This window comes from Streptomyces diversicolor, assembly GCF_057537855.1.
Window position 1 is genome coordinate 1 of the sequence record NZ_BAAJXA010000049.1, and the last position, 56,881, is coordinate 56,881.

Genomic DNA, 56,881 nt, shown 5'->3' on the forward strand with positions numbered 1-56,881 from the left:
AGCGTGTGGGTCGTCCCCGCGCCCGCGGGGGTAGCTCGGGCAGCGATGTCGGCCTTCTCCTGGGGGGTCTGTCGTCCCCGCGCCCGCGGGGGTAGCTCCTGCTATGCCGAAACCTTCGCCGAGCGCTGGCGGTCGTCCCCGCGCCCGCGGGGGTAGCTCGACATGATCACCTGACAACACCGCAGGTCATGAGTCGTCCCCGCGCCCGCGGGGGCAGCTCGCCTTCTTCGTCCGCTCCCGTTTCTTGGCAGCAGTCGTCCCCGCGCCCGCGGGGGTAGCTCCCGCCCACCAGCACCACGCAGGGTCGGTGTGGGGTCGTCCCCGCGCCCGCGGGGGTAGCTCGGTGACCTGAAGGCTCTTGGTGCTCTTGGTCATGTCGTCCCCGCGCCCGCGGGGGTAGCTCCCTGGAGTTCGGCGCCACCAACGTCGAGATCCAGTCGTCCCCGCGCCCGCGGGGGTAGCTCCCCCGTTCCACCGCCGTACACGCTGCTGTACCCGTCGTCCCCGCGCCCGCGGGGGTAGCTCCACGGCGATGATGCGGGTCATGAGGCGGTACAGGTCATCCCCGCGCCCGCGGGGGTAGCTCGCACCTCTACGCCGACCTGAGCCACGCCGCCGCCGTCGTCCCCGCGCCCGCGGGGGTAGCTCGACCAGGAAGGACGTGCGCCCGTGAGCCGCCAAGTCGTCCCCGCGCCCGCGGGGGTAGCTCCCGGGTCGTCCACGGTCCACAGTTCGTCCGGGTGTCGTCCCCGCGGCCGCGGGGGTAGCTCCGCGAACGCGATGGAGGTGATCACCACGGTCATGTCGTCCCCGCGCCCGCGGGGGTAGCTCTTCCTTGCTCGGGTCCTTGTCCTTCACGTAGGAGTCGTCCCCGCGCCCGCGGGGGTAGTTCCCGGTTCGAGCCTCCATGAGGGCTGTCCGAAAAGTCGTCCCCGCGCCCGCGGGGTAGCTCCGAGGCGACGCACGCCATCACGTTCTTCCCCCGGTCGTCCCCGCGCCCGCGGGGGTAGCTCGATCGAGGAAGAGAGCAAGGACGTCGACGCAGCGTCGTCCCCGCGCCCGCGGGGGTAGCTCTTTGTCGGACGTCGGCTTACGGTTGTCGTCCCAGTCGTCCCAGTCGTCCCAGTCGTCCCCGCGCCCGCGGGGGTAGCTCCAGGCCCCCGGGGGAACCGCCGGCCGCGCTGACGTCGTCCCCGCGCCCGCGGGGGTAGCTCTTTGGCGGTCCGGGTCCGAGAGGCGCATCCCAGGTCGTCCCCGCGCCCGCGGGGGTAGCTCCCGGGACCGGCTCGCCGCAGGCTTCCCCGCCTAGTCGTCCCCGCGCCCGCGGGGGTAGCTCGCACCACCTCACGATGGCCGGATGGCAGGACACGCTGTTTTCCGACGACGCCGTCGAGCTGATCCACCTCACCAGCTGCGGACTGCCCCGCTCGGTCGACAACATCGGCTGGCAGTCGTGCATCGCCGCCTTCACCGAGGAGAAAGGCATCGTCGACGAGTCCTCCACCCGCATCGCCATCACTGAGACTACGCGGGCGAGTGACCAGCAAGCCGGGCAGGAGTGCATCAGGCGGCCGTGCCTACCAGTTCACATATCTGGCGACGTTGTAGTTCGCGATCCGCCCTGCCAACTGCCGCGGACTGACCCCATGCGCGTTGGTCCGATCCGGGTCGGCGCCCGCTTCTCGCAGTACATCGGGCACGGCTGGATCACCGCGGTAATGGAACACCGCCCGCTACAGCGGCGTGTTCCCCTGCGTGTCCACGGTATCCGCGACGGCACGGCCAGCCAGCAACTCGACGGCAATATCGGCCCGTTGAGCCTGCGCGGCGTAGTGCAGCGGAGTGCACCCAGCAGAGTCACCAGCACATACGTCCGCCCCGGCATCGATCGCGGCACGAACAGCGGCCAAATCACCCGACGCCGCGACATAGTGCGGTGCTGACCGGTCCAGCTGGTCCACCCCACCACTCTCGCGCTCGCTCATGACCACATGATCTCCGACCCATCTGGGACCCTTCCCCGAGAGGTTCCCAGGCGACACCGTGAGCACGAACCCGACACCACGTTCACGACGCCCCCCGGCGAGCTCGATTGACAGGTCTGGAGCATGGCTCGGGCATACCTGATGGCCGGGGGTTCGGTGCGTCTTTCAGGGTGCCTCTTGTCGGTGATTTTCGCGATGATGCCGTGACTTACAGAGGACAGCTGATAGTTGGGCTGGTATGACACGATTTCGGATGGCGGCTGTGGTGGTGTCGGTGGCGGTCCTTGCTGGTTTGGTTCCGTCTGCTGCGGGGGCCTCGGCGCTGACCGTGGTGAGGGAGCATGGTTCGGTGGTTACGCCGTGTGATGTCCGGTGGGAGGCGACGCAGCGGGTGGCGGTGCGCCGTCCCGGGCCTCATGACGGGCCCGTGGCTACGCTGCGGTCTCCGGTTCATCACTATCTGAGCAAGGGTGAGGTCGTGCGTTCGTGTGTGGTGGCTGTCGCGCGGACTCAGAGTGGTCCGGCCTATCGGGCGTGCGGGGCGGACGGGAGCCTGTGGCGGGTGGTGCCTGGTGGGCAGGTGCCGCAGGCTTGTCTGCGCCGGCTGTGACGTGTGCTGTGTGTCTGCGTGTTGGGGGCGGTCGGCCGGTCGGGTTCGGTGTGAGGAGTCTTTGCGCCGGCGGTGGATGGTGTACGGGGTCGGGTGGGGATCCCACGGTGTCCTGTCCGGTCATGGTGGTGGTCTTGGATGATCGAGGTGCTGGGTGGTCTGTTCCGGTCCGGGCCAACGAGTCCCCTGTCCCGTGCTTTCGGGGACAGGGGACTCGTTCGTCGTGCACGAACGGGGTGTTCGACCTTGGCTGGGGCTTCCTGAAGGCCAGCGACCCAAGCGACTGAAGCGACCGAGCACGGGACAAGCGCCCGTTCTTCCTGCTGGCCCATAGGAACTCACCGCCCGGCTTCTCTCCGTGCCCGTGGCCGTCCTGGGGGGCTGTGCCGGGATGCCGCCTCGCCTGCAGGCGCTTTTTCGTCTGGCTTTGGTTGGAGCCAAGCCAACTCATCGTCGGGGGTGCAGTCGGCCGCTCGCTGTGCGGTAGGGGTAGGTGCTTTCGTGTTGCATGGTGCTGGTGGGGGCGGAAGCCTGATAGCCGTGGGGCCTTCGCGGTCGGCATTGTTCGTGTGGATCAGGCGGGGTTCGGCAGAGCGCGCCCCCCCTTTTTTTGTCGCAGTATGTCAGCTGCGGTTTGTTGCGTCTGGGTGCGCGGGGGTTCGTGTCTGTGTCACCGTGCCGGGCTCTGCTCGGGTGTGAGGGCGGTGCGGATGAGTGTGTGTGCGTAGCGTTCCAGTGGCATGTTTGCGGCAGCGGCCATGGCCTTGAGGGCTTGGTGTTCGCTTGGGTCCAGGAGGACGAGTATTCCGCGTGCTGGGCCGATGCCGAGGAGTTGGGGTGTGTAGGGGTGGTTCAGGTGTTCGGTGAGGAGTTCAGCGAGGAGGTCTGGGACGGGTGGGCGTGGTTTCTCGCCGTGGCGGATCCATCGGCTGACCCGGGAGCGGTCCACGGCGACGTGGTGGTGGCCTTGTTGCAGGGCTCGGTTGTTGATGCGGCGGGCTGTTTCGTTGTTGTTCCATCCCGCTTCGGCGAGGGCGAGCGCGAGTGGGTAGTTCGGGGCTTTCATGGTGTGTGGTGTTGCGAACGGGTTCGCAGCACTGCTGGTCGTGGACGGTTTACGGGGCGGGGCGGGAGCGTTGTGGTGTGCCTTCCAACGCGAAGGCGCCCATTGCCAGTTGAGGCGGCAGGCGCCGCCTTGGAGGGAGTTGTTTCATGGCAGAGACCGCCATCCCGAGGATCAGTCCGGACGTGTCGACTGCTTGTCCTGTCGATCTGTCCCGTGTGCATTTCGTCGGTGTTGCAGGCATGGGCATGCTGCCGCTTGCGCGGGTGTGCGCCGAACGCGGGTTCACTGTGTCGGGGAGTGATGTCCGGCCGGCTGAGGGGCTGAAGGAGTTGGCCCGGCTCGGGGCCGAGGTCCGTATCGGACACGTACCTGCCCATGTGCCGGGGGATGCGACCGCCGTCGTGTTCACCTACGCCGTCCCGGAGAACAACCCGGAGATCATCGAGGCACGGCGGCGTGGTATTCCCGTGGTACACCGCTCTGCCGCGCTCAACGCGCTGATGGGCAGCCACCGCACGCCGATTGCGGTGATGGGCACGCACGGCAAGTCGAGTGTCGCAGGAATGCTGGCGTTCGTGCTCAGGCGCATGGGCGAGGACCCGACGCATGTCGTGGGGGCCGACCTCGACGTGCCGGGCAGCGGTGGGCGTCTGGGCCATGGGGCCTTCTTCGTCGCCGAGGTCGACGAGTCGGATCGCTCGCACATCGGCACGCGCATGCGGGTGGCGGTGATCACGAACATCGGACACGACCACCCGGAGCACTACGCGGATGTGTCCGACCACGTCGACGCCTACGAGCAGTGCATCCGCGGCGGCCTGCACGAGGGGGGCACCCTGGTGCTCAACGTCGACTCTCCCGGCTGCCGCGAGTTGGGCTCGCGCCTCGCTACGGCTGGGGACGGCCCGCGGGTGGTGACGTTCGGTACGTCGGCCTCGGCGGACTGGCGGCTGACGGAGACGGCCACCGCGAACGGGCGCAGCACGGCGGTGCTGCGCGGGCCGCGTAACGAGGCGTTCTCCCTGACAGTGCGGGTACCGGGGGTACATCAGCTCCTGAACGCGGCGGCCGCGATCGCTGCGATCGGTGCCGTGGGCCGGGACTGCGGTCTCGCGGTCGAGCAGCTGGCCGTCTTCGACGGTGTGGTGCGGCGCATGACCCCGGCCGGGGTGGTGGACGAGGTGCGGGTCTTCGACTCCTACGCCCACCACCCCGAGGAGGTGCGCGCCGACCTGGAGGCCGCGCGGTCGCTCGTCGGTCCGGGCTTCCGGCTGATCACGGTGTTCCAGCCGTCCGACCAGGCCCGTCTCCACGCGTTCGGCGCCGCCTTCGGTCAGGCGCTGGCCGCCTGTGACCAGGTGGTGCTGACCGACAGCACGCACGGGTTGAAGTCGTCCGTGCTGGAATCGCTGTCGGCCCAGGTGGCCGGCGCGGGCGGGCGCGTCACACATGTGCTGCCGGACCGTGCCGAGGCCGTGGTCCAGGTGGCCGAGGTCGCGCGGCCGGGTGACGTGGTCGTGCTGATGGGCTGCGGTGACATTGTGGAGTCTGGGCCCACGTTGCAGGCCGCGCTCGGCGAGCAGGTCGCCCGGTCGGCCTAGGCGCCGGTGGTGGGGTTTGGCTGCAGGAGTGCTGCGGCAAGTTCCTGCAGCTGGACCCCTCGGCTTGCTTTGACCAGGACGACGTCGCCGGCCTGGAGTGTGTCGTGGAGCAGGGCCAGGGCGGCATCCTGATCGGGCAGGTGGTCGGCCTTCCCGCCGGCGCTGCTCAGGCCCTCCTGCATCCATCGGGCTTCGTCTCCTCCTACCAGGATGATCCGGTCCAGGCCCAGTTCGGCGGCGTAGCGTCCCAGTTCCGTGTGGGCGGTGCGTGTGTCGTTGCCGAGTTCGTTCATCCGGCCGAGTACGGCGACGGACCGCTGGCCGCGGCCGCGGGTCATGGACACGAGTGCGTTGAGGGAATGACGCATCGAGTGGGGGTTTGCGTTGTAGGCGTCGTTGACGATCGTGACGCCGTCGGCGCGGAGGGTGGTCTCCATCCGCCAGCGTGAGCGGGGAAGCGCGTCCGACAGGCGAGCGGCACTCTCCTCGGCGCTGAGCCCGGCTTCACGTGCGACGGCCGCGGCGGCCAGGCTGTTGTGGACCTGGACCTCCCCGACGAACTGAAGCCGGACGTGCGCGCTGCCCTCGGGAGTGATGAGCCGGTATGAGGGGCGTCCGTGGTCGTCGATCGTGACGTCCACGGCCCGGATGACGGCCTTCTCACCGCGTCCGTAGGTGACGACGCGCCCGCGGGTGCGCTGCCGCATCTGGGGCATGAAGTTGTCGTCGGCGTTGAGGACGGCGAGACCGTTCGGCTCAAGCGCCTCGACGATTTCGCCTTTGGCCTGGGCGATGTTCTCCCGGCCGCCGAACTCACCGACGTGCGCGGTGCCGACGTTGGTGACGACGCTGATGTCCGGTGCGGCGATCTGGGTGAGGCCCCGGATGTCACCGATGTGGCGTGCCCCCATCTCCAGCACGAGGTGATCCGTGCTCCGGTCGGCCAGGGTGACGGTCAGCGGGAGACCGATCTCGTTGTTGAAGGACTGCGGTGTGGCGACCACGTTGCCCGGGAGCACCTGCGCGGTGAAGTCCTTCGTGCTGGTCTTGCCGGCTGACCCGGTGATGGCCGTGACGGTGACGGCGCCCAGCCCGTCGTGGAGCAGGAAACGCGCGAGCCGTCCGGCCGCCGTCAGGACGTCGTCCACGACGATCGCGGGAACACCGACGGGCCGGGTGACCAGCGCCGCGACAGCGCCGTTTTCGGCGGCGCCCGCCGCGTAGGCGTGACCGTCGCTGGCGACCCCTTTGAGCGCGAGGAACAGCGCCCCGGGGACGGCGTCGCGGGAGTCGAACACGGCGGGCTGCGTGACCCGGACGTCGGGATCGGGGACATCGGCGAGACGGCCGCCGGTCACGGCGGCGATCGTGGTCAAGGAAACTGGATGCACGTGATTCTCCCTGGTCAGACGGGTTGTTCGGGACACTACCGGGTCGTGGACAGCTCTAGGCGGGGACGCGTCAGTGCAGCACGGGGGCGGCATGCGCCGGGACCTCCGTTCGGGTCATGGCACCATCGAGCTGAGTTCGGTAAGCGGTCCAGTCGACGTTCCCGCCGGATGCGACGACACCGACCGGCCCCGCAGAAAGACGGTCGCCGGCCTGGAGCAGGCCGGCAAAGGCGACGGCCCCGGACGGTTCGACAACGAGACGGAAATAGCGGAACAGGTACGCCATCGCCGCGGATATCGCCTCCTCGGGGACGGTGAGGACGCCGGCGAGCAGACGCTGATTGACCTCGAAGGGAATGCGGGCGGGTGCACAGTGGCCCAGCCCGTCGGCGATGGTGACCGGCGGCGGGATGGTAATGCGGGCGCCCGCACGCAACGAGCGGTCCGTGTCATCGGCGGCGGCCGGTTCCACACCGAAGACCCGCAGGCCCGGGTTATGACCGGTGGCCGCAACCGCGGTTCCGGCCGCAAGCCCGCCACCGCCGACCGGCACGAGGAGCGTCGTCAGGTCCGGGACCTCCTGGAGCATCTCCCAGCCGACCGTGCCCGCTCCGGCGACGACCTGCACGTGGTCCGCCGACGGCACGACCGCCAGCCGGTGCCGGCGGGCGAGCCGCTCGACCACCTCGTCACGGCAGCCAGAACGCCGGTCGTAGGTAACGACGCGGGCACCGATGCCTTCGACAGCCCGGCGTTTCGCGACGGGCAGGTCCCCGGGGACAACCACCAGGGCCCGCGTATTGAAGCGCTGCGCCGCCCACGCGAGCGCGGTGGCGTGATTGCCGGAGGAGGCGCCGATGACGCCCCGGCCGCGGTCCCGCGCATCAAGCACGGCCAGCGCGTTGTACGCACCGCGGAGCTTGAAACTCCCCGTGAGCTGCATGTTTTCAGCCTTCACCCACACCGGACGGCCGAGCTGCGCGTTGAGGGCGGCCGACGTCAGCAGGGGAGTGCGTAAGGCCACCCCGCGAAGCCTCTCGACGGCGCCGAGGACATGCTGAATCGTGACTGTCACCGCAGCCACCTCACATCCGGCCACGGCGGTCGGTGTCCGCACCACGCAGGATATGCGTCAGCAGCAGCTCGTAGGAGATCCCGTCGGCCTGCGCCATCCGCGCCAGATTCCCGCCCTTCGACAGGCCGGGCAGGGTGTTGACCTCCAGCCACCAGCACCGGCCGTCGTCACCGACGACAAAGTCGTGCCGCGAGTACGAAGAGCAGCCCAGAACCCGGTGAGCGGTCACCGCCTGCTCCTGCAAGTCCTTCAGCGTCTGGCCGCTGACACGGGCCGGACAGTGGTAGTCACACTCGGCGTTGCCGCGCTTGGCCGCATAGGAGTAGATCCCGTTCGGCGTCCGGGCCTCCAGGCAGGGCAACACGTGCAGCGCACCGCACTGGTCCTCCAGGATCCCGACACTCACCGCGCGGCCCGGGCGGAACGCCTCGGCCATCAGCTCCCCATCGGCGACGCCCACGAGCGCCGCGGCAAGACTCTCCAGCGTGGTGGCCACGTGAAGCCCGATCGACCCGCCCTCACTGACCGGTTTGACGATCACCGGAAGGTCCAGCAGCCCGCTGACGCGTGCGGCCTCGTCCCCGACGGGGGCTGTCGGGTCAATACGGGTTCCCTGGGGCACCCGTACGCCATCAGCCGACACCAAAGTTTTGGCATGCAGTTTGTTCATGCCGATGGCGGAAGCCAGCACCCCGGACCCCGTGTACGGGACACCAAGAGTCTCCAGCATGCCCTGAAGGCGGCCATCCTCTCCGCCCCGGCCGGCGATGGCGAGGAACGCCTTCTCAGCGTCGCCCAGACCATCGAGCAGATTCTCACGGGAAGCGGCGAGGTCGATAACGCGCGCTTTGACTCCCATCTCATCCAAGGCCGCGGCCACGGTCGGGCCGGACAGGCAGGAACGGTCCCGCTCCCGGGACCAACCGCCGGTGATCACCGCAACCGGCGAACTGAGTTCGGAGGGGGCAAGAGGGGCGATACGCATAAACGTCTCCGTCTCATCACGTGGGCTGTCGGGCCCCCTGCCGCCAAGACGGGGGAAGCCCGGCGGCAGGGGGCAGACTCCCGCGCCGGGATGCGCTGAGCCGTCGGAACATGCGGCTGACCAGCATCGGGAGTAGCTCCTGCCTGATAGCCGGGCCTTGGACATCCGGGCCACCAGGCAGGCGTTCAAACGGTTCGGGCCGATCCGGGGAAATAGGGCCCTGGATGCGACCACCGCAGGCCCGGTTCGTCTAGCGCGTCTCGGCGGGCTGCAGTCTCATGACACCTTCCTGTACAAATCGGCGAAGCGTCGGGCCTCTTCCTCCTGCAGGCGAGCCATGGGCGCGATGCCAGGTGCAGGCCGCGCGGCGTGCAGGACAGCAACGCCGGTCAGCCAAAAGACACTGAAGAGAAGCAGCTTCGTCATGGAGGGCTCGTTTCGGTATAGGGGCCTGCGGCCGGGGCCGGAACCTTGCCGGCCGCAGGGGCTGGGCCGTGCTCGTCGGCGTCCTGGGGCGTCACCTGCCGACGAGCACGGGGTCTCAAGGGGGCGATGCCGAGCCGGGCCGCGAGCGCAACGGGTGGAGCCTGGAGCCGGCCCGGGGCAGAGCTGCGCCGGGGCCTCGCGAAACGGCCCGGTGGGGACAAGCCGGTCACTCGCCGATGGCCGGAGCCAGTTCGACCCTGATCGCATAGAGGGAATACGGCACAGGCGCCGTTCCGGTCCAGCGCCCGGAACCGCGTGCGGACACCGCGTTGCATACGCCAGGCGGCCTCCGCGGCGTGCAACTCGGCCATCAGAGCATCCAAGGCAAGCACACGATGCTCAGCTCCGCCTTCTGACCTACCGCTGGGTCCTCCGGACCAGCAGGCAGCACCGACGCATGACGCACAACTGATCGCGGTGGTCTGGCCGTCACGATCCATGACCGCCTGGACTCGGCCCCTGCACGGAGGGAGTGGGGACGGGGTTGTCAGGGGCGTCCAGCCATATTTTGCAGCCGGGTCCTCCGCGGGTTGTGAGACCAAATCGGTCGAACGAGGGCTTGTCCTGGGCTTCCCACCACGAGTAGGCGGCCTCCAGCTCGTCCCATAGTTTTCGCGGCCCGGCCTGAGCGATCTGGAACGTGGTCCGGGTCTCCAGATAGTCGGCAGTGGCCCAGCTCGTGACGCCCGTGTCGAAGAGCCACATTCGGTAGGCCCCCTCTGCGCCGTTGGTGATGCGCAGGAAGAGGTCTGGGACCTGGACACCGATCGCGAACATGACGATCCAGTCGCCAACGTCGTCCGGTGACAGGCCCGTGGTCGACAGTTCCGCCTCGGCCGGCCAGGTCTGCGGGTCGACCAAGCGTTCGGTAGCTGGCAAGCGTCTACGTTGCTGACGCAACCGCATAAAAGCGGAGGAGCCGACGAAGCGGCCTTCCGCGCGGCCGGTTTGGTCGATCGTGAGTCGTACGACGCCTTCGCCACCATAGGTGGGGCCCCATGGGGCCACGATGATCGCGCCGGGGCGGGCCTGACCGATCCACTGGGACGGGATCATCTGGACGGAGGCCGTCGCGATAATCCGGTCGTAGGGGGATCCCTTGCCGTAGCCGATCGTGCCATCGCCGACGACCACGCGGGGAGCGTAACCGGCGGCGTTGAGGCGGGCGCGTGCATCGGCGGCAAGCGCCTTGTCCACCTCGACGGTCACCACATTCTCGTCGCCCACACGGTGGGACAGCAACGCCGCGTTCCACCCGGTGCCGGTGCCGATCTCCAGGACACGATGCCCGGAGCGCACGTCGAGGGCATCGAGCATCGAGAAGACCATGGTCGGCATGGAACTCGACGAGGAAGCGATGCGCCCCCTCTTGAGGCCCGTATAAGCCCCGTCGTCCCACTGCGTCGTGATGGGCGCGTCACGGTAGACCGCATCCCACCACAGATCCGGCGTCTCCGCACGCAGGACCCGGTCATCCTGGCGGTTCTGCCCAGCATGGCCGGGCCAGATGACGTCCGGGACGAACCGGTCACGGGGTACAGCCTGGAACGCTTCCAGCCAGTCCGACGTCAGCACTTTCTTCGCCATGAGTTCGGCTGCCAACCGCTCCGGGCCTGACGCCTGTGCGATCTGACTCATCGTCCGTCCGCCGGTCCCTGTCCGTCGTTGGTGTTGCCGCCCTCGTCGGAGCCGCCTCCGCCGTGCTTGTTGCCGGAGTCGCTGTCGTCCTGGGGGTTACCGCCACCTGTGGCTTCCACAATCCACCGAGCACGCACGCTGGTCCTCCTCTGGTCTTGAACTGCTAACCGTCCGGTCGTAAGGCCCCATCGAACCCGCTCCAGCCCATTCGGGGGACGCTGAGCCTGAGCGGGCGCTTTGCCGCGGTCCCGTGACGGGCGCGCGCCGAGCGCGGCCCGCCTGAGCCGGTCCAGCCCACGCTCGGGGCCGGTGCGTGGAATCTGTTCCACTTCCATCAAGAGGCGGGCATCGTCGAACATGCGGTACAACTCCCGCTGGCTGACGTGCCGGCCCCAGAGGCCTTCAACCGCAGACACGAGGGACCACCACCGGCCCGCGAGCGTCGGGCCCGGCGGGTGAAGGATCCGCTCAAGATTGCGCTGTCTGTTCTGCTCAGCCTCGGACAACGAGGGCCGAGGTTTGCGGCGCGGCCAGAGCTTCGGGGTTCGCATCAGTTGTCCCTTGATGTGCCGTTCGTCAATCGGGCGCTCTCCGAGGTCAGAAGCCGTCCCAACCGTTCGCGGTGCGCGTTCCGGAGCCTGACGGCAGCCGCCAGATAGCCCCTCGCCGCGTGGCGTGCGAGCGTGCTCGACCCATGCGAGGGTTTCGGCGTCTGGTCGGTAGCCGGGATCGTCGACGGGTCCGGCGTAATCCTGTGCAACAGGGGCCAGTTGTGTGGTCATTCTCGGGCGGGTCACGGCGTCTCCTGCGCCTGCTGGCTCTCGCTCGTGGCGCCGCCGCTGATCAGGAAGGTCACCCACACGTCCTTGCCTCCCTTGACCGGGGAGGCGCCGAAGTCGTCGGCGAGGGCTTTGACGAGATGCAGACCCCGGCCGCCCTCGGTGTCAAGCTGCTGGTTGGAGAGTGTAGGCAACGTCGGTTCGAAGTCGCGCACGCAGATGTTCAATGCTCCGGGGACGCGTGTGACCGTCAGCCGCGCATTCTTCCTCTCGGTACGCGCGTCGGGCGCTACGTGGCGCAGGACGTTGGTCAGCAGCTCCGAGACTGCGAGCCTGGCATCATCGTTCAGGGCGGCCAAGCCCCACAGTTTCAGGTGGGCGTGCACGATGGACCGGATGAGGGGCACGGCCTCGGTGGTGACGTCGAGGTCTATCTCCAGGTGGCCCGGCTTGCTGTGCGTCGTCGCACGCACGCCGGTTGCTGGCGGGGTAGGCAATTCCAAGAGGTCGGCCATCACAGATCCACTTCGGTCTGGCGGAATCCCCACCAACGAGGTTCGATTGCGGTGTGTACTGGTGGGGAACCGGTCGGCAACCATTTAGCCAGGCCGCGAGACCCGCGTGCAGATCCGGATGCGGAGACTTGTGAAATCCGCATCACGACCCAGGGGGCGCAGATGCCGCAGCCCGAGAAAGAACTCACCCCGGATGCCTCACCACAGGAGTGGTTCGGTGCCGAACTGCGTTACTGGCGTAAGCGCCAACCAGGCTTGCGTGCAGCCCAGTTAGGGCCGATGGTCCAGGTCAGCCCTGCCGTGATCTCCAAGATTGAGAAGGGCACATACCGGTGCCGGCGGGACCTCGCCGAGCGCCTGGACGCCGTCCTCGAAACGGGCGGAGTCCTCACCCGGGCGTGGGGGATGGTATTCGGTGATGCGGATAAAAGCCGGTCTGATGCGGATAGTGGCCGTCGTGTACCGGTGGAGGGCAGCATTCAGGTCTACGGAGGCCGCATGCTGGGCGGAGAGACCTCAGCCCCGCTACCGGAGAGCCTTCCGCCAGTGGACCGACGCGCCTTTCTCGCTGCCACCAGCCTTGCCGCCATCGCCCCGATAGACCTCGCCCGACTCGTGGCCCCAACCGCACCGCCCGAACTCCCGAACCGAATTCGCCCCGCGGACCTCGACCAACTGCGCCTCATCGCCGACAGCGTCCACCGCTGGGACAACGCCCAAGGAGGCGGCGGCCTGGTCGGTGACTTCGCGAGCCGTTCGATGGAATGGGCCGTACGGCTGCTCTCCGTCGACTGCCCCGAGTCCCTCCGCCTCGAACTCCTCGGCCACGTCGCGCGGCTGGGCATCGTGGTCGGCGCGACACACTTCGACGCCTACGCCCACGACGAGGCCCGGGTCGCCTTCAAGGTCGCTTCCGAATGCGCGGAGGAGGCTGGCGACTGGTGGCTTCGAGCCAAGACGTTCTCCTTCCTCTCCCGACAGGCAACCTGGCTCGGCGATCCGGACGAGGGCCTGACATACGCGGAGAAAGGCCTTGTCCGCGCCGACCGGCTCACGCCGACCATTCAGGCCATGTTGCACAGCGCCCGCGCCAGGGCCTTCGGCAAGCTGCACGACGTACAGGGCACGTTGGCCGCAGTCGGCGCGGCCGACGATGCATTTGCCCACTCGAACCCGACCGAGGACCCGGCCTGGATGCACTACTACGACGACGCCCAGCACCACGGCGACACGGCCCATGCGCTCTTCGACTTGTCCATCCACGCCAACCAGGATCCAGGGCGGGCCGCGCAACGCTTCGCAACGGCGGTCGCCGGGCACGGCGACGACTACGCACGTTCGCGCGGCATTTCCCGAACGAAGCTGGCGTCGCTGGTCATGGCCAAGGGCGACCCAATGCAGGCGATCGCGATCGGGCACCAGGCGCTCGACGACGTCGGACGGCTCACCTCACAAAGGGCGGCCGACGACCTACGGGAGCTCCGCCGATTCGCCGGGCAGCACCGCACACTGGAGGAGGCGGCGCACCTGCGCCGGCGGATCACCGCTGCCTTGCAGGCATGACGATCTCGGCCGTCCCTGACCGCGCCGCACTGGTCGAGGCCTGCGTCCAGGCAGGCTTCGACCCAGCAGGCGCTGAGCCCCTTCGGATCGCCGAGAACGAGATATGGCGCCTCCCCGGGGAGGTGATCGTCCGTATCGTGCGCGCCGGCCAGTGGAAAGCGGCCGTGCGTGAGGTCCTCGTGGCCCGCTGGCTGGCCGACAACGCAGTGCCCGCCATCCGCGCGCTGCCGGTCGAGCAGCCAGTCGAGGCCGCGGGCCGCCCGGTAACGTTCTGGGCTGAACTCCCGCCGCACGGCATCGGCAGCGTTCGGGATGTCGTCACCCTTCTGAAACAGCTTCACCCTTTGCCGCTTCCGGACCTGCCACTCGACCGGCTGGACCCGTTTGTACGGGTCGCCGAGCGGATCGAAGCCGCCGCCTCACTGACAGAGGACGATCGCCGGTGGCTCCACGATCGGCACGCCGACCTCCGCGAACAATGGGAGCACCGGCCTGCTGGCCTACCCGACTGTGTCGTGCACGGTGACGCGTGGGTCGGTAACGTCGCCCGCACTGCCATCGGCCCGATCCTCATGGACTTCGAACGGGCCTCCATCGGACCACCGGAGTGGGATCTCGTCTCCACCGCGGTCAAACTGACGACGACCGGCGGCATCACCCAAGCCGAGTATGCCGAGTTCTGCGAGGCTTACGGCACAGACGTCACCGAGTGGGACGGGTACGAACTGCTCGCCGGAGCACGCGAGTTGCGCATGACTACCTACGCAGCCCAGCACGCGGCCACACGCCCCGAGTGGCAGGCAGAGGCTCAGTACCGAGTGGACTGCCTGCGCGGCCGTGCAGAACCTCGACCCTGGCACTGGAAAGGCATCATGTAGCGCCCTGGCCAGCAGACCTCTGGCCGCAGGAGCACTGCAATTCGATGCCGTCCTCAAGGCACTTCTGGGCCGGATACCGGAGCGGGCGCAGGCGTCCGCTCTCGGCCATCGCGCAGCTGCTCTCGAAGGTCGCGTCTCTGGCCTTCACAGGTTCGGCGCCCGGTGTGACTCTGAGCGACCTGACCCACGAAGACTGGCGCATTCTTGACGCGTTCGAGGACGAGCGGTCCGACCTGTGGGAAGTACCGCTCTCGACTGGCGAGTCGGGATGGGTGTACGTCTGGCGTGGCCGCGAAGTGCAGAAGAGGGCCGGGATGCCACGGAGTTTGAGGCCCGGCACCTTGCGGCCTACGGGGCGAGGTGTGCCCGGCTCGCCTCCAGGCGAGCCGGAGAGCGAGTAGGCCAGCCCGGCAGCAGAACCCATGTGCGCCACAGTGGCTACGGGGCCTTGCGTACCGCAGTGCCTGAGCTGTTGAGGAGTTCGTTGATGAGGTGTGAAGTTTCCGTTTCCAGGGAGCAGTCCAGGTCTCGGTTGATGTGTTGGAGGCGGGTGATGGCGGTGTGGAGTCCGGAGCGGTTTCCGTGGGCGTGTTCGAGGCGCATCCAGTCTCGGTAGAGGAGTTCTGCTGTGGGGTCGGTGTCGAGGCCGGTTGTGATGGCGTGGCGTGCGGTGTTGAGGTTGTGGTGGGGGCCTGGTGGGGTGCGGTAGGTGGCTACGGTGTGGGCGGTGTCGATGATGCGTGTGATCATTTCCTGAGCGTAGGGCTCGGCCCAGGGCAGTGGCCGGCCGCCGAACGGTGTGCCCCGCACGAGGGTCAGTGCCGTCTCCAGGTCGGTCAGGCCGGACGGGCCCTGCGGCAGTGCGTGTTCGACGAGTTGGAGGAATCGGGTCCAGTCGCAGCGCACGCTGGGAGCGAGCCGGTAGGGGTCTTCGCCGGTCTTGCGGCGTGGTACGTAGAGGTTGCCGGACGGGTCGCTGCCCAGGGCGCTGCGCAGGCCCTGCACCCGTGCGTTGAGAGTGCTCGTCGACCACGGGCTGACGGGATCCATGTCGGCGCACAGCACGTCCGCTCTCCGGCCGGGCCGGAAGTACAACAAGGCGGCCAGCTGCGCCATCCGCGGGCCGTGGCCGGTGCTGTTCACGCCTGTCACCTCGACCGGCCCCAGCACCCGGATCTCCGGGGCGTGCAGATCCTGGGCTTCGCACTCTTCCTTCTCTGGTGCGGCGGGCTTCTCGGCAGCGGGCCCAAGGTTGTCCGCCTCCGTGGCCTCGGCCGTGTCGGTGGACCCCACAGCTGCCGGGGTAGCAGGAGCTGAAGGCGCCGCTGCTTCGCTGCCGGGGCCGGTTTTGTCGCCGAGCCGGGTCGATGATGCGGTGGGGGAGAGGAAACGGGGTCCGGGCGGGTCGGTGGTGGCGGCGAGCAGGGCCGGGAAGACCTCGCTGCTCACGTCCACTGCTGCAGCCTGTGTCGGGATTGGGGCATCATCGGTGGTTGCGGGCGCAGTGGACTTCTCCGGCGACGCGTGTTCGGGCTGCTTCATGGTGTCAAGTTCGTCCGGGACGTGCTGCCAGGGTCCCTCGGCTGGGTGGGACGGCTGGCCGGAGACCTTCAGCGCGGTGGTGATCTGCTGGTAGGCGGCGTGTTCGAGGCGCTGCACTGTGATGTCGGTGCCGGTGTAGTCGAGGGTCTGCGGGTCGTTGAGGGAAGCGTTGAGGATCTCTGCCTCGGGGAAATGAGCGGCCGTGGTACTCGCTGGGGCGATCAGCGTGACGGGTACTGTGCTCGCCTTGTCGAGGACGTCGGCGAATTGCCAGGCCGTGTCCTCGTCCAGCGGGGATGCGCACAGCAGCAGATACGGCTGATGCTGGGTTTCGGGCATCTGGTGCGCTTCCAGCAGCCGTTCGCTCAGATCGCGCAGCGCGTGCACGGCCTGACGCATGTGGGCGATCCGCGCGGTCGGCAGCAGCTGCGGCAGGTCCTCACCGAACCCCACGGTGACGACCTCGACGTCAGCCGCCCACGGACTCATCCCGAGTTCCAGCGCGAGCGAGGTGCACACCTCGGTGATGTGCACCGGGTTGCCGTCCAGCAGCAGCGCGGGCAACTGCGAGAGGTTGAGCAGCAGCAGATCGCCCGCCTCGGTGCTGCCGATCGTGACCAGCCCCGGATACGGTGCCGGCACATCGCGGGCGGCCTCCTCGTCCAGGAGCGCGGCCTCAGCGGGAAGGACCCACCAGCCGCCCCGCCCGGCAGCGAAGGGCGCCACGGGTTCCTGTGCGAGGTCCTCGGGTAGCACCTCTACTGCGCGGGTCCCGATCCGGGCGGCCCGCAGCGGCGGCAGGACCGCGTCGGCCTCCTGCTGCTGGGCGACGTGGTGGGCCAGGGTCCGCAGCGCCACGTCCAGGCGGGCAGCACCGCCGGGCTCGGCGGCCTCCGCCAGCTGCGCCTCCGCCGGGGAGGCCTCAGCTGCGATGGCGATCTTCTCGCCGGGCTTGCGGCGTCGGCGCTGCAGCGTCCGGCGCAGGGCGAGCGCCCCGGTGACCGCAGCGGCGAGCAACGCGCCGGCACCGAGCACGATCCGCAGATTCAGCGGGCTGCTGGCCGGAGCCGACGCCGGGGCCTCGCGCGCAGGGGAGGAGGCTGCAGGGCCGGATGATTCCGACGCCGACGGTGAGGCGGCAGAAGCTGAGGCGCTGGCGCTGGGCTCGGGCGTCGCGGACGCCGCTTCGGACGGTGAGGACTGATCCTGCCCAGGCTGCTCGGCCGGGCGACTGGACGGCGCGCTGGGTGCCGACGACTGCGGTGCAGGCACCTGGGTCTGGCTGGGTGCGGGCGCTGGAGCATCCCCCGTGCTGCCGCCCGGCGTCTGCATGTCGTCGGGCTCCTGGATGGTCGGGGGAGTGGCCTCCTGGCGGCCGGACTCCTCACCGTGGCCCTGACCTTGGCGCGGCTGATCGGTCTGGGGACCGGGCACGGTGACCTGCTGCCCCGCGTAGATGACGTCGGGGTCGGTGATCTCGGGCAGGCCGTGTGGCTGCGGCTTGCCCCGGCTGGCCTCGAACAGCTGCGGCCAGTCGTCGCCGTCGCCGAGCTCCTTCTCTGCGATCTTCGACAGGTAGTCGCCGGAGTGGACCGTGACGACGTGCCCGCCCTTCTCATCAGCCGGCGGGGCGCTGCGATCCAGCTGGGTACGGACGCCGTCCGCGGCCGTGGCGGTCTCGGGCATCTGAAGCTGCCAGCCGGGCTGCAGAAAGCTGTTCGCGCGGAAGATGGTGCCGTCGGCCATGGTCCGTCCCTCGTTCAGGTCGGCGATCTCCCGCCACCGCTCGCCGTCCCCCAACTCATGTTCGGCGATGCCCCACAAGCTCTCCGCCGGCCGCGTCCCGCGCACCGTGTACGTACGCGACGCCTGGGGACTCGCAGTGAACGCGGAGGCCGCCTGCTCGGCGCCGGCGGACGCCGGGGGTTCGGCTGTCTGGCCGGGGGTGCGGGCCGCACCGGCCACCACCGCGGCCTGAGCGTTGGAGGCCAGTGCCGAGCTGGTGGGCAGCAGCACCAGGATGCTGCCGATCAGCAGGGCCGCGGTCCGCTGTGAGGCGCCCATCCCTCGCGGGGCGTGCCAGGTGCGGCCCCGTAGCTGTGCGATCAGCTCGCGTACCGCGCAGAAGGTGAACTGCGCCCACCCGGTCCAGCCCACGGCGAGGAGCAGCAGCAGGAATACGCTGCCGGTGTCCTGCCGGTCCAGCAGGTGGGTGAGGTCGTCGTGGGTGGTGGCCCAGATGACCGGGGTGGCCCAGGCCAGCAGCAGCGGCAGTCCGGCGACCGCGGCGGCCAGGACGAGCAGGCTCATCACGGCCTTGAAGACCCGGACCCGGGCCTGGGTGCGGCCCACCGTTGCGGCGGGGGAGCGGGTGGTGCGCATCAGTTTCCTTCGGGTGCGGTGACGCCGTGCAGGAGTGTGGCTGTGCCATGGCCGGTCACCGGCAGGGAGCCGATCCCGACCACCGACAGGAACTTCGTGTCGTACGAGCTGGTGACGGTGACGGTGAGGGTCTTGCCGTCGCCGGACACGCTGACCGTGCCGGTGGCGCCCGCGGAGTGCAGGTAGGCCTGCGCCGCGGCGGCCGCGGCTTGGGGATCGACGGTGATCGCGGTGCCGTTGATGGCGTCGGCGGGGTTGATGGCCTGGCCGCCGGCCCGGGCGGCCTCGCCGGCGATGTAGTCGGCGCGTTCGGTGGCGCGCATCTTGCTGCCGCCGTCGACGGCGACGCCGATGATGCCGATCAGTGCGAACACGCACACGGCGACGAACACGGTGACGCCGCCCCGGTCGTCACCGCCGGCCTGCCGTATCCGATGCAAGATCATCAGTCACCTCGCTGTCTGTACTGGTCCACTACCGAGGTCGCCGTCGACGTGAGTGTCTTGGCTCCCGGCACGCCCGGCAGCAGCAGATCCGACAGATTGACCGTGCAGGTCACGGTCACGGTGACCGTGCCGACCTGCCCTACCGGCAGCACACTCAGGCCGCCGGTGTTGACGCGGACGGCTGTCGACGCGCACTTTATGCCCTGGTCGCCCAGGGACTCTGCGGCTGCTGACTGCGCGGCGCTTTCGGCGGTGGCCGCGGTGCGGTGAATGGATGCTTCCCGGGCCGCGTCCTCAGCCGCAGAGTCGATCTTCGCGCCGGAGGTGACGATGCGGCCGCCGGCGATCGCCAGGCACAGGAACATGATCAGCGACGGGAGGATGATGGCCGCTTCGATCGCGGCGCTGCCCTCGTCGCTGCGCAGTCTGCGTGCCCAAAGGGCCATGTCTCGCACGTGATTCACTTCCCCGGGATGGTCCAGCGCTCCACCGGGCCGGATGCCGACTGCGTGATCCGCAGGCCCGGCAGACCCGGGATCATCGACAGGGCCGTGCCGGATACCTGGACCCGCACACGCTGCCCGTCGCTGCTGGCCGTGACGCTGTAGCCGCTCAGGCTGTCGCCCGCGGTGCGTCCCAGCACGGCTCGTGCCTGGGCCGTACCGTCGGCCGGACTCGACTGGTAGGCGCGTGCTGCGGTGGCGCCTTCGCGGGCCGCGGTCAGGGCGATCTGCCGCGCGTAGTACCACATGGAGGCCTGGATGACGGCGAGTGTGGCGAGCAGTACGAACGGGAAGATGATCGCCATCTGGATGGATGTGTCACCGCGGTCGTCGCGCCATCGTCGCTTCTGCCACCAGGCCGTCAGCCGCTCGGGAGGAGCCATCACAGTCCGTTGAGCTTGCCGTTGTATTTGGCGATGACGACGGCGATGGTCCCGGCGATCAGGACGGCACCGGTGACGGCGGCCACCCAGATGATGACGGTCGTGGTGGAGATGTCGCCGCGGTCCGGCCGGCGGGCGGCCTCCTGAAGGCCTTCCTGCACGCGTGTGGTCAGCCGGAGGACCGCATTGTTGGCGCGCGCCCAGGCGCGCGCTCCCCGACAATCACGCCTCGGTCCCCTGGACTCGGTGTACGGGCCGGTGTGCGGGTGCGTGGTCGCCCGGAGCACAGCACGGCGGGTGCGGGCTGCGGTGTGCGTCATGTTCCGTACCTTTCTGGAGCGTTGAACGAGTCGGAGTGGTTTCAGACGGTCAGCATGCGGATCACCGCGGGGAACGCCATCAGCAGCATCACCAAGACGGCCAGGAGGGCTCCCGGCGCGGTCATCTTTTCGCTGGCCGAGTTCGCCTCGGCGGCCTGATCGGCCAGCAGTTCCGCATTCAGCGCGGCGGTACGGGCCCGCAGCGCCTTGTACACGGCAGCGCCGTCCGTGGCGCTGCCGCGCATGATGTCGGCGACATCGTCCAGGACGGGCAGGTCGTACTCGGCCGCGAGTTCCGTGAGCGCCTGATAGGGCGGGATCTTCTCCAGCCGGGCCCGGCGCAGTGCGCCCTGCAGATACAGGAAGGGCCAGCCCTCGCCGACCTCTGCGGCCTTCTCCAGCGCTTCGGCGGGGCCGGCGTCGGCGGCCCGCTTGAGCGCGACCAGGTCGAGGTAGGCGGACAGGGCGTGCGCGAACTCCTCCCGGGCCCGCTTGGCCTGGTCCCGCACGGCGAGGTCCGGGGTGATGAACAGCAGGGCTGCGACGATGAGCCCGACGCCGCCGGGCACGTAGAACGGCAGGCCGACGCCCGCGATGATCCACGGGATTGTCGCAATCACCGGGCAGAGCAGGCCCAGCGCGGCGAGTGCGACCTTCTTGAGCATGAACTGGCCCGGCCCCTGCCCGAGCAGCGACAGGTTCGTGGTGGGGACCCTCACGCCGGGAAGCCGCTCGAGGCGGGCCAGCAGCCACCGGCCCCACACCTCCTCGCGGTCCAGCTCCGGCTCGGGCATCGTCAACGTGGCCGGGGCACTGCGCTTGAGGGCCGGCCCCAACGCTGGCTGGGGCTGCAGCAGTTCACGGATCAGCAGTGCGACGCCGGCGCCGACCGTGCCGCCGGTCACAACGACGGGGATCAGGTTCACGAGGCGGCTCCTTCCGGCTCGCGGGCGGCGACCGGGTTTTCCGGCTCCGGAGTGGGCGCAGGCAGCCGGACGGTGCTGGTCGGGTCGTTGACCAGGAAACGGGGGATGCGGCGGAAGTTGCCCAGTTGCCGCATCAGGGCGAGCACGCCGACGAATCCGGCCGTCAGGAAGGCCAGCACGAGCTGTCCCAGCAGCGTGGAGTACGGCCTCGTGTAGCTGGGCACGAAGAACCCGGCCACCACGACGCCGACGGTGATGATGGTCATCCACCGCACGGTGGTGCGCGGCTTGGCCCGGTCGGCTTCGATGGCGCGCTTGCGGGCGACTTCCTCGCGGACGGTGCCCGACAGGTCCTCCAAGGCCTGAGCCAGGCCCGGGCCGCGGTCGTTGACCGACAGGATGAGCGCCGCGGTCACCTTGTCCGATGTGACATTGTCCAGTTCCTCGGCGAACGCGCGCAGCGCTCCTTCCGGCCGCCAGCCCAGGCGCAGCCTGTCGGAGAGGTTGATGATCTGCCCGGCGAGTTCGTCCGGCGCCCCTTGACGGCTGGTGATCATCGCCTGTTCCAGGCCCATGCCCAGCCTGAGCAGTCCGGCCAGCCGCTGCGTCCACTCGCTGAGTGCCTCCAGCTGGCCGATGCGCTCCTGCGCCATCTGCGTCGGGGTGATCAGCCAGGGCACGCCGATGACGGCCGCGCCCAGCAGGGCACCGCCGACGAAGTTCCCGGAGACCAGCCACACGGCTACGAAGACCACGACGGCCGCGACCATGAGGGTCCGCCGCCGCATCCGGGCATCCTCGCTCTGGCTCTTCCCGCCGCGCAGGACCCGCCAACGCTGACGCAGCGGGGCCCGCCGCGGCGCCGTGGTGCCCACGACACCGGCCACGACACCGATCAGCCCGCCGACGACGGCCATGCCGCTCAGCAGCCCGAACAGCAGCGTCATCGGCTCACCCCCACCTTCAGCGGCAGCGGCGCCGGCCAGGCCCCGTAGGGCTGCTGCAGCAGCGAGGAATCGAAGCCGACGCGGCGCAGGTCGTCGATGCAGCCCGGGTCCATCTTCGGCACCGCCCGCAGCTCTCCCCACTCGCGGCCGGGGGCGAAGATTTCATTGGTGGCGGGACGGCCGTTCTCGCCGATCCCGGTCAGTTCCAAGACGTGGGAGACGTAGCGGTGACGGCGACCGCCGATCTGCGTCTCGTCCGTCATGTCGACGTACACGATGAAGTCCAGGCCGTTGGCGGTCTGCCGGTAGGCGAGCTGCTCGGAGAGGTTCTCCTGGGCAAGCGCGTACAGCTCGGCGATCCGGTCGAAGATGATGTCCGGCCGCCGCGCGTGAATAGTGCACAGATTGCCGCCGGAGCCGTTCGTCAGCGCCTGCATCATCGCGACGACTTCGGGGCCGCGGACCTCACCGACCACGATCCGCTCAAGCGACATCCGCAGCGCGGGATGCATCAGGTCCAGGAGCGTAACCTCACCGGCGCCACGCCCGGTGACGTCCTTCTCCCCGTTGGACTCCCGGCCCACCAGGGACACGACCTGCTTGTGGTAGCCGTTGGCGTGGGCGAACAGCTCATCCTCAGTCTGGATGGTCGCGAACCGGCACTCCGGGTCGAACTCCTTCAGCATCGCCCGCAGCAACGTGGTCTTACCGGCCTTCTGCTTCCCCGCGATCATGACGTTCTTCTCGGCACGTACGGCGGCACCGAGGAAATCGCGCAGGATCGGGTCGATGGTCCCCAGCCGGACCAGGTCGTCGAGGTCGGCGTGGGAGACCCGGTGCCGGCGGATGACCGCATACGTCATCGGTCCCAGCCCGGTGATGGCCTGCAGGCGGGAGCCATCGGCCAGGGACAAGGCGAGGGTGGGGTTCGCGGTGGAGATGGTCCGCTCGCTGTGCCCGGATCCCCGGGCCAACTCCCGCAGCAGCTCAAGCAGTTCCTCTTCGGAATCCGCGATCGGTCCGACCCGACGTCGTTCGCCGTCTCCGTAGTCGAGCCACACCTCGTGCGGTCCCTGGATGATGATGTCCTCGACCCGGTCATCGTCCAGGTACGGCTGGAGCCGGCCGGCCCGAAAGAGCAGGTCGTACACGGCGCGGCGCAGCGCCTCGTCTTCCTGCGGCGTCATCGCCTGAGCATCCGACCACAGGGCGACAGCCTCGGCGATCCAGTTCAGGCAGCGCTGCTCTTCGCTGGCCCGGTCCATGTCGGGCTTGGTCTTGAGGAGTTCTTCGCGCTGCTTGGCGACCTGGGACGCAATGTCCCTCGCCACCCGATAGTCGACAGTGACTTGAGGAGCCGCCGTCCCTAGCGCCTGGGTACTTGCGGCATCGCCGGCCGGGGCTGGCGCACCGTTGCTCTCGGGCCCCCACTGCTGGGGCGGCGGTGTCACCGTGGGGTCGGGGTGCAGGGGCTTAGCGCGCATGGGTCACCTCCCCGCCTGTCGCGCGCAGGCCGCGTGGATCGAGGCGGGCCCGGCGCATGGCGGCCCGCTGGAGGAGCAGCGTGCTGCCCGTGCGGGCGGCCTTCATCAGCGGCGACCTGGTGAAGTGGCGCGGCTGCACGCCACCGTCGGACAGCACACGGGCGTCCTTCGGCGCATACGGCAGGGTGGCGATCACCGGCACCTGCAGAACGCGCTGTACCTCGCCAGCGGGGTACGGGCCCTCGTTGATCATCAGCACGCTGACGTCACCGACGCGCTCCTCCAGCGCGCGTACCCGGCCCTCTGCTGCTTGCAAGCAGCGCAAGGTGCTACGGACGACCACGAACGTGGCGTCGGCCTGCTCTGCCAGCACCCCCGAGGGGCCGTATGCACCGCGGCGGCCGAGGTCGATGAGGACGTCGTGGCCGCTCTCGGCCTCGATACCGCGGAACATCTGCGCGAGGACCTTCCAGACCTGGCCGAGGCTCGCCGCCTGCGAGGGGTCGGTGAGGCCGGGCAGCAGCAGTCGGTCGCGCGGGGACTCCTGCTTGCCGTCCTCGCTGCTCAGGTCGATCAGCTGCCGCCAGAAGGCCTCGCTGAACTCGCCTTTGCGGGCGGCGACCGAGAGGTTGCGCAGCCCGTACCGGTCGCCGAGCGTGCCCTGCAGAAGGCCGTGCAGCACGGCTCCGCCGTCCGGGTCGCACTCGGCCAGGATCATCCGCCGGCCCGCCTCCAGCGGCCATGACAGCAGCAGCGCCAGGGCACTCGTGGTCACGCCAGGGGCGCCGCTGCAGCCCGCGAGGGCGATGACAGCCATCAGTTACCGTCCGGGGCAGCGAGGACCAGGCGCAGGGTGCCGGCCGCCTCCCAAGCGGCGGCCGTGGGACCGTCAGTGGCAGAGGTGGCCACGTCGACGACCACGATTCCCGTCCCCGGGGCGGCGCCGGAGGCCTTCACGACCCGGCCGTCGATGGTCTGCGGCGCGGCGTCGGATGTTTTGCCCGTGTCCGTTTCCGTGGTGCCCTGAGCCGGGACGTGCACCAGCTTGACCTTCTGGCCCGGCACCAGCGCGGTGGCCGGGATCTGCCTGGGCTCCAGGCCGATCGGCACCAGCTGCTCGCCGACCTTCACCAGCGAGTCCCGCGTCACCTGCGAGGGGGCGAGGAGGGAGCCGGGCTTGAGTTCCACGGCGGCCCGCTTGCCCACCACCGACTTCAGGTCGTCGGCGCGCACCGCCTTGACGGCCGGGTCCAGGGCGATGGACGCCTCGCCGAGGTCGTCCTCGGCGAGGACCTGGCCGACCTGGACGTCGCGGACCACGGTCACTACCTCGGTCCGGTTGCTGACCTGGAGCAGCAGGACAGCAACCCCGGAGCCTCCGGCGGCGATCAACGCCATCGACAAGGCGATGACACCTGGTCGTCGCCTGCGAGCCGACACCCGGGGCGGCGCCACCGGTGCGGCCACGCGTCCCTGCCGGGGAACTCCGTTCGGGGCTGCGCCTACACATTCTTGGGTCTTGCTCACCGTTCTGTCCTTCCAGCAGCGTTACCTGACAACCTGGACTTCGCCGACCGCCACCTGCATGCTGGTCTGCCGGACCTCGGTGAGCTGGCCGGCCTGTCCGCCGCCCTGCCAGTTGATCGCCCACGTCGAGGTCGCGGTCACGGGGAACTTGCCGCTCTGCGCACTGGCCGAGGTCTTGGCGTAGACGTGTCCGCAAGTCGGGGACTGGGCCATGCCCTGGGATGAGGTGTAAGGCGTACCCGGTCCGTTGCACGTCACGGACACGCCGTCGCCCATCGCCCACACGATCTTCGACACCTCCGCGGTCGCGGTGACGGTGACCCCGCCCGCCGTGGCCGACGCGGTGTTCGGTCCGTAGGTCGTGGCGCTCTGGTTGACCCACATCCACATCGGGACGCCCACGGTGTACTTCCCGGCCGCGCGCGGGCTGGCGATGTCCGGACCGAGCAGCGTCATCGAGTCGACCGCTCGCTGCGCCAAGGCAGCCGGGTCGACCGTCACTTGCTCGGGCGGATCAGCCAGCCACACCATCCGAACGATGGTGTTTCCGTCGAGGTCACCCCAACCGCATGTCTGTTCGTACACGGCCCCGTCGCCGGGTTCGTGGCCTTCCCAGTCCAAGCTGCTGGCGGGCGGCTGCGGGTCTGCGAGCCTATATTTGCAGACCGTCGTATTGCCGTTGCCGCCGTCAGACGAACCGTTTCCACCTGTTCCGCCCGTGCTGTCGCTGCCCCCTGCTTGACCGCCACCTTGTCCGGGAACGTCGACCTCGACCTGGCAGGTGTACAGGCCGCACTCGACGCCGCCGTCGCCCTTGGGGTCGCCTTCCGCGTGGCTGGTGACAGGGATGGAGAGCGCGGCCAGGAGGGTTGCTGCGGTGATGGTGATGCAGCGCGTCAGCATGACTTCCCCTGGGGCTCATCGCCAGTGACGCGCCACCCTCCCGGGTACTTCTCGACGGTGCTGACGATCAAGTACTTCGTCAGCCGGTTTTCCGGGAGGGATACCGGCTTCTTGGTTTCGGCGTCGACGGTCTGCCACTTGGAAATGTCCAGGCAGCTGGAGATGGTCGCGTTTGGGATCTCGCCCTCTGCGTCGACGTTGGTGACCGTCTGGTCGGTGAGGGCGACGCTTCCGGTGTAAATGCGGCCGCGGTCATGGGCGCGCTTGGCGTCGGCCTCGGCGTTCTTCAAGGCGGCGGATGCGGCGTACTGATCAAGATGTGCGCTCTTGCCGGTGGGGTCGGCGTAGAGCTTTTCCATCTCCCGCCAGTAGGCCCCATATGCGGCGATCGCTTCCTCCTTCGCGGTGTCCTTCGGGGCAGTGGTGGCAGATGCCGTGGGGGACTGCGTGACGCTCGGGGACTCGTCTGTCGCCCTGTCCTTCCCGTCGGATGAGCTGCACGCGGTCAAGGCGAGCGCGGCGCACAGCGTGATGGAGGCGGCGGCGACCTTTCGGAAGTGAACAGCGGAAAGAGGAATGTGTGCGCGATGTTTCACGATGCCTTCCCGTATGGCGCGGTGTGACATGACCGCTGCCTGAGCCGCCGACGGACGGCAGTCCAGTTCCGCGGCCTGGCCCAGCTGCGGTGATCCGTTTGCGTAGCGGCAAGATTACGCAGATGTCAGTCAACTTCCCAGCTCGATATTTGAGTTCACTCGCAGAACGCGGGTGTATCCGGTCGCTTTCGGAACCGAATGTCGATTTGTATTTCTGTGTGTTCGCTCGTCCCGCTCGCGTACGAACGGGCGAATTTCGGCAGGACGGTCCCAACCTCCTGTCACGTGAACGAGACCTCCACCGGTCGGTTCTTCTTCCGGCCGACCTCCGTGGCGTTGGACGCGACCGGGCTGCCTCTCCTCGAACCCGCGCGTCTCGAACACGACTGTCGCGGAGTGGAGTTCAGGCAAGGACGGCCCGCACAGCGCTGGCGGGCTGCTTGGACAGCACGTCGTCGTGCACGGAGGAGCCGAGGTTGTCGGTGAAGCCGGAGACGCGGACTCGTTGCTGTCCGCTGCTCGATCTGCCGGGCGATCGCAGTGATGCGGGACCGTGCCGCATCACTCAGCTGTGCACTGTCCTTGGTGAACAGCACCTCGGCCTGGAGCTCGTACGTCACCTCTGTGTTCGTGTCCGCGCGACGCTCGCCGCCCTCCTGGTCCCCGACCACCCGGCTGATGCCGGCTGGGTCCGAGGAGAGATCGAGAATCTTCGGAGGGGCGAGCCTCGCGCCGCTGCGCAGCGCGAGGCCGGAGCGGCTCCGGTAAGAACTGGCGGCTGCCTGCTGCACGCTGGCGGAGGACGCTCCCGAGGTCGCTGCCAGGGCGGTGAGGGCGAGGAGCGAGGCCGTGAAGCGGGGTCGGATCGGGCGCATGGTGCTGCTCACCTCATCCGGAGATCTTGATGTTCGCGGCGTCGAACAGTGGCAGTTGGAAGCCGACCGTGGTCGTGCTCGCCGGAGGGGCGGGGAACTGCATGAAGACGCGCACGCTTTCCCCGGCCTTGAGCGTGGAGAGACCGGTGGTGGTCAGGGGGCGTCCGTCGGTGTCGCGCGGCACGCAGTAGCGCTTGCTCCGGGGGAAGTCCACGACGGTCGCCCCGGCCGGCGACGGGCCGGTCCTGAGGACCTTGCCGCGCAGCTCCGCGGGGACGACGGTCAGTTCGGCCCCGTCGTTCTTCAGGTCACCGCGGACGGTGAGGTAGCCGGCCGGGTCCCGCTCGGCAGACGTGATCGTCAGTGCCAGGCCGTTCTGCCCTTGGAGTTCAGCCAGCGGTGTGCCCGCCCGCACCTCCTGCGGGGCGGAGCTGCCGGCGTCGGAGCTGGCCGCCAGCGCGCGGTCCTGCTGCTGGCTGCCGTCCGAACAAGGGGCCGCTCCAAGCATCAGCCCTGCCGTGATGGTCAGCGCCGCGAGGCGCCTGCCCAGGGTCGCGGTGGTCCAAGTGCTCATGGAACTGCGTCCTTTCGGTGAGGAGTCCGCACGGGAGGGAGCTGAATGGCCGTCGCGGCCCCGGTGGTGGGCGGGCGGCGGGGGCGTCCTCACCGGCCGGGCGGGAGTGTGGGCCACACGGTGATCACGTCACCGTCGAGCGTCACGTGTCGGTCCGGGAACCGGCCGCGGACCAAGTCCAGGTCGCCCAGGTTGAAGTCGCCGGTTCCTTCGAGCACGCAGGCACTCCCGATGTGCGAGACGGCCCGCGTCCGCAGGGGCCACACTTCCGCCTCGCATCCTTCGTTGCTGCGAATCGCGCCGGTCGTCTGTGTCATCTGGCATCCCCTAATGTCCATGCAGACAAGGTGTTTTTGAGCTGAAACCCTACTGTGCGGCAGTAAATTACACGTTCGCGTAAGCAAAGTTCAAGTGGTTTCCGGAGCAGTTGCAAGGCTGCGACATTCGACCGCCCGCGACTGATGCGGTGTCACAGCTCGGTCCAGGGCCGGGGCTTGCCGCCAGCCAGCGGCTCCCATACGTCATCGGTGGCCCGGCGCTCTTCGATGTTTTCGAGGACGGCTGCTCCCAGCGGGACCGCGCGGGCCATCTCAGCCACGAGCGGATGGTGGGCGACCATGGCCTTGAGGTCGCTGATCCGGTTGTCCATCGCCTGCCGTCCGGCGCCGGTCAGCACGAAGAGAACGCGAGGGAACACCGGGTACCAGCGCAGCCAGCCGGGCCCGCACGCCTGCCGGCGCCGGCCGACGGGCTGCGGCTCGTACGCCCACAGACGGGCGTACTCGATCAGTTTCGCTGCCAGCCGCTCGGCGCCCATGGTGGCGCGGTCGACCTCGACGAACGCCCTCAGTTTCCGCCGCTGCTGGCCGTCGATGAGGGTGTAGTGCATGACCGCGTCGGCCACGACCTTCTCTCCGTCACCGATCGCGTGGAACACCTCGGGGGTCCAGTCCAGGTGTCCGTGCTCGTCGCCGCGGCGGCGGGCATCGGCGACGAACGTCAGGTGCGTGCGCACAACGGTCAGGGTGTGGGGGGTCTTCAGCGAGGCGGCCGTCGCCGTGGTGATCGGATACGGCGGGCGGCCCCGCAGCGCCGGCCAGTCCCGTGTGAGGCGGGCACCCTTCGGCGTGAGGTACCAGACCCGGGTGCGGTGGGACTGCGGCAGCACGGCGAAGTCGACCAGGCGCTCGTCGAGCAAATCGTTCAGCCGCTCCGAGACCGACTGACGGGAACGGTCGGGCCGCAGCAGGACGTGCAGCTGGCCGGTGGAGGCCATGCGGTGCTGGGCGAGCGTGGCCAGGAGCTGGTGCGCAAGGGGCTCCACGGGGCTGGGCGTGAAGCCCGCCGCCGTACGGTCGTTCGGCTGGGCAGCGGTCATTTCCATTCGTTTTCCTTCGACAGGTGGACAGCGGCGCCGGCGGGGGAGTGCGCGGCGAGAAATGCGGTGACGCGGCCGAGCTGCTGCGCGGCGCGGACGGTGAGCTGGTCCAACGGGAGGGCTCCGGCGTTGGCCTGGGCGGCCCGCTCCAGCGCGGGCACTTCCCGCGGGCGGGCCTGGGCGGCGAAGACGTCGTCGAGATGGGGCCCGCGCAGTTGGATGGGTCCGATGCGCCGGCCGTGCACGTTCATGGAGACGTAGTGCTCGAACCGGTCCATGGTGGCGACCCGGTCGGGGCTGGGGTTGTCGCCCCACTCGGCGGTGATCGGTGCCACTGCCGACTTCGACCCGGCGGTGGTGGCCAGCGTGGACGCGTTCTGCACCAGGGACAGCCGCACCGCGGCCGGGAGGCGGGCCAGCAGCTGGGTCATGCCGTGGATGTGGCACCGGTACTTGCGCAGATCCTCGAACATCGCGGCGATGGTCTCCGGGGCCGCGCCCGTCAGCGTGATCAGCTCGTCGAAGTACGGGCGGAACGGCACCCGCTTCTCCTCGGGCGTGTCCCGCCTAGACCGGGCGGCCCGCAGCAGATCGCGGGCGAGCAGCGCGGTCAGGAGCCGGTCGGTGGGCCCGTTGCCGCCCGGGCACACCCACACGATCATCTTGGAGTCCATCGCCGCCCGGATGTTGTAGACGCCGACGGGCTGACCGAGGAACGCGCGGGTGACCGGGTTGGCGGCCAGCCGGGCGATCGGGTTGAGGACCACGGCGAATGCGTCGGGCGGCAGGGTCGGGAACACCGACTGCCACCAGGAGCGGGTCTCCTCATCCAGGCGGCCCGCCACCGTCGCGAGGGCTGCCTTGCGGAACGCGGCGTCGGTGAGCAGGGCCCGTACGTGGAAGATCGTTGCCTGGTCCTCGGGCTGGCCGGCCTGGCAGGCCGCCTCGTTGACGGCGACCAGGACGGTGAGCGCGGCGGTGAGGATGGTGAGCGCACGCGGCGCGGTCGCGTCGTCCCAGGCCAGTGCGGAGGCGTAGGCGTCGGCGATTGCCTCGACGACCTCGTGCGCCGTCTGGCCCTGGTGCATGGCGAGCGGATTCCACGAACTCACCCGCGGGTTGGGGCCGAGACCGTTGAGGTCGACCAGTGCGATCCGCGGCATCAGGGTGTTGTGCGCCAGGAACGGCAGGGCGCGGGGCCAGGAGTCGCGGTGCGGGTCGACGAAGATCAGCCCGCCGCCCGCGTGCGCCCATCCGATCGCCTGGGCCAGGGCGCGTTCGGTCTTGCCGCCGCCGGCCTTGCCGACCCCGACCTCGAACAGAGTCTCCTCGGCGTAGGTGGCGACCAGCCGCTCCCGGCCGTCCGGGCCCCGGTAGATGCCCTGCAGCAGCAACTCGGACTCGCCGAAGGCGAAGGTCGGCAGGTCACCGGCGAGCACCGGCAGGCGGCAGTTCGCGGTGGGCGGCTTGAGCAGCCCGGTCAGCTCATCCAGCCGGACCCAGTTCGCGCGGGGCGGCTGGCAGTGCCCCTGATTCCAGCGGCGCTCGAAGCCGTGCCGGGTGGGCCAGTGGTCGGCGCCGAACCGCCACGGGCCCAGCCGCCAGCCGCGCATGGCCCACCGGGAGCGGCCGCCGAACACATCGAACGCGGCCTGGAGCTGGGCGAGCCTCGCCTGGGCGCGGCCCTCGGTGTTCGAGGCGCACATCACCAGCAGCTGGACTCGGACGAGGTGGTCGTCCTCGGCGAGCTTGCCCAGCGCCTCGGCCGGCTCCACCCGGCGCGGGACCGGCGGCATCACCAGCCTCCGGCTGCTGCCCGAGCCGGGGTTGTCACTGAGGAGCTGCTGCAGCTGAAAGCCCAGGGAGTCCTCGATGCCGCTGGCGTCCTGCCGCAGCCAGCGCGCGGCCCGCTGGGACTCCCTACGTTCACTCCGACGTGCGGCGCTCATCAGCTGCAGGCGGCGTGCCCGCAGTGCCCACTTCGGGGCGCGCTGGATGTCGAGCCGGATCTCGGCGAGGTCGCCGAGCTCGGCGCGCAGATCGGCCACGGCGTCGACCAGCGGCTGGAGCGGGTCGGGGTTGAGCGGGACCACGCGCAGCGGGCAGGTGAGCTTGCCGCGGAGGATGAACTCGGCTCGCACGGTGTGAGTCCTCGGCTCGTCGACGATCGGCCGGGCCCGGTTGACGGTGATGTCCGGTCCGAACGGGGTGATGGACAGCAGCCGTTCACCGCCCGCCGGGCCCTCGATGCGGTAGCGCAACGGCGCACTGCCGTCCGCGCGCAGCCGGATCTGCACGGTCTTCGCCCTGCGGGGCGCCCACCAGGGCATGGCCGTGGACGCGCGGGCGAGCTGGACGCCGCGCCGGAAGATCTCCTCCAGGCTCGGGTCGAAGTGCCGGTTGGAGACGAGCTCCAGGGGCATCCGCTCGGCGGAAGCCTTGGCCGCGAGCCGGCGTACCACCATCTCGCCCACGCCCCAGACCACGGCGATGGCCAGGGCGAACAGGTACCAGTGGTCGTAGAGCCAGTCGGCGGCGTCGACCAGGCTGGTGACCAGGCCGAGTACCTGACCTGCAGCCGTGTCATCGGCTTGGTTCGTCAGGTACGGGGCTGCGGAGTCCACGTCACTGCTCCCTTCGTCGAAGTCGTTCGGGTGAAGTGCCAGTCGGTGATGCGGAGGTCGGTGAAGGTGCCGCCGCGGTCCATGCCGGCCCACACCAGATGGACCACCGCCTTGTCCGGGCTGCCGTCGCGGCGGGCGATCGCGGCCTGGATGCGGAAGCGAGCGGTGGCGAACGCCGGGACCACCTCCTGGCCGGAGTCGGGGAAGACCGTGGGCCACTTCTCGCGGCCGACTCCGGTGGCGTCCGCGCGCAGCAGCGCGCGACCGGCGGTGACCAACTCCCGCTCGTCGGCGGCGGGAAGGTCGGTGGGCCACCCCGCCTCCAGCGACCGCTGGATGGCACGGTCGCCGGCCACGCCCTCGCCATGCGGCGGCAGAGCGGACTCAACGACCGACGGTGTCGATCCCGCGGGTGTCGTGGAGGGAGCCGTGGCCACGGCCGCCTTCCGCCCAGGCGCGGAGGGCGCAGATGGCGGATCCGCGGTCGCCCGGGTGGTCGGCGACGTCGCCGGAGCCGGCGGCTCTTGACCCTGCGGCATGCCCAGCAGGGCGATGCCGGCGACGGCGAGCAGTGCGGTGCTCAGCACCAGCAGACGCGGTGAGCGTGGGGTGGTGGTCACAGCAGCCGCGCTCCCCCCGCGAAGCCGGACATGGCGTTGACCGAGTCCAGCCGGACGACAGTGCCCGGGCGGGCAGCGTTGATCATTTGACCGCTGCCGAGGTAGATCCCGACGTGGTAGATCGTGGAATCGCGTCCGGGGGCGTAGGCATAGAAGACGAGGTCGCCTGGCTTGAGGGCGCCGGTTCCGAGGCTCGCGGGGATGCGCTGGCCGACCCCCGCCTGGGTGGCCGCGGTGCGCGGCAGGCTGATGCCGGCCTTGGCGTACGCGTACAGGGTCAGGCCTGAGCAGTCGAAGCCCTTGATGTTCGCGCCGCTCTTGCCGCTGGGGGAGCAGCAGATGCCGTATGACGGGCCGCTCGCGTTGCCGCCGCCCCAGGAGTACGGCACCCCTCGCTGGGAGAGGGCCGCCTCGATGACGGTGCGGACCTTTCCCGAGACGTTCTTCAGGTCCGGGTCCTTGGCGGCCGCCGTGTACTGGTCGATCCAGCCCAGCACGTTGGCGACGTACTCGTTCGAGTGGTTGTACTGCAGGATCGCGGCCTTGAGCTGGTCGCGCTTGGTCAGATCACGGCCGCCTCCGCACAGGTAGATGGCGGCGCCGAGCGCGGCGTCGTCGGCGTTGTGCGGGTCGGCGATCTTGTCGCCGTTGGCGTCCTTGCCGATCGACTCCCACGTGGAAGGCAGGAACTGGAAGGGGCCGACGGCTCGCTCACCTTGAGAGGTGCCGTCCCACTTGCCGTTGTCGGTGTCGGGGAAGGCGGTGGTGTTGCCGCCCTGGCCGGAGCCGTTGAGGAGTACCCCGTAGATCTTCGGCCGGATGTCGCCGTTGTCGGCGATGTTGCGGCCCACCGCGTGGTTGGACTCGACCTTCGCGATCCCGGCCAGGATCGGCCAGCGCATGCCCTGGCATTTCGGCACGTACTTCCCGACCTGCTGTACCGCCTTCTTGTAGGCGGTCAGCATCCGCGGCGGGATGTCCGCGGCACTGCCGCCCTCGGCGATCCCGCCGTCATCCTGCTGGCCCGTCTTCAGCGCGACGTACGCGCTGATCGCGTTGCCTACCGGTGCAGCGCAGCACACGGCAGCGAACAGCAACAGCATCACCACACACCCCCACCGCGCCATCCGGCGCCGGGACGGCCTCACCCGTCCTCACCGTCCTCCGGCTGCCGGGCCTGCTCCTGGCGCCGACGCTCGGCGTCGGCCGCGGTACGCCGCATCAGCTCCTGGAAGCGGGCGCGGGCCTCGTCACGGGTGCTGCTGCGCGCGCCGCCTCCTCCGGGGAAGACCGGCCCGGACCGGTCCGGCGCCGGGCGTGCCGGACGCTGGGGCGCACCGCCTCCGAGCCGGGTCGGGGACGTCGGCGGGGCGGTCGGCGACGGTGTCGGCTGGGTGCTGGCCCCGGCAGCAGGCGCCGCGGGCCGCGGTGAGGCCGGTCGTGCACGGCCCGGGGAACCGGAGCCGGCCGGACGCGTGACCGGTGCCGGTGCCGGTGATGGACGGGTCGGCAGGCGGCGGCTGACGAAGGGACCCGTCCCCCCTCTGTCGTCCGTGTGATCCCGCACGACCCGGGACACGTGACGGCCCGTGTCAGCCCACGCGCGGCCGTCCTCGCGAACCGTGTTGCCCCACACCCGCACCTGCTGGCGGGCGTCTTCGGAGTAGCGCGAGCCGCCCGTCCGGGCCCGGCGGACGTTGGCCGGCAGGCCAACCGTCGCCCCGTACGCAGCACGGCCCCCGCGGTGCAGGATGCGGTAGCCACGGAAGCGGACCAGCCGGTTGTGCGCCCGCGTCGACAACAGGGTGCGGTCGGCGTTCTGGTCGTGCAGCACCTGGCCGGAGTTCCGGTCGACGACCTGGCCCTGCTCATTGCGGTAGCGGTCGGGCGGGCCCGAGGGCCTCCGCGGCCCCGTGCCGCCTGAACCGCCGTCGCCGCCGCCGTCCGACGGGCCGCCCGCGCCCGGGTCGCCCTCGGCGGTGGGCTTGCGCCACTTGGCCAACTGCTCCTTGTCCGGCCGACGCCCGATGAGCAGCCAGTGCGCGCCCTTGGCGCCGAGCCGTGCGCCCAGCCCGCCCACGGCGGCCGCCGCGGTGAGCGGGGCCAGACCCCGTCCGGCTTCGGCCGTGGCATCGGCGAGGATTCCGCCCGTGTCCACCGGCATGCCCGCGCCGTCGAACAACGAGGCGAGCGCGCCCATCAGCCTTTGACGGGTGCCGAGCATCCCGAACCGGCCGCCCCCACCGCCTACGAAGGCGCGCAGCCCGCCGCCGTATCCGCCCATCGCGGCGGGGGAGTTCATGGCGAGGGCGGCGCCGAGTTCGGAGGTGTCGCCGGGCATGTGGGTGCCGCCGACCTTGGCGTAGCGCATCCGCATGGCCATGCGCCGGCCGAAGGAGGTGATGCCGGTCAGCAATCTGCGGTGTCCTGCCGCGCCGGCGATGGCGAGGACGTCGATGAGGAGGATCCGCTCGACCATCAGGTCGGGGCCGTTGGTGATGGTCGCGTCGATCGCGATCCCGAAGAAGGGAATGAACGCGCAGATCCCGACCACGGCCAGGACCGCGATCCCCCACAGGGACAGCCACTTCCACACGCTCTGCCGCGGGGGTCCCGGCAGCATGGCGGCGATAAAGGTGACACCGCCGGCGGCCGCCGCGGCCGCGCAGATGCCCTGGGTGCCGAGCAGCACGATGGCGCTGGAAAGCAGCATGCCGCAGATGAACAGGGCGGCGATCAGGAGCAGGAAGGCTCCACCGAGCCGCCACCAGGTGGGCTTCTCGGCGTAGGCGGCGCACGACTTGCCGACCGGGCCGGCCTTCTTCATGTCGGCGAGGAACGCGGCGAACGCCTGGTCCTCGTCGGTGACGATCGCGTTGGAGGCGTCGAGGAGTTCGCCTCCGGGTGTGAATTCCGGGAGATCGTTGCTGCCGCTCGGCGTGCCGCCGTCGACGTCGCGCTCGCAGTACTTCTTGGCTGGACCGATGATCTTGCTGCAGGCGTCCTTCGCTTTGTCCGAGGGGCCTGAGCGGGGCATGTAACCGCCGGTGATCCACTTCAGGTGGACGGCGTAAGCCTTGCGGTCGGAGTCCTTGGCGGGGTCGAGGATGCGCCCGTACTGAAGGAGCATGTACGGCTTGACGATCAGGGCGTTCGTGATCGAGTCCTGGAGGGGGCGGGCCACCTCGGTTGAGGAGACCGGTCCTTCGCCTTCGCGCTCCTCACACTTGAGCTCGGCGTTGCCGGCCATGCCGGCGCACGGGTCGTAGCTGGCGAGTTTGCCGCCCCAGTCGTAGGAGTTGACGCTCTGCTGGGCCACCTCGGCGGCCACCTGCTGGGACTGCCCCAAAGGCCCATCCGTGCCGAGCAGGGTGTCGGGGCGGATGAGTGCCGACGCGGCGATCGCGCCGATGAGCAAGGTGAGGAAGATTTCGCCCAGACCACGACCGACCCGCCCGCGCACGATCATGAACCCGGCGAAGACAAACGCCCAGGCCAGCAGCAGACCCTTCAACCCCAGGGAGTCGACCACCACGTGGTCGTAGGTGTCGGCGACCTTCTGCGCCGGCCGGGCGAGGATCTTCAGCAGCGGGAAACGAAAGGCCACCTCGATCGCCCACCCGGCCAAACCGACCAGCAGCCGGATCAGGGTGAACAGGCCCGAGAGAGCGAAGGCCAGGGCCTGCGTCTTGAACGCCACGATGGAGCCGCCTGAAGCGTTCAGGTCGTACCCGTCGATCGGCACCCCTTCAGAGGAGGTGATGTTCAGCGGGGCGAGCAGGTCTCCGGTCTCGCTGTTGCTGCTGGCCGCGTACACGACCTGGCTGTTCACCATGAGGAACACGCCGGTAAGCAGCACGACGAAGCCGGCCGAACGCAGGGTCGCGCGGTCTGGACGGAACACTTCAGCGCCGCCTTTGCCCAGCGGCCCGCAGCCGCCACACCACCAGGGCAGCCGCACCCGCACCGGCGGGCACCAGCCGCCAGGCTGCACCGGCCACGTCGCGCTGCTCAGCGGTGGCGGCGCCCCGCTCGCAGTACGCCTTGGCAGGGCCGACGATCAAAGCGCAGGGATCGTGGTGCGCGGTGCGGGTATCGGCGGCGAAGGCCTGTCCCGTCTGCGGCCACCACGCGTCCGGGACGCCCACCCCAAGGGCGAGGATGACCGCGCCGGCGACGACGACGAGAACGGTGAGGACGCTTGCGGCCGCGGCGACGCGCCGGGAGCGGTCCCAGGAAGAAGTGGTCATCGGACGTGCTCCTTCGGACGGGCATCCACGGCCTCACCGGCACCAGATGCGGACGGCGGGGCAGCGCTCGTGCGGCGTCCGGGCGTGGTGGTGATGGAGGTGGTGATGCGCGGGATACGGGGGATGGAGACCTTGATGCGGCCGGTGTTCTGCCGTGGGCAGGTCAGCAGGAACTCGCCCTCCCGGCCCTTCTGACCGACGGGGGACAGGCCGGTGGTCACCAGCCGCAAAAGCTCGCCGTCGTTCGGATCGAGCCCGACGAATTCCAGGCCGCGGCGGGCACGTTCGCGGTCAGCGGTGCGGGCGAGCGCGCGGTAGGCCATCAGGCCTCGGTCGGGGCCGAGCTCCTCGGCGTCATGGGATGCGCCGAGCAGGCCGGCGCCGTGCTTGCGGCCGTCGTGGAGGATCTCGTGGACCAGGGCCGTGCCTTCAGCGGAGGAGGTGAGCCAGTACAGCTCGTCCAGGACGACAGCGGTGAACCGCTCGGGGTCCTCGAACGCGGTCTGCCGGGCGATCGCGGCGATCAGGTAGAGCACCGCGCGGCCGATCAGCGCCTCCAGCGGCTGCTGGTGCAGCACTTCGGGCTTGTCGAACGCGGCCTTCGGCGGCAGCTTCAGCCCGGTCGTGGTGATCACGATCATGTCGGAGGTGCTGGAGGCGTCCAGCCGTACCGGCGGCAGCGTCGGGTCGAAGACCATCCGGGCCAGGGAGTTGGTGGCGACGACGCGGATGAGGCCGGCGAGGGTCGAGGCCGCGTCCTTCCGCTTGCCGACCTCGCGCGTGGCCATCTCCTCGAGGACCTCAAGCACGCGGTGCATGGACGGCTCGGGACTCGCGGCGGCCTGCTCGACGGCGTGGTGGAGGACCTCGCCGTTGGTGCTCATCGGTCCGATGCCGAGCTGCAGGGTGAGGTAGGACAGGGCGTAGTGCCGTCCCTCCGGGCCGTCGAACATCCGCAGGGGGTCGATGGACACCTCGGCCTGCGCGGCGTCGATGATCTGGACGCGGCCCTTGGCCGCGGTGCGGGCGAAGGTGGCCCACTCGCGGACCGGGGTGCGGTCGATGCAGATCGCGCACCCGCCGCGCGCCCACACCGCCTCCGCGATCAGCTTCTGCAAGACGCTCTTGCCCGCACCCAGGTCCCCGACGATGCCCATGGAGGCGGACGCATCGACCTTGGGCGCATCCGCCACGTTGATCATCACGGGGCGGGTGGTTCCGCAGTCCAGGTCGATCCCGAGGAACATCCCGTTGGGGTCGCCGACCTCCGCAGCGGTGAAGGCCCCGCCCAGCGCCCAGTCTTCGGAGACCTGGTGCTGTGTGAACTCCCGTACGACACCGGGCCGTACGGTGCCGGGCAGCCCCAGGGTGAACAGAGCCTCCTGCAGGCCGGCAGGGCGCACCGCGCGGTAGTCGGCGCCGCCGAGCAGCGCGGCAAGGGCCCGGGCCCGGGCGTCGCAGACTGCGGCGGTCGGCCCCCACACCGTCAGCACGGTCACCGACTGCACCTCGACCTCGACGGACGTGCGGGACAGGCGGGCATCGAGCTCGCCGAGGTCGCGGGCGGCCTCGGTGAGGGAGGCGGGCATGCCGGTCGGGCGTGCGTCGTACTGGTCGGCCTGGTCGATGAGTTCGTTCTTCTTGCGCCGCACCTGGTCGCGGGCCTTCTCTGCGGGCACGAGCGTCAGGTCGACGGCGTAGTCGACAGGAAAGTCGAGAGTTTCCAGCTGGGCGAACAGATCGGCTGCGTCCTGGCTGACCGCGGGCGGGCACTCGGCCAGCGCCAACTGCGCCTGGTAGCCCACCCCGGTGTCGGACTCGACCTGCAGCCAGCGCCGCCCCAGCGGTGAGCCGGTGTTCACTCGCCACCAGGCCTTGCGGCCCGACCGGGTGATCCCGCCCGCGCTCTTGAGCTCGTCGACGTCGTCGAGTTCGGGGTCGATGCCACCTTCCTGCAGGCGCACCTGGCCGAGGTCGGCATAACTGGGGGAGCGCAGCACCCCGGCACGGATCTGTCCGCCGTACAGCTCGCTGGTCTCGGCCTCCGCCAGCAGCGGCTCCGCGAGCCCGCGGTGCAGGGCGTGCTGGATCATCCACACGATCTCCGCCGGGCGGGCCGGGCGGAAGGCGATGCCGCCGGCGAGCGCGGCCTCAACCCGCGAGGCCTGCTCGCGGTATGCGCTCACCTCGCGCCGGGCCACCGGCGACGGGCGCATGCCCAGCATCGGAGCGACCTCGGCCCACGCCGCGCCGAGCGACGCCGACACCTGCAGGCCGGCTGTCTCGGTCTGCAGGGGCACGGCCAGCCACAGGGTGCGGCGGTGCATCTCCTGGTCGTCAAGGAGATCGAGGGTGGCCTCGACGTTCTCCACCCACGGGTGCCGGCCCCCGCCGGGCGCCTGCTCGGCCGGCTCGATGCCCTCGATCATCCGCAAGGCGACCTCGCCGGGGTCGACCTGGGCGCACATGCCGTACAGGCGCGGGGCCCCGGACAGCGAGCGCACCAAGTGGGTGATTTTTGCCAGCTGTTCGTCGCGGACGGCGGCGGGCACGTAGGTGCCCTGGACGGTCTCCTCGCGGCGTCCCTGCGCGTCCGGGCCCGGGTGAAGGCGGTAGACGGCCCACACGCTGCCCTGCGTCGACCACACCAGGTGCCCGGCGATGTGACGGATCGGAACCCTCACCGCGCACCCCCGCTCTGCTGGGCGAGCGCGAGCAGCTGCTGCACACCCGACACCGGCCCCGACGGCACCGCGGGAGCAGCCGTCTGTGTTGGCTGGGATGCGGACGAGCGCTCTGCGGCCGGGCCCGGGTGCGGCGCCTGGGCCCGACGCCGCGCAACTGCAGGAGATGGCGCGGGCTGCGCCGCGGGGCCGGGCGCGGGCGTGTCCTCGATGGTGAAGCCGCCGAGCAGCGGGTGGGGCGCGCGGTCGCGGGCGGCCCGCCCGCCGATCCGCCCTCCACGGGGCTGCCAGAGAAGCAGCACCCAGCCCAAAGCGGCCTGCATCGGAGCCCGGCCCCGGATCTTCGGTCGGCGCACCAACCAGATGACCAAGACCCACGCGACGATGGGGACAGGCCCCATCCACGACCACCAGCCGATGGTCTTGATCAGGAGGAAGCCGCCGCCGACAGCGACCGCGATCTGCGCGGGCGTGTATGGGCCGAGCGGGATCTTCCAGTCGGCGACCTTGCCCAGCACCCAGGGATGGCGGCGGGCGGAGGTGTAGAAGCGGCCCACCCGTGCCGCGGCTGTCGCGCTCACAGCCAGCCTCCGACGCCCGGCGAGTGATCACGAGGGGCCGGGAGTTCGGACCGGACGACGCTGGAGACGGCGGGTGCGCCCTTGGACGGGTTCTTCACCTCGTCGGTGAACATGTTCGCCAGCTCGTTGCGCGAGTTGTACAGACCGAGCGCGATCACCATCAGGAGCAGGGCACCGATCCCCGCTTTGAGGCTGAACTTCTGGATCATGATGACGACGACGAGACAGATCAGACCGGCCTGGAGCCCCTTCGTCGCCCACTCCTTGAACATGTTGATCCAGGAGTTGCCGAGGTCGTCCAGCTGCCCGGCGAGCATCAGGCTGTGCACGGTGTTCATCGGGCACCCCCGTCCTGAGTAGTCCCGGACTCCAGCGCGGCGACTTCCCACCGGCCCGAGCGGGCCTTGAGCGTGAGCTCGTACGCCAGCGGCCACCGGCCGGTCGCGTCGCGGGCTTCCACCGAGGCGAGGACCCGCACCCTCGTGCCGTCCGCCGGTACCTGCTCGGCGGCCGCGGCCTCGTCGACGGCGGAAACCTGCTGGACTGCAACAGCCGTGTAGGGGGCGGGGGAGACAGCGGTGAGCTTCACGCCGGGCGCCAGGTAGCGGTCGACCTCCCCGGCACCCGTCAGATAGGCGGCGAGGAACTCCCCGACCGCGGACGACAGATCACCCTCCGGGACGGTCACGGCGTACGACGACTTCGGAACCACGGCCGGGGCCGGGCCGGCCACCACGCCGGGCGCACCGGTCACCGTGAACGAGGAGCCCGTGCTGTCGGAGGCCACCGGCACGGCGTAGTAGCGCACTGATCCGTTGCCGTATTGCGCAGCCACCGTCACCGACCACGCGCCGGTGCCGCGCTGCGCACTGCGCACCGCCGTCACCAACTGAGGCGCCGAATGCGCATCGGCGGCCGGGTCGGGCAGCTCGACGTCCGGCGCCATCGACTGCGCAAGCCGTGCCTGCGCACTCGTCTCGTCGTCCGCGTCGCTGCGCAGCCACGCGCCGATGAACACCTGCGCATAGCCGCCCGGGTCGGTGGCGGCCGTCGCGGTGCGCACTGCGGTGGGCTTGGCCGAGGGGGCCGCCGCGACCCTGGTCGGGGTGGAGGCGACGGCGACGCACAGGGCGATGGGGCCCGCCGCGATGACGGTCCAGACCGCCACGCGTGAGAGGCGTACGCGTCGGCGCATCGCCTCCAGCCGGGCGCCGGCCGCCATCGGAGCAGCGGCCTCGCTCTGTGAGGCCTGCTTGCCAGGGGACATGGTCAAACTCCCAGGTCAGAACGGATGTTGCTGACCTCGAGAAAACCCGGCGACCCCGACCCGACCACCGACCATGAACCCCCGACCATGGTCACGATGGGGACACGAAGTCCATGGTCGGGGTCATGGTCGGCCCGACCATGACCCCGACCATGGGTCTGCCACGATCTGGCGCCAGGCCATCGCGCCCGGCGCGGTTCCCCGGACCGGCGACCGCTGCGCGATCACCTGCCGCCCGGCTGCAGGGCCCGGACCCCGATGCCCAGACGGGCGCCAGCCGGGCCGCGACAGACACCTGCGCAGTGCGCCAGACGGACCTGCGCAAGAGAAGATCAGGAAGTCCGGCCGGCTTGCGCAGTGGCCCCAGCACAACTCGATTGCGCAGGATCCTCGACCGGTTGCGCAGCCCGATTGCGCAACGCCCGTCTGCGGCTGCGCAGTCGGCTGCGCAATTGCTGAGCGCCCGGGTTGAACGTGCGTGGTCGGCCCGACCATGAGCCCGACCACGGCAGCTAGACGGCTCCGTTGCCGGATCGTGATCGATGGTCGGGGCTCGTGGCCGTCAGCCTGGTCGGGGTCGGCGGGTGAGCTGACGACATGGAACACACGCACGCCCGCGCACCCGGGTCAGCCGACCGCCCCACCTCGGCGGGCCCGGTGCGCTGCCTTGGCCACCACGCGTGGCCCGCATCAGGGGCACGGCGGTGAGCCGCTTCGGGGCAGGCGTCCGGCGGGGCGTGATGGCGGCCGACCAGTTCACCCAGATCGCCAACGGGCTGTTCCGCGACAGCTGGCTTTCCTACAAAGCGAAGGGCATCTTCGGGTACGTCAGCACGCACCAGGACGGCTGGCAGGTCACCCTCGCCCACCTCGTTGCCGTCGGGCCCGACGGGCGGGAGGCGGTCCGCGCCGGCCTGAAGGAACTGGAACGGTATGGCTACCTCATCCGCGAACGCCTGCGGCGCCCGAACGGAACGCTCGGCGAGGTCGTCTACTCGATCACCGACCGCCCTGCCACCCTCGACGTCGCCCTGCTGGAAGCCACGTCCACCCTCGCGATCGAAGACGAACACGACGTCGGCTTCGGAGCGGGGATCCGGCGGGGGGTGATGGCGGCCGACCAGTTCACCCAGATCGCCAACGGCCTCTTCCGCGACTCGAAGCTGTCCTTCAAAGCGAAGGGGATCTTCGGGTACGTCAGCACGCACCGGGACGGCTGGCAGGTCACGGTGGCCGAACTGGTGCGCCGCGGTCGCGAAGGCGTCGACGCGGTCGCCACCGGGCTTCACCAGCTGGAGCGGCACGGATTCCTCTACCGCACCCGCGAGCGGAACCCCGACGGCACGCTCGGCCAGGCGCTGTACTTCATCACCGACCTGCCCGGCCTGCAAAACCCCAGGTCGCAACCAGAGTCGGGTTTTCCAAGATTGGCTGAGCCTACGTTGGCTGATCCCGGCACTAAGAACACCAAGAGAAAGAAGACCAACAAGCAGAACACCAGACCCCTCCGTCCGTGCGGCGGCGAACCATCGCGAACACCTGGACGGACGGGCCAGCCGGACATGCCGACTTCTCCGCCAGCCGCGCCCGTGGCGGATGAGATGCACCCGGGGATCCTGCTGCTGCTCGAACTCGGGGCGGCTCGCCCCGAGCTGCTGCTGACTGGGCAGGCGCTGACCGATCAAGGCCGCGTCGTGACGGTGATGCTGGAGTCCGGCTGGAGCCGCGAGCAGCTGCGGCACGTCATCGCTGCCCGGCCCCTGCCGAATCCGGTGCGGACCACGGTCGGCGCGATCATTGCCGCCCGCCTGCGCGCTGCCCAGGCCTACCCGCCGCCCGCCATCGCGGCCGACCGCCACGACAGACCCGCCTGGGACGTCCCGCCGCCGCAGTCGACCAGCTCTGCCGCCGCGCGTTCGGTGAGCGAGGCCCTCACCTATCGGGCCCTCGTGGAATGCGCCGGCTGCGGCGTTCCCGGCACGGCCCCCGGCGAGGACCTCTGCCCGGCCTGCCTCGGCTGGCCGCCGTGCCGCACCTGCCCGGGCCCCACTCCCCGGCGAGCCCACCCCGACGGTGACGGCCGCTGCACCACGTGCGCCTCCGCTTTGACCGACCAACCGGAAGGAAGCAGCCCGTGACCGACACGCTCCACACCCGGCCGCCGACCGCGGCGCACCACGCGCGTCCCTTCACCGGCGATCCGGGGCAGTGGGAGAAGGAGCACTCCCGCGCCCTGCGGACCGGCCACGTCCGCGACAGCACCTGCACGGCCGCGTGCGAGCTCGTGCTCGTCCACGAACGCACCCCCTGGGGCTGGATCGCGTGGACCGTCCCCAGTGACGGCCTCCCGCCCGAGACTCCGCACCAGATCGGGGTGCTCACCCCGGCCGCCACCCGTACCCAGCGGCTGGCCCTGCGCTGGCTGACCAGGCGGCCCGCCCAGCGCATCACCCTGGACCCCGTTCCCGGATCCCTGCGGCTCTCCGCCGCCGCGGTCGCCCTCCTCAGCCTGATCGCCGGCCTTTTCGCTATCGGCTACGGCGTCCCCATCGACGTCGCCCTCCCGGCGATGCTGCTCGCTCCGATACTCGCCGAGCACCTCACCGGCCGACTCGACGCTCGGGCCCGCGAACACGTGCGCAGCGTCGAAGGCGAAGACGCCGTCCGCTACATGCAGCGCCTCGCCGCCCTGCACACCTCGCTCGTCCGGGCCGCCGCCGGCAGCGACCGCTACGAGCTGCGCCGCTCGGCCGAGATCGGCCAACACCTGATGTGGGACGCCGCGGACCTGCTCCAGACCCGGGACCCCCGTTCGGCAGCCGGCCTCATCGCCCGCGAACGGCTGATGCTCCAACTCGCCGACCAGGTTGCCCAGCTCCTGAAGCGCACCACCGCCCAGGACGGCACAGCTGGCACGGACCAGACCCGCGAACCTGAGCGGCCCTTGGGCCCCTACCCGCCCGGCGTCCGGCCGCCAACTCACGCGACGCCTCAGCACACGCCTGGAACATCACCGCTGAAGGGAACCCTCGTCATGACCCAGCCCGAACCCACTCCGGCTGTCCGCACCACCGGCGTCTATCTGCTCTTCGCGCACGAGCCGTACTACCCCGGCCCCGGCACCCAGGAGATCAACACCACAGTGGTGGCGGCCGACACCCTGCTCCACCCGCAGGTCCTCCAGCCCGACGGCGCCCGCATCCACGACCTTCTCACCCAGGGGCGCCAGCCGGGCGAGATCATTCCGCTCGCCACCCTCACCCACGAACTGAACGGCGGCGCCGACTGGCCGACCGTCGGCGACTGGGAGCGCGTCACCATCGACCTGCTGCAGCTCGTCCGATCCGGGGACTGCGATGCCCTCAGCCTCGGCCTGCCCGAGATCGCGCGAGCCCTCGTCTGCATCGGTCCGGACAGCCAGGTGCGCGCCTTCGACGCCGCAGCCGACGAGTTCATCGTCTACGGGGCCGCCGAGCGGTCCGCCGTGCTGGCCGAGGTCGATGTGTTCCTCGCCGGCCTCGTGGCCGAACAAGACCTTTGGCCCGGCGACGGACTGTTCGCCCCGCTCGCCCGACGCGTATGAGCGGGCCAGGGACCAAGGCGGTACGGCGCCGACACCAGCAGCTCAGCCAAGGGGAGCACGGATGCTGATCGGATTCGAAGGACGGGCGGTGTGGGCGGACCTCCGGCGTCTGCTCCACCGACTTGCGCAACGAGCCCGTTGCCGCTGGCGGTCCGTACGTTGACCGTTGCCGCTCCGTACGGCACACGGACTGGCCGGCACACAGACCGGAGCCCCAGGACTCGCCTGGGGCTCCGCGCTCTCTCGTGCCTGCCTGAACGGCCGGCTCACTTCCGCCGACCTGCCGTCACGACGGCAGGACCTTCAGTGTCTCCTGTGCCGCCCAGGTGGCGACGGTGACCGGCACGGCGTCGCCGACCTGGAGCTTCTGGTCGCCCTCGCTGCCGGCGAAGACGTGGTGTGCGGGGAAGCCTTGGGCACGGGCGTTCTCCACGACGGTCAGGGGCCGGTACTCGCACTCGTCGATGTCCAAGTTCGCGGCGGGGCGCGCGAGATAGTGGTGGGCGCCGCCCTGCGCGGTGACGGTTCCGATCGGCTCGTTGAGCGGGGTTGGCCGACCGTGGTTGCGGCGGGTGACGATGAACGGCTTGCCGCCGAATTTCCTGTGTCCTTCCTCGACCTGGGCGCGGGCCGCGGCCGAGTACGCCTCGAACTCCTTGCGGTCCTGTCGACCGTCGCCGAACCGGTGGCCCCGCACGTCCATGTCGAGGACCTCGCCGATGCCGCGCATGACCGGCTCCACGCGCACATGGCAGCGCGGTGTCGGGCACACGTAGTAGTACGACTGCTTCGCCGCGGAGGGGCGCCCGGATACGGGCTTGCGGCGCAGGTACCCGCCGATGCGGCGGCCGCGTTTGACACCGGGCCAATGCTGAATGCCCTTGACCAGGCCGCACGACGGGCAAAGCGCATCCGGCCTGGGCCGAAGGTCTGGCACCACGCCGAGGTCTTTGCGGACCATCACCCACACGAGCCGGTCGCGGTACTGCGGGACCGGGCCGAGGACCCCGTCCGGCGTGTCGACGCCGATGTGCGCGGAGTTCACGCAGGCGATCGTCGGGTGGTAGCCGTGGGGCCCGAGGGCGTCCCACACGCGCAACCAGGCGTCGAACATCCTCGGATTGTTGGTGAAGAAACCCGGCACGTTCTCACCGACGTAGGCCAGCGGTCCGTGGACGTCGGCGTAGCGGATCGGCTCCCACGCCGTCATCCGGGTCTGCTCCCACCGGCTCGGCTTGGCCACCTTGCCCTCGCCGACATCGAACTCTTCCTGGACGCGGGCCTTGGAGTTGCCGCCTGCAGGGGTGGCTTCCCGGCAGATCGGCGAGCCGACCAAGACGTCCGCGTAGGGAAGGGTGCGCATGTCGATCGTCTGGATCGCGGCCTCGCGCACGTACAGGCCCGGGACGTTGGCGCGCGCGGTGGCGACGGCGGCCGGGTTGTGGTTGGCGCCGAAGCGCGGGGCGTATCCGGCGTTCATGAAGCCGCGGCCGTCGCCCCAGCCTCCGCTGAACAAGTGACCAGAGGTGTACACGTCACGCCTCCTGGTCCGCAGCCGCGGTGGGGTTCCCGGCCGTGCACCCGTCGCAGCTGCCGGGCAGGGCGTCCGCCGGCGTGCCGGGGCGGACGTAACGAGCCCGCTTGGCGGGCTTCTTCAGCGCGGCCTCGACGGCGTTCTCCAGGGCGTCGAACTCGGGTCCTTCGTCCTCGATGACAACCCCCGGATCGGGTGCTCCCGGCCGGGCGGCCCGCTTGATCAACTCGGCCATGCTGGTGTTGGGGTTGAAGGGGACGCCCCGCACCCGTTCGACGAGGGCGTACAGTTCCGCCAGTCGCGGCCGGCGCTTCACGGCGAGCAGCAGGTCCCGCTGGGAGGCGAGGACGCACAGCGAGCAGGAGCAGCGGCTGGATCCCTTCCAATCTCCCGCGCCCGGGTGGGAGTCGTAGCACCACTGGTGAGGAAGACCCTGCTCGTCCGTCCAGTCCTTGACCTCCTGAGTGGTCACCTGGTGGGCGGGGGACCACTCGTGGACGACCCGGGCCGTGTTGTCCGTCGTCGTACGGAACGCAGGCCGCTTCTTGCGATCCGGGCTCTCATCCGCCCTGATCCCCAGGACGTTCGCGCAGACCACCGGACGGCCAAGCTGCTTCTTGCGGGCCCGGACCATGGAGCTGAAGGCGCCATAGATGAGGCCGGTCTTCCAGTCACTGCGGCAGGGGAGCACACCCTTCCACGGCCAGTCACCACGCTCGGCGATGTAGGTCAACAGGTCGTACGGGACACGCTCGCCCTCCAGATCACGAGCCCGCCGGACCTCGATGTGCCGCTCGGGAGGCACACCCAGGGCCCGGCTGTGAAGGGCCGCCAGTTCGCTGCTGCCGGGGTAGCGGACGCCGCCGACCGTGACGGCAGGCCACTCCAGCGGACCGAGACTGGCGTGGATGGTGTAGACCCGGTCCTCGACGCCGGCGGCGCGCGCAGCGTCCAGAGCCAGAGCGGCGGCGCGGGGACCGTCCTTCCCGCCCGAGAGATTGAGGATGTAGATGTCGACCTCGTCCGGGACGAGGGCGGTCATGGGGTCGGTTCCCTCTTCGGCGGTGAACAGACCGAGCTGCAGGCTGCTGCTCATGTGCGACGTCTCCTGGTGAGCTGAGTTGGTGACCTGTCGGCCGGGCGTTGCCGCACCCGGCCGACAGAGACTTCTGAGAGTGGTGACCGCTCCAGGTTGCCGCCTGAAGCGTAAAATCAATTATACGCTCTTTTGCTCGCCTCGGCAACCCTGCTCACAGCTGTGGCCCCCGGTGGACCGGGGGCCACAGCCAGGCGTTTCGCGGCCATGCGAGGCGGCGCTTGCCTGTGGTGGTAGTCGGTGGTCGGCGGTACGCGTTCTAGCGCGCGGCGATCACTCAGCGGGAAGCAGGTCAGGTGCGTCGTCTACGCCGAGCAGCAGGACGTGGTGGCCGACGGCCTTGGTTACGCCGTCGGTGACCCGCTCGACGTCCAGGCGCAGCCGGATGCGGCCGGCGCCTTCGCCGTTGGCCGCAAGGTCATGTTCCAGTTCGTCGTCGAGGCGGTCCAGGGCGGCCTCGGCCGCGGCGTAGTCGGCCAGGTCGCGGGCGAGGAGCTGGCGGGTGGTGGTGTCGCGGAGTTGGTAGCTGGTCATCGGGACTCGTCCTTCGGTGTGGGGTGATCAGTGGTCGAGTCGGCGATCCTTCGTGCCGCGTTCACCGCGCGCGACCAGACGTCGGGGCTGCCGCCGTGCTCGCGGGCGAGGGAGGCGGCGAGTCCACGGATGTCGCCGCGCTCGCGCAGGGCGGCCAGGGCGACGGCCGCCCGCCGGTCGGATTCCGAGCGGGCCGGCGCGGCCGCGGGCCGGTGCTCGAGGGCGTTGCGTACGACGTACTCCCAGGACCTCTGCGGTCCCCCGTACTGCACGCTGAGCTCCGCGGCCAGCCCCGGGTGGTAGCCGTCGCGCTCGATCGCCTCGGCGGCGTACTGCTCGGCGAGCTGCGTGGCTGTGAGCGGCTCACCGCCGGCGTGGGCGCTCAGCTCGGCCGCGAGAGCCTCCTCGAGGGCGGAGGGCCGGCCGACGGCCGCGTCGGCCTGGGGCCCGGGACGGCGGCCGGCCTTGCCGAGCTTGTCCCCGGTGCGCTTCTTGTCGAAGTCCTGCAGGTCGCCGACGCGGAAACCGGGGATCATGCGGCCGGTCGGGCCCTCGACCGGCTCGGCGAGGGGCTTCGGGAAGTAGTCGGGGTTGTCCTTCAGGTACTTGCGGATGGCCGAGGCCCCGTTGAAGCCCAGCCACTTGGCGGCCGTGTTGATGGAGACGACATCCTCCGGGTCGGCCTGGTACAGCTCGGGGTCGGCCTTGAGGACCTTGCTCGCCTTCTCCTGCTGGAACCAGGTGTAGAAGTCGCGGAACTGCTGCTCGTCGTAGAAGTCGGTCCCGTCGATGCGTTCCTTCTCCGGGTGACGGTGCTCCTCCGGCTGCTCGAGGCGCACCTTGTACCAGCGGGCCGCGGTGCCGACGCTGGCGCCGGTGAACTCGCGGATCCAGTCGCGGTTGACCACGGCACGGTCGCCGACGACGCGACGCTGCGGGTTCAGGGCCTTGGACATTGCACTCTCCGGTTCGGATCGCGGCCCTATACTGAGGGCCTGCTCCTCTTTGTTCCTCCGGCGCTCACGCGCCGGCGGGCGAGTCGAGTTGGTGAAGGTGGTCGGCGGGACGTTCGGTCGGGGTTGCCGCCCTGGGCCGACACCCTCGTGAGAGGGTGCCTTCCGCCGCCCACCGCTTTTGCCGCTAGTTTCGCGTAATCAATATGACGCTCTTGGTGGGTGGCTGTCAATCTCGCCGGCACCTAGAGCACGTCACGGCCGGCTGCGGCGATGCGCGGCCCACTCCCGTTCGAAGTGCGGCACCTTCTTGTCCCGGACCTGGAACGGGGCGGTGACCATCAGCTCTTCCACGGTCGGAAGTGCCGGTCCGCGCTGTTGGACCCACGCCCGCACCCGCCCGTAGCGCTCGTCGACCTCGACTGGGACGCCGTGCCGCTCCGAGACGGTCTGCAGCCTGCGGCCGAGAGCGGCTGCCCGGCCCACGTCGACCCGTTCCACCGAGCGCATCGCCCGCCCGCGCCTGGTCGGGTCCGCCTTCGCGACGGGCAGGATCCGCCGCACGTGGTACAGCGCCCACGGGCAGGCGAGCTCCCCCTCGAACGCGGCGAGCACGGGCCGGTCGGCGGCCCGGCCAGGGTCGAACTGCTCCAGCAGACTGCGCCGGCCGAACAGCCTCGCCTGCGGGTTGAGGCTGACCGAGGTGTACTCCAGGCGCAGCACCCGTCCAGCGATGTCCGGATGGGTGCGCATCCGGTCCAGGTGCGCGTCCATGGCCCCCATCGACACCGGGAAACAACAGAAGCTGCAGTAACTCTTCTCCCACCGCACCCCGAACCGCTCCCACAGGAACGCTTCGCACCGCTCGCGCCCCCACCCCCAGGCGATCAAGGGATACACGCCCTGGCGTAGCGGGTTCTTGCTTGCGGCCTCGTCCCGGCGGCTGCGGCTGACCTCGTCGGCGTTGAACCCCATCACCTGCCTAAACGGCCGGTCGCCGATCTCCTGGGCGATCAGCGCGTCACCGACCTCGCCCTTGGCATGCAAGCTGCAGAGCCGAATACCGCCCTGCTGGGGAACGGTGCCGTTGGACTCGTACTCGTCCCACAGCGCCCAGGGCCCGCGCTCGATGATCCGCTCGGGCTGGCGGGAGTCGTCCATGACCGCGATCTGCAACGAACGGCTGGCCCGGGCGACTTGAACGAGCCGGACCCGGTGCTCGCGCAGGAGCGGCAGCACGTACTGAGAGGCGTGGGCGCGGGTGGCCGGCCACTCGTCCCCGGTGAGTTCGTGCAGCACCATGGTGCGGGCCAGATCGACTCCGTGGGCGGAAGGGTCCTCCAGCATCTTCACCAGGTACGCGGTCGAGTCGACGCCCAGGCCCCAGTTGACGACCAGCTCGACATCCTCACCACCAGTGCGGGATACGGCGTTCATGCGGCCGCACCCCCTTGGTCGGCCTTCGGGTACGGGTAGGAGGTGGCGGTGAGCCGGCGCTCAGTGCGCGGCCCGATGTAGGCCGCGTAGCGGTGGTTGCCACCGTGGGATACGACCCGCGCGCCGACGGCCTGCAGGGCCTCCTCCAGCCACGCCCGGCCGGGCTCGCCCTCGTCACGGGGGCGGGCGCCGAGGGCGACCAGGCGCCGCTCGACTCCGCCGCGGCCGCGCTCGCCGTTACGGACCTTGGACATCGCGCAGTCGTGGAGGACCGACCCGTCGGGCAGCATGGTCAGGCGCCGCGGGTGCGTCTTGCCCAGGTAGTCCATCCCCTTGGCCTGGTAGATCGTCCCGTAGTGGCCGGGAAAGATCAGCTCGGGGCCGTGGGCGGTGAGGCGCGTCCTGGGCTCGGGGTCGCTGTGCGCGACGACCCCCCGCACGCCTCGGGCGGCCGCCAGGCGGAAGGCGCACGCCTGCGCCCACGTCTCCGCGTTCGCCGGTACCTCGTCGAGCAGCACCAGCCGGTTCAGCTCCAAGCTCTCCTCGTACGGGGTGAGCCGGCCGAATACCGAAGTGAGCACGGCGACCTGGGTCGGGATGCCCAGGGTGAGCACCCCCACCAGGCTGTTCTCCTGGGACGCGGCGGTGTCGATGAGGCCGTAGACGAAGCGGACGGCAGGCCACGAGCCGCTGTAGTGGTGGGCGCGCACGAAGGCCTTCGCCGTGTGGACCAGATGGTTCGGCATCTCGCGGACGCGGTAGCGGGTGGAGTTGAACCCGCCCTCGCTGGTCGGCCTCCAGCTGTGCCGGCGGTTCTTCCACCTCTGGCAGACGGCGCCGAGATCGAGCGGGGGTTGCTCGTACGCAGACATCAGGGTGTTCCCCTCGGGGTGGGTGAGTTGGTGAAGGAAGGCCGGTCCGGGGTTGCCGCCCCGGGACCGGCACAGCGGGCGGTGGGTCAGGTGGTGGGGAGCATCAGCTGTCGGGGGGCGTGCAGCACGTCCAGGACGCGTTCGCGCCAGCGCATCGCCCAGTGCACGCAGTTGGAGCAGCTCTTGTGCTTGCCCTCGCACTGGGGCAGCGGGGCGTTCCAGCGGGCATCGCGCGACCAGGCAAGGGAGTCGGCGGAGGCCAGGTACTCGGCGCACGTTTCGAGCGCCTGGGTCTTCAGCCCGAAGCCGTGCAGGCGCAGCCCGGCGGCGGCCACCGTGGCGAGGACGGCCTGAACGTCCTTGACCGACTTGCGGCGGCATACGGAGCCGACCCCGACCAGCGGATAGTCCGCCAGCCGGACGCCACGCTTGTCGTACAGGTCCAAGCAGGCCTCGTAGTCGGCCGGCCGCCAGCCCTGCACGGTCGGGATGATGTCGACGCCGGGTTCCTCGGTCATCAGGTCGACGAAGTTGCCCACGGTGCGGTCGATGTGCTCCCTCACCGACAGGCCCGTCTTGGCGATCATGTCGGGCTCGCACATCCAGTCCTGCGGGCCGGCCCAGACCAGAAGCCCGATCTCGTCGCGATACCGGCGCAGCTCCCGGACGTAGGCGTACGGACTGACCGTCCAGCCGCCGTGGTCGCCGAGTTCGGAGAAGGCGCCCGAGTCGCACACCCAGGCGTCTGCGGCGCGCGGCAGCGTCGCGCGTTCGGTCAGTGTCGAGCGCGAGACGCACATGGGCACGCCCCACGTGGAGAGCCACTTGGCGTGGTGCCCGCCGATCCAGAACATCGGTCCCTTGGCCGGCGAGTCGCTCGGGTGGAAGCCGAGACCGTATTCGCAGCGGCAGACGCAACTGCCGATGGTGCAGAACCCCCAGTCCAGGCACTGGTCGTGGTAGCAGTGGCCGCAGGCGTAGCGGACGGCGGGCGTGCACGTGCACGTCTCGGCGTCCACCGTCGGCGTGAGCACGCGGGGGGCTGGGGCGGTGAGTACGGCGTTCACGTGGGTGCCCTTCGAGTTGGTGAGGGGGCCGGTCCCGGGGTTGCCGCCCCGGGACCGGCCGGCGGGTCAGTGAGGGAGGGGCTCGCCGGTCTGGCCGTGGCACGTCACGGTGAAGGCGGGATCGGCGCACCGGGCAGCGAGCTGGGAGCCGGTCCAGTCCTCGGCCTTGACGGACTGCACCAGGTGTCCGACTGGGCACAGGACCAGGACCCGGCCGTAGGAGGTGCTGCGTACGACCGGAGGACTGGCGTGGGGCAGGGCCCCGGGGCGCCTGGAGAGCTGGGTGATCACTGCTGCGGCCCGCTCCTCGCAGACTTCGAACAGGCCGAACTCGTCCTCGGCTGCGTCCACCCGGCGGTGAGCGTCGGCAGCTGCGGTTCGCGCCCGGTAGACCTCGGCCAGGGCGTACGCGGCCTCCCGTTCACGGGCGACGGCGAGGAGCGGTTCCAACTGCGCGCGCTGCTCCTCCAAAACCCTGGCGGCGCAGGCCGCGACCTGGGGGCGCACGGTCCGGACCGAGGCGAGGTAGTCGTCCTGGTCGCACAGGACGCGGACCAACTCCCACCGCTGGCCGGTGACCTGGTTGAAGGTGGCGGTGAAGGTCAGGGGGATACGGAAGTGGGTGGCGACGTGTACGGCGACTCCCAGCAGCGGACCGGGGTCGACGGATTCTGCGAACGTGGGGCGGAGCGTGAAGACCGCCGTCCGGCCGCCGACTTCGCCGGAGACCTGGAGTTCAGGGGGACCGGCGCTGTGGTCATAGGAGGTGGCCGGATGCGTGGTCGGCTGGATGGATTTCATGGGGGCGCCTCCTTGGTGGCTGCACTCGGGCGGGTTGGTGGGAGGCCGGTCCGGGGGGTTGCCGCCCCGGACCGGCGGTGGGGCAAAACGGCGAGCGGGTGTGGCTGTCGCGGTCGGTGAACCGCGTCAGGTGTCCGCGCTGGGCGGGTCGCCGCGGTTCCAGGGAGCGAGGACGGCCCGCGGCTCGTTCGCCCCTCGTCGGCGTTCGCGTCGTGCGGCCAGCAGCAGATCGAGGATCCGCCGGCCTTTGACCTCCGCCTGGTGGCGCAGGGCTGTGGGCATCTGGGCGGGGAGCATCACCCGCTTCGCCCGTAGGTCGATCTCCAGCGTGACGGTGCGCACCAGGGTGGAGCCCCGCTCCTGGCCGACGTACAGGTGCAGCCGCGCCTGGACCCGGTGGTCGACAGGGGTGAGCTCTACGTACTCGTTGGCCCAGGAGAAGTTCTCGACGTCGGGGGAGAGCTGCACCCGTGCGGGAACGGTGCGCCCGGTGGGCACGTCGCGGTCATGGAGCGGGGCGGTGGGGTCCTTCTCTCGGCGCGTCACGTGCTCGTGGAAGGGGTACCAGCCGGGCCCGTAGAAGACGGCTCGGGGTTCCAAGGCGTACGCCCAGTCGTTGAGTTCCAGCTTCACGCCGAACGAGTGGGGCTCGTTCTTCGGGGCGACGTGGAGGTCCAGGGACGGGACTTCGTGTGGAGGTGGGGGCGGAGCGAAGTCGGGAGGCGCGGGCAGGTCGGCAGGGGTGAACGTCGTGCGGGTGTTGCCCACCTCGTCCGGGACGAAGCCATCGAGCATCACCACCTTGCGGACCATGCGGGGGACGGCGCGCTCGCGCAGGGTGACGCGCAGGGCCACGGCCGAGCCCTCGGCGGCGATCAGCTCCTGGAAGTCCCAGTCCGGCTGTGCCGCGCGCAGGTCGTGTTGCACCGTACGCAGCGCCCGGGAGATGCGGCGGCCGAGCGGGTCTTCTGGGTCCGGGCGGCGGGTTGCGGGCAGGACGAGGGCGGCGTCGGGGTGCCACTGGTCGGACATGACCTGCCACGGTCCGGGCTTCAGCAGCGCGGCGACCTGGCCGGCGAGCTGTGCGGCCTCTGTCAGCTCGCGCAGGACGGCGGCGGTGAGGCGGGCGGTGGACGGCGCGTCCCACGGGCCGCCCAGGACCAGGCTGAGTCCGCTGCCGGGGCTGCCCAGGGTGACGCCGAGCCGCCTGCCTTCCAGCCAGGCTTCCGCATGCCCGAACCGGACGAACAGCCCGGGCTCGTCGGGCCGTTGGAACGGGGCGCCGGTGGTGAGCAGGCGGGCAACGGCCGCCAGGGGCGGGCGGGCGTCGCGGGCGTCGGGCAGGGCCGGGGCAAAGCGGGTGACCGCGTCGAGAATGCGCGACGTGACAGGCGTCGGGGTGTGCGCGCTGATGCGCGCGGTGCAGATCCGGGCGGGGCCGGTGGGCGACGGTGCGGCCAGGGCCGCCTCAAGCTGGCCGTGCCGCTCGCGGGTGCGCAGGGTCAGCCGGTAGCCGCCGGGCAGGTCGGCGCGGGTGCGGTCACGTCCGCGCAGGTGGTGTTCGACGATGGTGTCGGAGATGGCATAGGTCGGAGAGGCGGGCTCGAACTCGTACATGGCGCAGGCCTCCATAGGCGGCAGTCGGCGAGGTTGTGCGGGGCGGTCAGCGGGTGATGCGGGCCCGGGCGCGGTCGGCCTGGACGTGGACGGCATCGGCGTGCGCGGCGGCGCGGACCTTGTCGGCCCACTCGGCGGCGCGCTGGGCCAGTCCGGCGAGGCGCACGAAGTAGGCGTCCTGGTGCTGGCGGGCGCGGTCCATCAGCGCCGCGTGCTCGGCGGTCAGCTCCTGGGCGGTGTACGCGGCGATCGCTTCCACGCCATGGCGGCGGGTGACGCGTCCGAAGGGGCAGGCGCCTTCCTCCTGCTCGATGACGGCGACGTCGGCGGCAGGCCAACCGGTGGCCTCGTCGCGCGGGCCGAGCTGGATGTCGAGCACGCACACCGCGTCCGCATCGTGCAGGCCGTCAGCCTGGTAGCGGATGTGTGGCCGGGGCACCGGGCCCGTCTGGCGCTCGGTGTGCGCGCGCCACAGTTCGGGGGAGGGGTCTTCCTCGTCCTGGTGGAGGCGGTGAAGGTAGGAGAGAAGGGCGGGCAGCTGCCAGGCGGGGGAGCCGAACGGCGCGGCCGGCATGGCGAGCCCGGCCCGGGCGATCAGGCCCGTGTGGTTGCTGACGGCGGCCTGGGCGACGAACAGAGAGGCGTTCAGGCGGAGTTCGGAGCGGAGCATGGCGAGGCCTTCCGGGCGGGCGGCGCGCAGAGATGGAAGGGGGAGGGGGCCCGGGCCGGACCTGTCAGGTCCGGCCCGGGCAGCAGGTCAGGACGCGTCCTCGGAGTCCTCGACGCTCACGGCGTCCGGGTCGTCCGGGGTGTCCTCGTCGGCCTGTCCGTCGGCGTCGGCCGCTTCCGGCTCGCCCTCCTGGTAGGGCTCGTCGTCGACGATGGCCTGTTCGACGCTGGAGAGCGGGTAGCCGATCTCGGCGAGGAACTTAAGCCACGTGCGGGCGTCCTCGCGGATCTCCCGCAGCTCGTACACGGCCGAGCGGGCGGTGCTGTCGGTGCGCCAGGTCCGGACCTCGCCCATCCGCTTCTCGAACGTCGCGGCCAGCACCGCGAAGTTCAGCAGGGTGAGCTTGGCCGGGGTCGCCGTGGCAGCGCGCTCGGCGGGCTGGTCGTAGCCGGTCAGCTCCTTGACCAGGTCCCGGCGGCCCGCGTCGCCCACCCACTGAGCCACCGGCTTGGGGCAGGCAAGGAGCTGCCCGGTGATGAACGCGGCAAGCGGCTTCGGTGCGGTCTTGCGGCCGATCAGGTCCTTCAGCCATGTCTGCCGGGCCTTCTCGGCGGCGCGGTAGGCCTTGTTGCCCGCCTTGACGTACTCGCGCGACGGCTCCGACGGCTTGGCCTCACCCGTCGCCTGCGGCTGCTCCTCGGCCTGGTCGCCGTCCGTCTCGGGGGCGTCTTCCTGGGGCGGGTAGTGGCCGAAGCGCTCCGGGTCGGTGCAGAAGTACTCGACCTCGCCGGGCTCGCGGGGGTTCTCGGCCCAGGTCGCCACGTGGCCGGGGCACTCGGCGTGCGCATCGGCGGTCATGGGCTCGCCGTCCGGGCCGTCCAGCTCGCTGAGCGGCTCGGCGGTGGCCGGAAGCGTGTCGCCGTCCTCGGCCAGCCGCACCCCCGCCGCCGTCAGCTGCGGGCGGACCTCGGCGCGGGCGCGCTGCTCCTCGCGGTCGTCGCGCTCCCACTGCACCTGGAACTCGAAGCGGCCCTTGGCGTAGGCGTCCAGCAGCCGGTCTACGGCGGCGGGGTCGTCGTCGAACTCGCCCAGCACTCCGAGGACTTCGAGGTCGAGGTCGTACGTACCGGCTTCGGCGAGTGCCGAACGGGTCCGCTCGCCGACCGACTTGGCGGTCTTCACCGCCTGGGACACGTCCCTGCGGGAGCGGCCGGTGAGTTCGGCGACCCTGGCCTGCTTCATGCCCGCGCCGACCGCGCCGAACAGGGCGTCGGCCTGCTCCAGCTCGGTCAGGCCCCGGCGGTAGTCGTCGTCGTTCTCGATGAGCTGGTCG

General features: G+C 70.3%; 50 protein-coding genes and 2 CRISPR repeat arrays (1 of these 52 cut by a window edge). Of the genes, 5 read left to right on the top strand and 45 right to left on the bottom strand.

Going from position 1 to position 56,881, the window contains the following annotated elements; translation table 11 throughout:
* Positions 1-9 precede the first annotated feature (9 nt).
* A CRISPR array of direct repeats spans positions 10-893; the repeat unit is 28 nt; unit sequence GTCGTCCCCGCGCCCGCGGGGGTAGCTC.
* Between the two features lie 92 nt (positions 894-985).
* Positions 986-1,336: a CRISPR direct-repeat array (repeat unit 28 nt; unit sequence GTCGTCCCCGCGCCCGCGGGGGTAGCTC).
* 397 nt (positions 1,337-1,733) lie between these two features.
* Both AC27LF_RS38265 and AC27LF_RS38270 read right to left on the bottom strand, forming a co-directional pair.
* Entirely contained in the window at positions 1,734-1,985 is a 252-nt protein-coding gene (locus AC27LF_RS38265; protein WP_479663798.1) for an ankyrin repeat domain-containing protein, read from the bottom strand.
* A 1,280-nt stretch (positions 1,986-3,265) separates the two neighbouring features.
* Positions 3,266-3,661 (bottom strand): hypothetical protein, encoded by a 396-nt coding sequence (locus tag AC27LF_RS38270; RefSeq protein WP_479663799.1) that lies wholly within the window; start codon positions 3,659-3,661, stop codon positions 3,266-3,268.
* Positions 3,662-3,807: 146 nt separating this feature from the next.
* On the opposite strand from AC27LF_RS38270, the gene murC reads away from it, so the two are divergent.
* On the top strand, positions 3,808-5,262 hold the full coding sequence (gene murC / locus AC27LF_RS38275; protein ID WP_479663800.1) for a UDP-N-acetylmuramate--L-alanine ligase: 1,455 nt from the start codon (positions 3,808-3,810) through the stop codon (positions 5,260-5,262).
* Here the strand turns inward: murC and AC27LF_RS38280 are convergent.
* The 7 genes from AC27LF_RS38280 to AC27LF_RS38310 form a co-directional block, all read right to left on the bottom strand.
* Positions 5,259-6,653 carry a UDP-N-acetylmuramoyl-tripeptide--D-alanyl-D-alanine ligase gene (locus AC27LF_RS38280; protein WP_479663801.1) on the bottom strand — a complete coding sequence of 465 codons (1,395 nt, stop codon included), beginning with the start codon at positions 6,651-6,653 and terminating at the stop codon, positions 5,259-5,261. The genes murC and AC27LF_RS38280 overlap by 4 nt on opposite strands.
* 70 nt (positions 6,654-6,723) lie before the next feature.
* Positions 6,724-7,728 carry a threonine ammonia-lyase gene (locus AC27LF_RS38285; RefSeq protein ID WP_487227834.1) on the bottom strand — a complete coding sequence of 335 codons (1,005 nt, stop codon included), beginning with the start codon at positions 7,726-7,728 and terminating at the stop codon, positions 6,724-6,726.
* A gap of 10 nt (positions 7,729-7,738) precedes the next feature.
* Complete coding sequence (locus tag AC27LF_RS38290) at positions 7,739-8,713, bottom strand: D-alanine--D-alanine ligase family protein (protein ID WP_479663803.1); 975 nt, start codon at positions 8,711-8,713, stop codon at positions 7,739-7,741.
* 276 nt (positions 8,714-8,989) lie between these two features.
* A complete protein-coding gene (locus AC27LF_RS38295) occupies positions 8,990-9,139 on the bottom strand; it encodes a hypothetical protein (RefSeq protein ID WP_479663804.1) in 150 nt (49 codons plus the stop codon).
* Between the two features lie 489 nt (positions 9,140-9,628).
* A complete protein-coding gene (locus AC27LF_RS38300; RefSeq protein ID WP_479663805.1) occupies positions 9,629-10,837 on the bottom strand; it encodes a methyltransferase domain-containing protein in 1,209 nt (402 codons plus the stop codon).
* Entirely contained in the window at positions 10,834-10,974 is a 141-nt protein-coding gene (locus AC27LF_RS38305) for a hypothetical protein (RefSeq protein WP_479663806.1), read from the bottom strand. Before AC27LF_RS38305 ends, AC27LF_RS38300 begins: the two co-directional genes overlap by 4 nt.
* Before the next feature lie 656 nt (positions 10,975-11,630).
* Positions 11,631-12,131: an ATP-binding protein gene (locus AC27LF_RS38310; protein ID WP_479663807.1), complete on the bottom strand. Its 501-nt coding sequence runs from the start codon at positions 12,129-12,131 to the stop codon at positions 11,631-11,633.
* Positions 12,132-12,293: 162 nt separating this feature from the next.
* Here AC27LF_RS38310 and AC27LF_RS38315 point away from each other — a divergent pair, with 162 nt between their 5' ends.
* Positions 12,294-13,694 carry a helix-turn-helix domain-containing protein gene (locus AC27LF_RS38315; protein ID WP_479663808.1) on the top strand — a complete coding sequence of 467 codons (1,401 nt, stop codon included), beginning with the start codon at positions 12,294-12,296 and terminating at the stop codon, positions 13,692-13,694.
* A complete protein-coding gene (locus tag AC27LF_RS38320; protein WP_479663809.1) occupies positions 13,691-14,572 on the top strand; it encodes a phosphotransferase in 882 nt (293 codons plus the stop codon). The genes AC27LF_RS38315 and AC27LF_RS38320 overlap by 4 nt, the downstream gene beginning before the upstream one ends.
* A gap of 438 nt (positions 14,573-15,010) precedes the next feature.
* Here AC27LF_RS38320 and AC27LF_RS38325 read toward each other — a convergent pair whose 3' ends face one another.
* The 25 genes from AC27LF_RS38325 to AC27LF_RS38445 form a co-directional block, all read right to left on the bottom strand.
* Positions 15,011-18,496: an AfsR/SARP family transcriptional regulator gene (locus AC27LF_RS38325; RefSeq protein ID WP_479663810.1), complete on the bottom strand. Its 3,486-nt coding sequence runs from the start codon at positions 18,494-18,496 to the stop codon at positions 15,011-15,013.
* Complete coding sequence (locus AC27LF_RS38330; protein WP_479663811.1) at positions 18,496-18,942, bottom strand: TadE/TadG family type IV pilus assembly protein; 447 nt, start codon at positions 18,940-18,942, stop codon at positions 18,496-18,498. The genes AC27LF_RS38325 and AC27LF_RS38330 overlap by 1 nt, the downstream gene beginning before the upstream one ends.
* Positions 18,942-19,388 carry a TadE/TadG family type IV pilus assembly protein gene (locus AC27LF_RS38335; protein WP_479663852.1) on the bottom strand — a complete coding sequence of 149 codons (447 nt, stop codon included), beginning with the start codon at positions 19,386-19,388 and terminating at the stop codon, positions 18,942-18,944. Before AC27LF_RS38335 ends, AC27LF_RS38330 begins: the two co-directional genes overlap by 1 nt.
* Positions 19,389-19,402: 14 nt before the next feature.
* Complete coding sequence (locus tag AC27LF_RS38340; protein WP_479663812.1) at positions 19,403-19,828, bottom strand: TadE/TadG family type IV pilus assembly protein; 426 nt, start codon at positions 19,826-19,828, stop codon at positions 19,403-19,405.
* Positions 19,828-20,148 carry a hypothetical protein gene (locus AC27LF_RS38345; RefSeq protein WP_479663813.1) on the bottom strand — a complete coding sequence of 107 codons (321 nt, stop codon included), beginning with the start codon at positions 20,146-20,148 and terminating at the stop codon, positions 19,828-19,830. Before AC27LF_RS38345 ends, AC27LF_RS38340 begins: the two co-directional genes overlap by 1 nt.
* A 41-nt stretch (positions 20,149-20,189) precedes the next feature.
* Positions 20,190-21,074 carry a type II secretion system F family protein gene (locus AC27LF_RS38350; protein ID WP_479663814.1) on the bottom strand — a complete coding sequence of 295 codons (885 nt, stop codon included), beginning with the start codon at positions 21,072-21,074 and terminating at the stop codon, positions 20,190-20,192.
* Positions 21,071-22,021, bottom strand: a complete 951-nt coding sequence (locus AC27LF_RS38355) for a type II secretion system F family protein (protein WP_479663815.1) — start codon at positions 22,019-22,021, stop codon at positions 21,071-21,073. The genes AC27LF_RS38350 and AC27LF_RS38355 overlap by 4 nt, the downstream gene beginning before the upstream one ends.
* Complete coding sequence (locus tag AC27LF_RS38360; RefSeq protein ID WP_479663816.1) at positions 22,018-23,505, bottom strand: TadA family conjugal transfer-associated ATPase; 1,488 nt, start codon at positions 23,503-23,505, stop codon at positions 22,018-22,020. The genes AC27LF_RS38355 and AC27LF_RS38360 overlap by 4 nt, the downstream gene beginning before the upstream one ends.
* On the bottom strand, positions 23,495-24,322 hold the full coding sequence (locus tag AC27LF_RS38365; RefSeq protein WP_479663817.1) for a CpaE/TadZ family protein: 828 nt from the start codon (positions 24,320-24,322) through the stop codon (positions 23,495-23,497). Before AC27LF_RS38365 ends, AC27LF_RS38360 begins: the two co-directional genes overlap by 11 nt.
* Positions 24,322-24,903 (bottom strand): SAF domain-containing protein, encoded by a 582-nt coding sequence (locus AC27LF_RS38370; protein WP_479663818.1) that lies wholly within the window; start codon positions 24,901-24,903, stop codon positions 24,322-24,324. Before AC27LF_RS38370 ends, AC27LF_RS38365 begins: the two co-directional genes overlap by 1 nt.
* 150 nt (positions 24,904-25,053) lie before the next feature.
* Positions 25,054-25,935 carry an ATP/GTP-binding protein gene (locus tag AC27LF_RS38375; RefSeq protein WP_479663819.1) on the bottom strand — a complete coding sequence of 294 codons (882 nt, stop codon included), beginning with the start codon at positions 25,933-25,935 and terminating at the stop codon, positions 25,054-25,056.
* Positions 25,929-26,531 (bottom strand): hypothetical protein, encoded by a 603-nt coding sequence (locus AC27LF_RS38380; protein ID WP_479663820.1) that lies wholly within the window; start codon positions 26,529-26,531, stop codon positions 25,929-25,931. The genes AC27LF_RS38375 and AC27LF_RS38380 overlap by 7 nt, the downstream gene beginning before the upstream one ends.
* A gap of 403 nt (positions 26,532-26,934) precedes the next feature.
* Complete coding sequence (locus tag AC27LF_RS38385; RefSeq protein ID WP_479663821.1) at positions 26,935-27,093, bottom strand: OmpA family protein; 159 nt, start codon at positions 27,091-27,093, stop codon at positions 26,935-26,937.
* Positions 27,094-27,419: 326 nt separating this feature from the next.
* Positions 27,420-27,980 (bottom strand): hypothetical protein, encoded by a 561-nt coding sequence (locus AC27LF_RS38390; RefSeq protein ID WP_479663822.1) that lies wholly within the window; start codon positions 27,978-27,980, stop codon positions 27,420-27,422.
* 89 nt (positions 27,981-28,069) lie between these two features.
* Positions 28,070-28,297 carry a hypothetical protein gene (locus AC27LF_RS38395; protein ID WP_487231253.1) on the bottom strand — a complete coding sequence of 76 codons (228 nt, stop codon included), beginning with the start codon at positions 28,295-28,297 and terminating at the stop codon, positions 28,070-28,072.
* Between the two features lie 152 nt (positions 28,298-28,449).
* Positions 28,450-29,364, bottom strand: a complete 915-nt coding sequence (locus AC27LF_RS38400) for a replication-relaxation family protein (RefSeq protein ID WP_479663824.1) — start codon at positions 29,362-29,364, stop codon at positions 28,450-28,452.
* Positions 29,355-31,982 carry an ATP/GTP-binding protein gene (locus tag AC27LF_RS38405; RefSeq protein WP_479663825.1) on the bottom strand — a complete coding sequence of 876 codons (2,628 nt, stop codon included), beginning with the start codon at positions 31,980-31,982 and terminating at the stop codon, positions 29,355-29,357. The genes AC27LF_RS38400 and AC27LF_RS38405 overlap by 10 nt, the downstream gene beginning before the upstream one ends.
* Positions 31,958-32,602: a hypothetical protein gene (locus AC27LF_RS38410; protein ID WP_479663826.1), complete on the bottom strand. Its 645-nt coding sequence runs from the start codon at positions 32,600-32,602 to the stop codon at positions 31,958-31,960. The genes AC27LF_RS38405 and AC27LF_RS38410 overlap by 25 nt, the downstream gene beginning before the upstream one ends.
* Entirely contained in the window at positions 32,599-33,705 is a 1,107-nt protein-coding gene (locus AC27LF_RS38415) for a C40 family peptidase (RefSeq protein ID WP_479663827.1), read from the bottom strand. Before AC27LF_RS38415 ends, AC27LF_RS38410 begins: the two co-directional genes overlap by 4 nt.
* A 41-nt stretch (positions 33,706-33,746) precedes the next feature.
* The gene (locus AC27LF_RS38420; protein ID WP_479663828.1) at positions 33,747-36,506 is read right to left on the bottom strand and encodes a hypothetical protein; all 2,760 of its coding nucleotides are present in this window, start codon (positions 36,504-36,506) and stop codon (positions 33,747-33,749) included.
* Position 36,507: 1 nt separating this feature from the next.
* Positions 36,508-36,852 carry a hypothetical protein gene (locus AC27LF_RS38425; RefSeq protein WP_479663829.1) on the bottom strand — a complete coding sequence of 115 codons (345 nt, stop codon included), beginning with the start codon at positions 36,850-36,852 and terminating at the stop codon, positions 36,508-36,510.
* Positions 36,849-39,536, bottom strand: a complete 2,688-nt coding sequence (locus AC27LF_RS38430) for an ATP-binding protein (protein WP_479663830.1) — start codon at positions 39,534-39,536, stop codon at positions 36,849-36,851. Before AC27LF_RS38430 ends, AC27LF_RS38425 begins: the two co-directional genes overlap by 4 nt.
* Positions 39,533-40,117 carry a hypothetical protein gene (locus AC27LF_RS38435; RefSeq protein ID WP_479663831.1) on the bottom strand — a complete coding sequence of 195 codons (585 nt, stop codon included), beginning with the start codon at positions 40,115-40,117 and terminating at the stop codon, positions 39,533-39,535. The genes AC27LF_RS38430 and AC27LF_RS38435 overlap by 4 nt, the downstream gene beginning before the upstream one ends.
* The gene (locus tag AC27LF_RS38440) at positions 40,114-40,455 is read right to left on the bottom strand and encodes a hypothetical protein (protein ID WP_319275155.1); all 342 of its coding nucleotides are present in this window, start codon (positions 40,453-40,455) and stop codon (positions 40,114-40,116) included. The genes AC27LF_RS38435 and AC27LF_RS38440 overlap by 4 nt, the downstream gene beginning before the upstream one ends.
* Positions 40,452-41,384: a conjugal transfer protein gene (locus tag AC27LF_RS38445; protein WP_479663832.1), complete on the bottom strand. Its 933-nt coding sequence runs from the start codon at positions 41,382-41,384 to the stop codon at positions 40,452-40,454. The genes AC27LF_RS38440 and AC27LF_RS38445 overlap by 4 nt, the downstream gene beginning before the upstream one ends.
* Before the next feature lie 704 nt (positions 41,385-42,088).
* Here AC27LF_RS38445 and AC27LF_RS38450 point away from each other — a divergent pair.
* Both AC27LF_RS38450 and AC27LF_RS38455 read left to right on the top strand, forming a co-directional pair.
* Positions 42,089-43,522 (top strand): hypothetical protein, encoded by a 1,434-nt coding sequence (locus AC27LF_RS38450; RefSeq protein WP_479663853.1) that lies wholly within the window; start codon positions 42,089-42,091, stop codon positions 43,520-43,522.
* The gene (locus AC27LF_RS38455) at positions 43,519-44,967 is read left to right on the top strand and encodes a hypothetical protein (protein WP_479663833.1); all 1,449 of its coding nucleotides are present in this window, start codon (positions 43,519-43,521) and stop codon (positions 44,965-44,967) included. Before AC27LF_RS38450 ends, AC27LF_RS38455 begins: the two co-directional genes overlap by 4 nt.
* Before the next feature lie 286 nt (positions 44,968-45,253).
* On the opposite strand, the gene AC27LF_RS38460 is transcribed toward AC27LF_RS38455, so the two are convergent.
* From AC27LF_RS38460 to AC27LF_RS38510, 11 genes are all read right to left on the bottom strand, one after another.
* The gene (locus AC27LF_RS38460) at positions 45,254-46,501 is read right to left on the bottom strand and encodes a DNA cytosine methyltransferase (protein ID WP_479663834.1); all 1,248 of its coding nucleotides are present in this window, start codon (positions 46,499-46,501) and stop codon (positions 45,254-45,256) included.
* Between the two features lies 1 nt (position 46,502).
* Entirely contained in the window at positions 46,503-47,597 is a 1,095-nt protein-coding gene (locus AC27LF_RS38465) for a phosphoadenosine phosphosulfate reductase (RefSeq protein WP_479663835.1), read from the bottom strand.
* Positions 47,598-47,870: 273 nt separating this feature from the next.
* Positions 47,871-48,131: a hypothetical protein gene (locus AC27LF_RS38470; RefSeq protein WP_058928810.1), complete on the bottom strand. Its 261-nt coding sequence runs from the start codon at positions 48,129-48,131 to the stop codon at positions 47,871-47,873.
* Entirely contained in the window at positions 48,128-49,087 is a 960-nt protein-coding gene (locus AC27LF_RS38475) for a hypothetical protein (protein ID WP_479663836.1), read from the bottom strand. Before AC27LF_RS38475 ends, AC27LF_RS38470 begins: the two co-directional genes overlap by 4 nt.
* A gap of 252 nt (positions 49,088-49,339) precedes the next feature.
* Positions 49,340-50,521 carry a hypothetical protein gene (locus AC27LF_RS38480; protein ID WP_479663837.1) on the bottom strand — a complete coding sequence of 394 codons (1,182 nt, stop codon included), beginning with the start codon at positions 50,519-50,521 and terminating at the stop codon, positions 49,340-49,342.
* Positions 50,518-51,393: a Mom family adenine methylcarbamoylation protein gene (locus AC27LF_RS38485; protein WP_479663838.1), complete on the bottom strand. Its 876-nt coding sequence runs from the start codon at positions 51,391-51,393 to the stop codon at positions 50,518-50,520. Before AC27LF_RS38485 ends, AC27LF_RS38480 begins: the two co-directional genes overlap by 4 nt.
* 86 nt (positions 51,394-51,479) lie before the next feature.
* Positions 51,480-52,460 (bottom strand): deazapurine DNA modification protein DpdA family protein, encoded by a 981-nt coding sequence (locus AC27LF_RS38490; protein WP_479663839.1) that lies wholly within the window; start codon positions 52,458-52,460, stop codon positions 51,480-51,482.
* A gap of 66 nt (positions 52,461-52,526) precedes the next feature.
* On the bottom strand, positions 52,527-53,261 hold the full coding sequence (locus AC27LF_RS38495) for a hypothetical protein (protein WP_479663840.1): 735 nt from the start codon (positions 53,259-53,261) through the stop codon (positions 52,527-52,529).
* Between the two features lie 126 nt (positions 53,262-53,387).
* Positions 53,388-54,878: a hypothetical protein gene (locus AC27LF_RS38500; RefSeq protein ID WP_479663841.1), complete on the bottom strand. Its 1,491-nt coding sequence runs from the start codon at positions 54,876-54,878 to the stop codon at positions 53,388-53,390.
* 46 nt (positions 54,879-54,924) lie between these two features.
* The gene (locus AC27LF_RS38505) at positions 54,925-55,548 is read right to left on the bottom strand and encodes a hypothetical protein (RefSeq protein ID WP_200702456.1); all 624 of its coding nucleotides are present in this window, start codon (positions 55,546-55,548) and stop codon (positions 54,925-54,927) included.
* 87 nt (positions 55,549-55,635) lie between these two features.
* On the bottom strand, positions 55,636-56,881 hold the 3' portion of the coding sequence (locus AC27LF_RS38510; RefSeq protein ID WP_479663842.1) for a ParB/RepB/Spo0J family partition protein. 311 nt of this gene lie beyond the right edge of the window; only the last 1,246 of its 1,557 coding nucleotides appear in the window; its start codon lies beyond the right edge, outside the window; the stop codon is at positions 55,636-55,638.

What these genes read in the sequence shown, in the direction of transcription:
- AC27LF_RS38340 (WP_479663812.1), bottom strand. Translation starts at nt 19,828, where the DNA reads ATGGCTCCTCCCGAGCGGCTGACGGCCTGGTGGCAGAAGCGACGATGG.
- AC27LF_RS38345 (WP_479663813.1), bottom strand. Translation starts at nt 20,148, where the DNA reads ATGACGCACACCGCAGCCCGCACCCGCCGTGCTGTGCTCCGGGCGACC.
- AC27LF_RS38355 (WP_479663815.1), bottom strand. Translation starts at nt 22,021, where the DNA reads ATGACGCTGCTGTTCGGGCTGCTGAGCGGCATGGCCGTCGTCGGCGGG.
- AC27LF_RS38310 (WP_479663807.1), bottom strand. Translation starts at nt 12,131, where the DNA reads ATGGCCGACCTCTTGGAATTGCCTACCCCGCCAGCAACCGGCGTGCGT.
- AC27LF_RS38335 (WP_479663852.1), bottom strand. Translation starts at nt 19,388, where the DNA reads ATGGCCCTTTGGGCACGCAGACTGCGCAGCGACGAGGGCAGCGCCGCG.
- AC27LF_RS38425 (WP_479663829.1), bottom strand. Translation starts at nt 36,852, where the DNA reads ATGACCACTTCTTCCTGGGACCGCTCCCGGCGCGTCGCCGCGGCCGCA.
- AC27LF_RS38320 (WP_479663809.1), top strand. Translation starts at nt 13,691, where the DNA reads ATGACGATCTCGGCCGTCCCTGACCGCGCCGCACTGGTCGAGGCCTGC.
- AC27LF_RS38385 (WP_479663821.1), bottom strand. Translation starts at nt 27,093, where the DNA reads ATGCGGCACGGTCCCGCATCACTGCGATCGCCCGGCAGATCGAGCAGC.
- AC27LF_RS38480 (WP_479663837.1), bottom strand. Translation starts at nt 50,521, where the DNA reads ATGAACGCCGTATCCCGCACTGGTGGTGAGGATGTCGAGCTGGTCGTC.
- AC27LF_RS38360 (WP_479663816.1), bottom strand. Translation starts at nt 23,505, where the DNA reads ATGCGCGCTAAGCCCCTGCACCCCGACCCCACGGTGACACCGCCGCCC.
- AC27LF_RS38330 (WP_479663811.1), bottom strand. Translation starts at nt 18,942, where the DNA reads ATGATCTTGCATCGGATACGGCAGGCCGGCGGTGACGACCGGGGCGGC.
- AC27LF_RS38395 (WP_487231253.1), bottom strand. Translation starts at nt 28,297, where the DNA reads ATGACACAGACGACCGGCGCGATTCGCAGCAACGAAGGATGCGAGGCG.
- AC27LF_RS38415 (WP_479663827.1), bottom strand. Translation starts at nt 33,705, where the DNA reads ATGCTGTTGCTGTTCGCTGCCGTGTGCTGCGCTGCACCGGTAGGCAAC.
- AC27LF_RS38465 (WP_479663835.1), bottom strand. Translation starts at nt 47,597, where the DNA reads ATGAGCAGCAGCCTGCAGCTCGGTCTGTTCACCGCCGAAGAGGGAACC.
- AC27LF_RS38495 (WP_479663840.1), bottom strand. Translation starts at nt 53,261, where the DNA reads ATGAAATCCATCCAGCCGACCACGCATCCGGCCACCTCCTATGACCAC.
- AC27LF_RS38265 (WP_479663798.1), bottom strand. Translation starts at nt 1,985, where the DNA reads ATGAGCGAGCGCGAGAGTGGTGGGGTGGACCAGCTGGACCGGTCAGCA.
- AC27LF_RS38290 (WP_479663803.1), bottom strand. Translation starts at nt 8,713, where the DNA reads ATGCGTATCGCCCCTCTTGCCCCCTCCGAACTCAGTTCGCCGGTTGCG.
- AC27LF_RS38375 (WP_479663819.1), bottom strand. Translation starts at nt 25,935, where the DNA reads ATGCTGACGCGCTGCATCACCATCACCGCAGCAACCCTCCTGGCCGCG.
- AC27LF_RS38390 (WP_479663822.1), bottom strand. Translation starts at nt 27,980, where the DNA reads ATGAGCACTTGGACCACCGCGACCCTGGGCAGGCGCCTCGCGGCGCTG.
- AC27LF_RS38500 (WP_479663841.1), bottom strand. Translation starts at nt 54,878, where the DNA reads ATGTACGAGTTCGAGCCCGCCTCTCCGACCTATGCCATCTCCGACACC.
- AC27LF_RS38295 (WP_479663804.1), bottom strand. Translation starts at nt 9,139, where the DNA reads ATGACGAAGCTGCTTCTCTTCAGTGTCTTTTGGCTGACCGGCGTTGCT.
- AC27LF_RS38475 (WP_479663836.1), bottom strand. Translation starts at nt 49,087, where the DNA reads ATGTCCAAGGCCCTGAACCCGCAGCGTCGCGTCGTCGGCGACCGTGCC.
- AC27LF_RS38270 (WP_479663799.1), bottom strand. Translation starts at nt 3,661, where the DNA reads ATGAAAGCCCCGAACTACCCACTCGCGCTCGCCCTCGCCGAAGCGGGA.
- AC27LF_RS38315 (WP_479663808.1), top strand. Translation starts at nt 12,294, where the DNA reads ATGCCGCAGCCCGAGAAAGAACTCACCCCGGATGCCTCACCACAGGAG.
- AC27LF_RS38505 (WP_200702456.1), bottom strand. Translation starts at nt 55,548, where the DNA reads ATGCTCCGCTCCGAACTCCGCCTGAACGCCTCTCTGTTCGTCGCCCAG.
- AC27LF_RS38445 (WP_479663832.1), bottom strand. Translation starts at nt 41,384, where the DNA reads ATGTCCCCTGGCAAGCAGGCCTCACAGAGCGAGGCCGCTGCTCCGATG.
- AC27LF_RS38300 (WP_479663805.1), bottom strand. Translation starts at nt 10,837, where the DNA reads ATGAGTCAGATCGCACAGGCGTCAGGCCCGGAGCGGTTGGCAGCCGAA.
- AC27LF_RS38370 (WP_479663818.1), bottom strand. Translation starts at nt 24,903, where the DNA reads ATGGCGTTGATCGCCGCCGGAGGCTCCGGGGTTGCTGTCCTGCTGCTC.
- AC27LF_RS38440 (WP_319275155.1), bottom strand. Translation starts at nt 40,455, where the DNA reads ATGAACACCGTGCACAGCCTGATGCTCGCCGGGCAGCTGGACGACCTC.
- AC27LF_RS38485 (WP_479663838.1), bottom strand. Translation starts at nt 51,393, where the DNA reads ATGTCTGCGTACGAGCAACCCCCGCTCGATCTCGGCGCCGTCTGCCAG.
- AC27LF_RS38400 (WP_479663824.1), bottom strand. Translation starts at nt 29,364, where the DNA reads ATGGAAATGACCGCTGCCCAGCCGAACGACCGTACGGCGGCGGGCTTC.
- AC27LF_RS38325 (WP_479663810.1), bottom strand. Translation starts at nt 18,496, where the DNA reads ATGCGCACCACCCGCTCCCCCGCCGCAACGGTGGGCCGCACCCAGGCC.
- AC27LF_RS38470 (WP_058928810.1), bottom strand. Translation starts at nt 48,131, where the DNA reads ATGACCAGCTACCAACTCCGCGACACCACCACCCGCCAGCTCCTCGCC.
- murC (WP_479663800.1), top strand. Translation starts at nt 3,808, where the DNA reads ATGGCAGAGACCGCCATCCCGAGGATCAGTCCGGACGTGTCGACTGCT.
- AC27LF_RS38365 (WP_479663817.1), bottom strand. Translation starts at nt 24,322, where the DNA reads ATGGCTGTCATCGCCCTCGCGGGCTGCAGCGGCGCCCCTGGCGTGACC.